Source organism: Bradyrhizobium sp. Leo170 (assembly GCF_004296405.1).
Taxonomy (GTDB): Bacteria; Pseudomonadota; Alphaproteobacteria; order Rhizobiales; family Xanthobacteraceae; genus Bradyrhizobium.
The window spans coordinates 1-49601 of the sequence record NZ_PSRR01000020.1 but is presented as its reverse complement, the minus strand read 5'-3'; the positions used below and the strand labels follow the sequence as shown (position 1 = coordinate 49601).

Genomic DNA, 49601 nt, shown 5'->3' with positions numbered 1-49601 from the left:
CGGCTTCTTCGGACCGAAGCGACACCGGCACGAACGGCGCGCGCAAGAGCGAGGTGCGACCGTGGTGATAGCCTCCGAGCATCACATTCTGCAGAACCGTTAGCGATTTCATCAGCGCCAGATTCTGGAAGGTGCGAGCGATGCCGAGTTTCGCGATGTCCTTGGACCGATAGCGTGTGATGTCAGTCCCGTCGAAGGTGATCCTGCCGTCCGTCGGATCGTAGAGCCGGCTGACGCAGTTGAACAAACTGGTCTTGCCGGCGCCATTGGGGCCGATCAGGCCGCAGATGACGTCCCGCCCGACCTGGAACGATAGCGCATTGATCGCAACGAGGCCGCCGAACCTGAGCGACAGATTGTCCACCGCCAGCTTCGGCGGCGCCGTCGCAGCCGGCGCCTTCCGCGGGGACAGATGAGCCGTTGAGCCGTTCATGTGATCTTCGTCCCCACGGTGAGGGCTAAAGAGAGTTGCCTCGACAATCCCGGGCGTTACAGGCCGAGTGCAGCTTCAGCCTGTTTGGCGACGACTGTCATGTCCGAGCCGGGCGCCGCGCTCGCCAGCGCCTTGGTCCAGATCGCGGCCACCGTGCGCGAGAGCTGGGCATCGGATCCCATCGCGTCGAACAGCGACATTGCCACGCGGACATCCTTCTCCATCAAAGCGAGTGCGAAGCCGAACTGGAAGGTGCGGTCGATGACCGCCTTCTGCCAGACATGGGTGGTCTGAAAGCTCTGGCCGGACGACGCATCGATCGCTTTGAGCATCGTCGTCGGATCAAGGCCGAACTTGGCGCCGACCGCAAAGACTTCGCTGGTGGCGGCGAAGGCCGTGGCGGCGAGCAAGTTGTTCAGCGCTTTGACCGCGTGGCCCGATCCGACCTTGCCGACCAGGAAGACCTTGGCGCCCATCTTCTGCAGCACCGGCAGCGCCCGATCGAAATCAGCCTGCGCACCTCCGACCATGATCGCCAGGCTTGCGGCTTCCGCCCCTTTGACGCCGCCGGAGACCGGCGCGTCGATGAAGTGGACGCCCTTCTTGGCGGCGATCTCCGCGTTCGCGACCGAATTGGTCGGCGCGGACGAGCTCATGTCGATCACCATGGAGCCGGCGGGCAGATAATCGAGCAGGCCCTTGCCGCCATCGGCGCCGTGCAGCACCTGGTCGACGATCGCGCTTGTCGGCAGCATGAGGATCACTGCATCAGCCGAGCTCATGCCGCTCACACCGTCGACGATCCGGCCGCCGCTTGCCTTTGCGGCCTCGGCCGCACGGGCCGCATCGGTATCGTAGACGAGAATGTCCGCAATCCCCTTCAGATGCTTCACCATCTGGCTGCCCATGGCGCCCAGCCCGATGAATCCGATGGTCTTGAATGTGTTGTTGGTCATGGACGTTGTCTCCTCGTTACGACGTGTCATTGCGACTTGGCTGGCGGCTCGTAGAGCGGCGTCTTGCCCTCGTAATTGAGGACAGGACCGACCGGCACGAACTTCACGCCGTCGAACTGGGATATCTGCACGGACTCGATCGGGTAGCCGTCTTCGGCACCATTGGTGTTCAGCGTGATGCCGTCGAGCATCAGCGGCTCCTTCTGGTTCTTCATGCTGCGGGCTGCCTTCATGAAGGCCTCGCGGGTCGGCTGCTCCATCCGCTCGAACAGCCCCTTGGTCGCGTGGCAGGCGTACCAGCCGGCCGCCGCGTTTTGGTCGGCGGGATTGAGCGAGCCGCCATATTGCTTGAGCTTGGCGACGTAGAGCTTCATGTCTTCGTCGTTGGCATAGGCCGGGTTGGTCTGGTCCTTCATCCACTGGCCGCTGTAGACGCCCTTGGCGGTCTCGACGCCGGCCGGCTCGAACACGCCACCGATGCTCGATCCGACACCCCAGATGATGTGCACCGGCCTCCAGTTGATCGCCGCCATCTGCTTGAGAGCCTGCACGACGAATTTTGGCGTGGTGGCGTCGACGAACAGATCGGCGCCCGAAGCGGCAAGTCGGCTGATCTTCGCGTTGATCGTCGGTTCGCTATAGGTGTGTTCTTCGCGAGCGACGATGTTGAGGCCAAGCTCCTTGGCCGACTTCAGGAACGCATCGGCAAAGAACGGACCGCCGCTGTCATCGTTGAGCAGCGCGATCTTGGCGTCCGGGAATTTCTGCTTGATGAACGCCGCGTAGATGGCGGCTTCGGTGTTATAGGCGAGCCACGCGGCCATGGTCCAAGGGTTCTTTTCGACCTCGGACTTTGCGCCGAACATCGGGCCGCCCGTTGCGATGAACATCTGCGGCACATGCTCGGCATTATAGTACGGCCGCGATCCAAGATTGGCGCCGGTGCCGACATTGCCGACGACCGCGAACACCTTGGACTGGCTCACCAGCCGACGCGCGTTCTGCACCGCACGCGCGGGCTCCATCGCATCATCCAAGATCTCAAGCCGAATCTTGCGCGTCTTGCCGTCGCCGAACTTGACGCCGCCTTGCTCAGCATTGAGGTAATTGAAGCACGCTTCCGTGCCGCGGGCGATCGCGCCGTAACCCGCATTCGGGCCGGACAATGCGGCCGAGATGCCGATCACAATTTCAGTGTCAGTAATGCCATTCTCTGCGTGCGCCGGTGTGACGATGGTGGCTGCACCCACCCCCAACGCTAACGACAACAGACAACCCCACGCATCGCGTGGCCGCGCGTGCGACATCGTCTTCCTCCCTGATATTTTTTGGATGCTGCGCACCCTTAGCGCGAATTAAGACACGAAGTATTTTTTGGATCAAGATATATATATTTATAAAGCGCCTAAGGATATTGCGCTGCGACGTGATCCGGACGCGCCGATCCGACGAAGGTCATTTGTTCGGGCGTCAGCATCTTCTTCAGTCGCGACTGAGGAACGTCAGCGATGACACTCCTATCGTGCGGCGGGACCGCAGTCGTCGTAATCAGAGGAACTTTATTCGACTCCGTTGGCGATGGCGATCCGCAGACACATCAATTACGACCTGACCGCATCGACCACGTGCCACTGCAGCAACGAGTATGGCGGATCGGAATCCGGATGATGCTCGAACACGCCTTTAGCATCCGCTCCGATCAAGACTTCCTGCAGGGGATCACCTAGCACGTTGCCCACCATGCGGACGCCGCCGGCCTGCGGAATCTCCACGAGCACGACGAGGTACGGACCATGCTGGTTGAGCGCCGCATGCGAAGGATGCCACACACGCTCCCAACTGAAGATACGGCCGCGCGGCTCGACCTCGACCCACTCGGGATCGAAGGCGTGGCAGCGATGACAAATCCATTCCGGTCCGAATTGCCAGGTTTGGCAATGGCTGCAGCGCTGCACCAGAAGCCGGTTTTGCCGCAAGCCTGCCCAGTAAGGCGCCGACAAGCCATCGGGCTCGGCCACCGGAATCGGCAGGCCTTTCGGAAGATAGGTCGCGCTTGCGCTGCTGCTCATAACGTTGCACTCGAGCCGAGAAGAAGATTGCTGACCGGCGTCACCATCGGGCCACCGATGACCATTGCCACATCATTCCGTGCGACCTGGTTTGACGATGTGCCGCGCACCTGGCGCACGGCCTCGAGCACAAGCCCGAAACCATGCATGTAGCATTCGGCGAGATTGCCGCCGCTGGTGTTGAGCGGCAGCCGGCCGGAGGGCGCGATCAGGTTCTCGAGGGTGAAAAAGTCGTTCGCCTCCTCCGGCCTGAAGAAGCCATGCTCCGCCAATGCCATCACGACCCCGCCGGTGAAGTTCTCGTAGCTCTGGACCACGCCGATATCGGATGGGCCGAGGCCAGCCATCCGGTAAAGGTCGAGCGCCACCGTATCGAAGCTGGCACTGGCATAGAGCGGCGAATTGTGCGGAATCGCACCCGTGCGATGCCCCGATCCGACGGCTGCACCGAGCACGTAGACCGGCTTCTGGCGGAAGTCCTTCGCGCGCTCCTCGGGCACGAGCACGAGCGCCGCCGCACCGTCATTCTCCATGCAGCAATCGTAGAGATGAAAGGGCTCCACGATCCAGCGCGAAGCATCGTATTTCGCCGGATCAAGCGGCTTGCCATGCATGACCGCGCGCGGGTTCGCCTGCGCATGGTGATAGGACGCCAGCGCAATCGCGCGAAGGGCTTCCTGCCGCACGCCATGGTCATGCATAAAGCGGCGCACCCGCATGGCGAAGCGCTGCGGCGGCGCGAGCACGCCATACGGCATCAGGTAGGCTTTCTCGCCCGAGATGTTATCGATGCCCGTGGTCTGCCCGAAGCGGCCGTACTGGCCCTGCGCCAGCGATCGGAACACGACCACGCAATCGGCGAGACCGGCCACGATCGAAGCCGCCGCATTCGCCACCGCCGCGCAGCACCCTCCACCGCCTCCGCCCCACTGCATCGTCGCAGTGCGCAGCCTATGCGTGCCGAGCGCGGCGGCAAGCCGCGACGCATCGCTGCGGTCGTCGCTGTACGAGGCGAAGCCGTCGATGTCGCGCGGATCGAGCCTGGCATCATTGCAGGCGGCGAGGATCGCCTTCAGCGCGAGCTTGAATTCCGCGTCCGGCGAGGCGCCGTGCCGATAATACTCGGTCTCGCCGATCCCGATGACGGCAACGCGGCCCCTGAGCGTACGATCGCTCCGCCCGCTCATGCCCGCTTGTCCGCCGACGCCGGCTGGCGACGAGCGCCAAGCCCGCCCTCTTCCGCAAGGCGTGCCAGCCGCGCGTCGTCGTAGCCGAGCACCTCGCGCAGAACTTCCTCCGTGTGCTGGCCCACGGCCGGCGCAACGACGGGATCCACGACCGGGGTTTCAGAATATCGGATCGGCAGGCTCACATTCGGCACCCATCCGACCGTGGGATGCGGGATGCGTGTCACGATCGCACGCTCCCGCGCTTCCGGAGAACGAATGGCCTCGCCGATGCTGCGCACCTGCCCGCAGGGCACGCCCGCCGCCCGCATCCGCGATTGCCAGTACGACCATGGCTGCTGCGCGAACGCTTCACCAAGGATCGCGAACAATTCGTCGCGCCGGCGGATGCGTTCGGGGCCGGTCGCGTAGATTTCGGCCGTGGCCATGTCGGCGCGGCCGATCACCTGCGCCATCAGCCGCTGAAAGATCTTGTCGTTGCCGCAGTTGATATAGAAGGAGCGGTCTTGCGCCTGGAACACGCCCGACGGGCAGGTATCGGGAGACGTGTTGCCGTGCCGCTGTGTATCAGCGCCGCTGAACAGATGTTGCAGCGTGGCGTAACCCGTCATCAGCACCGCGGTGTCGAACAGGGACACCTCGATAGCTTGCCCGACACCGCTGCGCTGGCGCGCGACCACCGCGCCGAGGATCGCATTGGAGGCCATCATCGCCGTAGAGATATCCATGACCGGCGACAAGGCGCGCACGCCTTCGCGATCGGCATAGCCGTTCATGGACACGAACCCGCTCTCGACCTGCGCGATCGGATCGAAACCGAGCCGATCGGCAAAGGCGCCGTCCCGGCCATAGGCCGACACCGAACAATAGATGATGTCAGGTTTGATTCTGCGGCAATTGTCGTAGTCGAGGCCCAGTCGCTTCATCACGCCGGTCGAGAAATTCTCGACGACGACGTCCGCCGTGGCAATCAGTTCACGCACAACCTTGAGGCCTTCCGCCGACTTCAGGTCGACCGCGACGCTGCGCTTGTTGCGGTTGGTCCAGAGAAACGGAGCGCCGTGCCTGAGATCGGGATGCAAGGGCGGATAACGGCGAAGATCGTCGCCCTTCTCCGGCGCCTCGATCTTGATGACCTCCGCGCCCATGTCGGCGAGAATCATCGTGGCGAGGGGACCGGCGATGAAGTGCGAGAAATCGATCACCCGAATTCCATCCAGCGCTTTTGGCGCATCGGAGCGACGAGGCGCATGTTCCGGAAATTCCGCTTCCAGCTGATCCAGCATCTTTCACCCCTATCGGTTTGTCGTTCAGATATCCGAGATCGGCGCCGCCTTCCGTGAATGCCCGCGGCCGCTGCAGATGGTCCGTCAGTTGTTCCTTGCCTGCTGGAGCAGCGAACATCCGCCTTCATCGAGCGGCCGAAACGCTTCGGGCCCGGTGAGCACGCCGACCTGCTCCAGGAGATCCCATTTGCTCTTCGATGCTGTGGGCGATTTGACGCGGAAGATGTACATGTTGTGGATGGCGCGCCCGTCCGGACGGACGACGACGGGCCCGAACAGATCGTCGTCGATCGGCTCGCGCTTCATCTCCTGGATGATCGCCTGGGCGTCATTCGTTCCTGCAGCCAGAGCTGCATTCAAATAGGCGCGTATGGACGAGTAGACGCCGGCGTGGAATGCGGTGGGCGAATGCCCGTGCTGCCGTTCGCCGAACCGGGCCGACCAGGCCCGACTGGCATCGTTCAGATCCCAATAGAACGGCTGGGTGATGATGAGCCCCTGCGCCACCGAAAGGCCGCTCGACTCGACGTCATTCGTCGTGGTGAGCAGCGCCGCGAAGGTACGCCCGTTCTGCTTCAGCCCGAACTCCGACGACTGCTTGATCAGATTGATCGTGTCGCCACCGGCGGTGGCGAAGGAGATCACCTCGGCGCCGGAGCCATCCGCCTGCAGAATGAAGGACGCATAATCGGCGTTGTCGATGGGAACATTGACGGAGCCGACGACGGTGCCGCCGCCCGACTTGATCACCGACGTTCCATCGCGAACCATGGATTTGCCAAGCGCATTGTCGGTCGCGATGAAATACCATTTCTTGCCGCCGTGATGCACAAGGTAGTCGCCGATGGTGTGCGCGGCGGCCCAACTGTCGAAGGTCCACTGGATCGTGTTGGGCGAACAATATTGTCCGGTAAGATCGGACGAAGCGGCGCTTGACGCGATCAGCGCCGCCCTGGTGCCGCGGACGACCTCGTTCACGGCGAGGCCCACGGCCGAGTTCGGCACGTCGGCAACCGCGTCCACCTTGTCCTGATCGATCCATCGCCGAGCGATACCGGCGCCGACGTCGGCCTTGTTCTGGTGATCCGCCGAAACGATCTCGACCTTGAAGTCGGGATGCTGCTTCATGAAATCCTCGGCAGCCATTTTCGCAGCCGTCACCGATCCTGGGCCGGCGTTGTCGGAGTAAGGACCGGAGGCATCGTTGAGGACGCCGATCTTCATCGACCGCGGCGTCTGCGCCGACGCGCTCCAGGAAACGCAGAGCGCGAGGAGGGACAGTCCCAGGGAATACGGCAGGCTTCTCATGTCATGTACCAATTTCTGATTGTCGTAACGTACGCTCAAAGATCCAGGACGAGCGTCGATGATTTGGAGCCGGAGCAGCAGATCATGATTGTCTTGTTTGCCGCTCGCTCCTCGTTGCTGAGAAACTGATCGCGGTGATCCGGAATCCCCTCGATGACGCGGGTCTCGCAGGTGCCGCAGACACCTTCAGAACAGGCATAGTTCGCCGTTATTCCCGCATCCAGCAGCGCCTGCAGGATCGTCTGTCCCGACTGAACAGTGATCGTTAGTCCGCTCCGCGCGAGCCTGACCTCGAACCCGCCCTCGACGGCCGGCTTTTCCTTCGCCTTGAAGTATTCGACATGAACCTGGCCGGCTGGCCTGTCAGCTGTTGCCGCTTCGAACGCCTCGAGCATCGACACCGGGCCGCAGCAATACAGATGCGCGTCCGCCGGCGCGTTTTTGACGATCTCGGCGAGGTCGAGCATGCACCCCGCCGGCTCCTGGTCGAAATTCACGTGAAGGTTGCGATGAATGTCGGGTCGCAGCGCATGCAGTTCATCGATGAATGCCGCAGCGGAACGCGTCCTTGCTGCATAGAACAACTTCCAGGAGCGACCGAGTGTCTGGAGCCGGCGGATCATCGACAGCAGCGGCGTGATTCCGATGCCGCCTGCGATCAGCACCGAATGCGTCGCATTCTCCTCAAGGACGAAGTTGTTCCTCGGGTGCGAGATCGTGATGATGTCTCCCGCCCGGACGGTGTCATGGATGAAACTGGAGCCGCCCCGACTTGCGGCGTCCTTGTTGACGGCAACGACATAGCGGTGTCGCTCGCGAGAATCGTTGACGAGCGAATAGCTGCGGATCATTCCGTTGGCGAGATGGAGATCGATGTGGGAGCCGGCCGTGAACGCAATGAGATCGTCGCCGCCTGGAGCGACCAATGCGTATGAATTGATGCGCTCGGCCTCGTAGCTGATCCGTTTGACGCGGACTTGCATCATGTTCTCGGCCATCGGCTTCGATTGTCCTCCGGAGGCAATGGAGGCAGCGCCATCGAGCGCCGGCTCCTCCCATGCCCGATCGTCGATCTTCGCGAGAGCGGACGCGCTCACAGCTTGTATCCGAAATCGGCGCCCAACTTCGCCCGCATGAACGGCGCGCCGACATCCGCCCAGGAGTCCTCTGGCGGAAGCTGCAGGGATACCGCGCGCACCATGAACACATCCGGATCGGTCACGCCCTTTGGCTTGATGCCATGATCGCGATAGGCGCCGAGCGCTTCGAGCAGGAAGCGCCGCGTCATCGCAATGCCGGTGTCGCTGGAGCAGAGGTTCTCCTTGGTGCGGTCGTAGATCGGCGAAACACCGCTTTGACAAGCGCCGTCCTGCACCCACAGCCCGGGCAGCCCCGAGAACCAGGTGGTCTGCTGCGCCTCGTAGTCGAACTGGAAGCCGTTTTGCGGATTGTATTTGGTCCAGTATCCGGCGTAGGGAACGGTGACGGGGTGCTGGACCAGCGCATGGCGACTGGCGTGCCCGCTCTCCCGGCCGTTGTGCCCCTCCGCGAAAATCTGACGGGTCTTGGGCAGCAATGGCTCCGAGGGGTGATACGAGAACATGATGCAGAGCGTGTTCTCGTCATCGATCGGGACCCAGGCATGACCGCTCAGATCCGGAAACGGAGACAGCGGTGGAACGAGCGTATAGAACGGCATCACGAACTGATTGACGCGCCAGTACAGCGTGTTGGCGTCGTAGTTCCGGCGGGCGGCGATGCTCATTCCGAAATCCTGCTTGATGCATTCGAACGTCGGACGGAGATCGCGCTTCTGAATCCATGCGCTGGTGGTGCCCTGCGAATCGAGCCGGCCATGGAGCAACGGCGCGTGAGCTGAATCGATCTCGCCTTCGAGCGCCTGCAGCCAATTGCATTCCTGGACCCGCACCGAGATGTGCACCTGGTCCGCCGGCACCAGATTCCACTCCACGTTCGGAAGCTGCGGAGGATTCGCAGCATCTGGACCCATATAGGTCCAAAGCATTCCGTTCCGCTCCCGACAGGGATAGGCCTTGATCCGCACGCGCTCTTTCAGCCGGCTGCGAACCGGCTCGGCCGGCATGTCCGTTGCCGCCCCCGTCACATCGAACTTCCAGCCGTGATAGACGCACCGCAATCCGCAATCTTCATTGCGGCCGAACATCAGCGGCGCGCCGCGATGCGGGCATGCATGATCGACCAATCCGACGCGGCCCTCGGTGTCGCGGAAGGCGACCAGATCTTCGCCCAACAGCCGGATGCGCCTCGGCTGTCCGTCCTTCACGAGGTCGGCGGACGGCAGAAACGGAATCCAATACAGCCGGAACAGCTCTCCAAGGGGCGTGCCCTTTCCGACCCTCACCAGCCTTTCATTGTCTTCGTGCGACAGCATGAGCTTCCTCCGTTCAATTCAACGATTCGTCCCGAGGCGCTATTTGGCCGCGCGTTCGAGGAGAGCAGCGATGCGGGGCGACACGCCCAGATCGCGGGCAGTCCAGAGCGGATCGGATGCGGCAAGCGGCTTTCGGGGAACAGGAGGCTCACTGCCCGCCTCCACCAGGCTCACGATCTGTTCGACCCGTCGTCGTTCGAGCTCCTTGAGCGTGTCCTCGACGACAACCCCTTCCGCGATGCAGCCGGGCAGCTCCGGATAAGCGAGCCGCAGAAGCCACTTGCCTGGCTCGGTTTCGACGGCTTCAGCCTCAAGGAGATACGGGATCGACAAGAACTGGCGCAGATCCAAAACCACCCTCCCTGCACGAACCATGATCCGTTCGCGTCTACATTTGTTACGTATACGTACTATATTGATTCTCATCTTGCAAGGGCCGATGTGGCCTTTGGGACCGGCGTTTCGGATCGGGCCTGCTCTCGGCACCCAGCCCAAGGGTTGAGGACGGAACACCAAGCTGCTAACGGCTATGCCGATTTGGGGTCAGATGGACTACAGCGCAGGTCGACAACGGCATGTCAGCCGACAAGGCAATCAAGACGGATTTGGCCGCGGAGCTCGCGCGCAATTGGCAGCTCGAAGGCGGCATCGGCTTTCTTCTTCGGCTGCTCGAAGCCCGCTATGATGTCCTCTATCAAAAGGTGACGCGCCAGAGCGACATCACCCCCCGGCAGTTCGGCGTGCTCATGGCGCTGTATCAACGAGGCCCGCTCACGCCGTCGATCCTCGCGGAACACATCAGTTGCGACCGGAATACGCTGAGCGAAATGCTCAAGAGAATGACGGCGCGAAAGCTGATCTCGAAGAAGAGCAATGCGGAAGACCGGCGATCCGTGCAGGTCCAGATCACCACCAAGGGAGAGACCGCCCTCTTCAGCGTCGTTCCCGCTGCTGCTGAACTGCAGGACCTGATGCTGGCACCGTTGCGCAAGGAAGATCGCGCGCATTTTCTGAAATGCATGCTGGCGATCGCAAAGGCGACGCCATCGGGCTCTTCCGGATCATCCGAGGATTGAATTCTTCTGCAGTATTGCTGACGCGGGCGAACTATTTTCCGAACGCTCCTACGTCCGCCAGGCTGGCGATTTCCGCGGATGACAATCCCAGCGCCCGTGACAACACCTCGTCGCGGTGCGCGCCGACCGCCGACACCTCGCGCCGCATCGAGCAGTCCGCTCCCGACATCCTCCAAGGCGGATTGACCCCGAAAAATTCGCCTGCGCCATCCGCAATCGTCGCAAAGGCGCCGCGCTGCGAAAGATGCGGGTCGGTCAGCGCAGCGCCGGGATCGCGATATTCGGCGCAGGGAACGCCGGCGCGATCGAACGCCGCGATGCATTCTCGCACCGTGTGGAGCTCGGTCCACCTCTCGATCTGCTGCATCATTGCGCCCCAGTTCGCGCCACGCGCCGGCACAGTGTTGAAGCGGGCATCCTCGGCCAAGGCGCGGTCTCCCGTCACCTCGCAAAGGGCGGCGAAATTGCGCGATGTCACCGGCGCGATCAGGATATCACCATCGCTGGCCCGCACCGGACCATAGGTCGGCCGCGGCGCATGCACCGGGAACTGCGCCTCCTGCAGCTCGTAGACGAGCAGGTTCAGCATGCAATCCATCAGCGCGACGTCGATCCGTTGCCCCACTCCGGTCCGCGATCGCTGCACGAGCGCAGTCTGGATCGCCGAATAGCCGAAGATGCCTCCCAACAGATCGGCCACGAACACGGCACCCGCTGCGGGACGGTCGCGATCGCCCGCATATCGCATCAGCGCACGGTCGAACCCGCTTTCGGCGTGAACGATCATGGCATAGGCCGCACGCTCCGCCGCCGGACCAGACTGGCCATAGCCGGAGATCGAGCAATAGATCAAGCGCGGATTGATCTCGCGCAGCGCCTCATAGCCAAGTCCCAGCCGATCCATGACGCCGGGACGGAAATTTTCCACGACGATATCGGTCTGCTCGACCAGCCTGTGGACGAGGCTGATCGCTTCGCTGTTCTTCAGGTCGAGTGCCAGGCTCCGCTTTCCGGCATTGAGCTGGCCGAAATAGGCGCTGTGGCCGTCGCGCAGGGGTGCGCGCAGCCGCATGTCGTCGCCCTCCGGCGGCTCGATCTTGATCACTTCCGCGCCGACATCCGCGAGCAGCCGCGCACAATAGGGACCAGCCAGCATGATCGAGAAATCGAGCACCCTGACGCCATTGAGGGGCGCCGTCGCGACGTCTGGCTGCGGCATGCGATCACTCCCTATCTATCTCGGCAACCCAAGCGCCCGCTGCGCAATCAGGCTGCGCTGAATTTCGTTGGTTCCAATGCTGATCACCCACATCAGCGAATGACGCAGGTTCTGCTCGAAGCGGCCATTGTCGATTGCATCAGGCATCTGCTCGGAAAGCGCGGCGCGCTGGCCTAGAATGTCGAGCGCGGTTTCGCCGAAGCGCTCCATCAGCTCGCTGGAAAACACCTTGCTGATCGCGCCATATTCCGGCGGGGTGATGCCATCGGCCGCCAATTCCGCGCAATGCATCATCAACTGACGGCCGACCTCGATTTTAGACGCGAGTACGGCCATTCTGTCGCGGACGATCGGGTCATTGGCGAGCAGCGGCCTGTCGGCTTCTGCCGCCATGATATGCCGGCGCAATTGTTCGAAGGCGTGGGCGACCTTCAGGACGATGCCGCCGCCGACCAGACCGCGCTCGAAAGCGAGCGCCCCAGTCAGCACCTTCCAGCCGCCATCGACCTCACCGACGAGGTTGTCCAGCGGAATACGGACGTTGTCGTAGAAGATATTGGCAAAGGAGCCGTCATACATGGTCGTCGCCGGATGAATGGAGATGCCCGGCGTATTCATCGGCACGATGAACATGCTGATGCCCGCATGCGGCGGCTTGGCGTCCCTGTCCGTGCGCGCAGCCAGGAACATGTATTTGCCCCACCACGTCGTGGTCCAGATCTTCTGGCCGTTGATGACCCACTGATCGCCATCACGCTCCGCGCCGGTGCGCAGCGCGGCGAGATCGGAGCCTGCCTGGGGTTCGCAGTAGCCCATGCCGTGCATGGCTTCGCCGCGGAGAATCTCCGGCAGATATTTCTGCTGCTGCTCCGGCGTGCCGAACATCATCAGCGCGTTGGCTTGGATCGCAGCTCCAATCCGCGGCGCTTCGTCCCGCTCCATCGTCTCGATGAGGGCGATCTGCTCCAGCGGCGAGCGCCCCTGCCCGCCGAATTTGCTCGGCCATCCTAACCCGATCCAGCCGGTCTTGCCGACATCAAGCGCGAACTCGACATCGAACTCGCGCTTGGCAAATGGCTGCGCGTCGAAGGCGGCCTTGCGCTCGCTCGACCAATTCTCCTCCAACCATTGCCGGACCTGCTCGCGCAGCGCATTGCCGGCCGGACCAAGATCGTATTGCGGCAGTTCCGCACCACCATCATCTAGCAGGAAAGAGCCTATGCCGAGCCTCGCATGCGCCGCGCCGCCGAGCGCGATCGTATCGAGATGCACGCGCTTGAAGTGCAATGGCGCCTCGTGCTCCTCAGCATAGCCGATGGCGCCGAATGTATGCTGGGTCTCGAGCGAAACACGCCGCAGCGCCTCGGCGGAAAAAGATGCGGCGCAATCGGCGAAATACGGCCAATGACGATCGCCACGATCATGCAGTTCCCCTGCATGGTCGAGGATCAGGCGCACGCCTTCGAGCAGGATGAAGCAATTGGCCAGCTTGTGCTGGATCGCCTGGAACTGTCCGATCGGCCGCCCGAATTGCCGGCGCTCCTTTGCATAGTCGACCGCCAGTTCGAACGCGCGCCGGGCGGCACCGTGCGCCCGCGCCATCAGCGCCAGCTTGGCCTTGCGCAATAGGTCATGGACGGCAAGGAATTCGACTTCGATGATTTCAGCCGGCGCAGCGTTCAGCCGAACCTGGTGAAGGCTCCAGGCGCCCATCGCACGGGTTGGTTCAACGCCGACACCCGGGCCATCCATCGCAACAAGCGCAAGCGCCGATGGACTGATCGGCACAAGCAGATGCGTACAGCTTCCCGCCGCCTCGACAAACCGCAGCAGTCCGCTTGCCTTAACGTTCGTGACCTCGATGCTGCCCGCCGCGCGGTCCGGATCAAATGCCCCAAACGAAAACGCGATGCGCGCGGTGCCCGCATGTAGGCGCCTTAGCAAACCAACCGAAGCCTCGGACATTGCTCCCGCGAGCGCGAAATTGGCGAGAGTCGCCGACCACATCGGCGCCGGGCACGCGGCGCGGCCCAGCTCCGCCATCACCACCAGGATCTCGCGCAGCCCTCCCATGTCGGGATCACTGCCAAGCGACGCAACGCCCTGACCCACGAGCTTGCTCCAGATCGCTGCGATCTCTTGCGGACACGGGCCACGCTTCACGGTGTCGACGCGCCAATGCTGGCCGAGAAACCCGCGCAGGGAATCCGCCAGCATCTTCCTGGTGTCGTCAGTTGGGCGCTCGGTCGCGCTCATGGCCGCGCTACGCCTGGCCGAATTTCGGCTTGCGCTTTTCCTTGAACGACATGGTCGCTTCCTTGTGGTCGGCCGTCTCAAACGTCACCTGCTCCAGGGCCATAGAGGCTTCGAGCAGCAAGTTGACGCGATCCTTGACGATCTGGTTGATCGACAGCTTGGTCCAGCGAATGGCCCAGGTCGGGCCGTTCGCAAGCTCCACGGCGATATCGCGGGCCCTGGCCAGCACCTCCGCGCGCGGCGCCACATGGTTGACCAGCCCGATCCTCTCGGCCTCCTTGCCGCTCAGGAGCGTGCCGCGGATCAGGAATTCCTTGGCCTTGTTGATCCCAACGAGCAGCGGCCAGATCACGGTGCCGCCGTCGCCCGCGACCAGGCCGACACGCGACACGTGCGTGTCGCCGATCCGCGCGTCATCGGCCATGACCGTTATGTCGCACAGGAGCGCGTGAGTCGCTGCAAGGCCGATGGCATCGCCGTTGATGGCGGCGATGATCGGCTTGTCGAGCTCAAGCTGGCGGGTGACCCCGCGCCGGCTGATCATGGGATCATGGACCTCGCCCTCTTCGAGGACGTCGCCGCCTGGCCGCTCGGACATCGCCTTCACGTCGCCACCTACGCTGAAGAAATCGCCGGCGCCGGTCAGCACCACGACATTGACGGCGTGATCATCGGCGAGGTCATCCCAGATCGTCCGCAGTTCGCGGATCAGCTTTTGATTGATCGAATTGCGCGCCTGCGGGCGGTTCAAGGTCACGGTCGCCACCTTGTCCGCAACCTCGATCTTCAGGCACTCGTAATTGGCGTATCTGGACACATTTTCCTCCGTTTATACTCTTGTTCAGGCGAGGCTGGTCGTCACATGCAGCCGCTCAACGGCGGATACCAGGCTGGACCTCCGCCAAGGCGACTTGAAGTGACATCGCGCCGGGATCCTGCTCCAGCATCCGCTGCACGGATTCGAGATGCGTGCGCATCAGGCGCGTGGCGGACGAGACATTGCGCTCGCGCAGCGCGGCCACAAACCGCCGGCGTTTCTCGGCGAGCCGGGCCATCGCGACGCCGCTCGACGCCACCTTGGCATAGACGAAGCGCATGTGAATCTCCGTGACCGAATCCATGATCATGGCGATCACCTTGTTTCCGGTCGCCGCGGCCAGCAGCTTGTAGAACTCCCGCGAGCACTCGAGCCGGTCGAGCAGCCGGCCTTCGCGCGTGGCAAGTTCGGTGCGCTCCACATTCGCCTCAAGCGCGTCGAGATCGACCGCCCGCGCATTCGCACACGCCAGCCGTACGACGAGATCAAGTACATGGACGCGTGCTTCCGACAATTCGCGCACTGAAATCGTGCCAAGGCTCAGCATGTCTCGCATGACGTCGTTCATGCGGCTGGTATCGCCCTCGCGGATGAAGGCTCCTCCTTTGACGCCCTTCTGCAGCCGCAGCACGCCCGCCATCTCGAGGCTTCGCAGCGCCTCGCGCAGGACATTGCGGCTCACGCCGAGTCGCTGCGCCAAGTCGCGTTCGGCGGGAAGCTTGTCCCCGGGCTTGAGCACACCGAGCGCCAATTGCTCGCGAATACGCTCGCAGATTTCCTCGAACGCGCGACGGGTGTGGATCGGCCGGAATTGCAATGCAGCCGGCGACCCGGCTGCACGGTGATCGGGGGCACGTTCCCGCCGGCTGGGCGACGCCAACCGCGGTCGGGCCGAGTTACGAGGGCTTGACTTGGTGTTCATCGGGTGAATTATTAAATGGATCACCCATTCAATGGAAGCCCCCTTCTGGAGCTTCCTCACAAAAAAGCAGGCGGGAAACCCATGAGCTTCACCGAGGAGCAGATCGCGTTCCGCGACAACACCCGAAAAATGGTCGCCAGACACGTGGCGCCGATCGCCGCCGAGATCGACGAGTCTGATCGTTTCCCGCTCGAGATCGTGAAGCTGTTCGGCGAGATGGGGCTGATGCAGCTTTGGGTGCCGGAACAATATGGCGGACCGAACGGCAACCTGACGATGGCCTGCATCGCGCGCGAGGAAATCTCGAAGGTCTCGCCCGCCTGTGCCTCGATCGCAGCCCTCAATACCATGTTCATCATGCCGCTGCTCCATTTCGGCTCCGAGGAGCAACGCAAGAAATACCTGCCGATCATCGCCAAGGGCGGCGTCGTGACCGCGATCGCGATCTCCGAACCGCAGGCCGGCTCGGACGTCTCCGCGCTCAACACCCGCGCCAGGAAGGACGGCGACTGCTATATCCTCAACGGCCGCAAGCAGTGGTGCAGCTACGGCGTCGTCGCCGACTACATCGTGGTGATGGCGAGGACGAGCGACAGCTCAGGCGCGGACGGCATCAGCGCCTTCATCGTTGAACCGAAGCAGATGCTGGGCATCTCGTTCGGGCGACACGAGCGAAAGCTGGGCTTTCACGGCGCTCCGAATACGCCGATCTTCTTCGACAATGTGCGGGTTCCCGCCGAGAATCTCGTCGGCGAGGAAGGCAAGGGTTTTCGCGCGTCAATGCGCGCACTCGATCTCAACCGCCCGACCATCGGCGCCCAATCTGTGGGATTGGCGCAGGGCGCGCTCGACGCCTGCATCGCCTATGCGAAGGAACGCAAGCAGTTCAAGCGATCGATCTCGGAATTCCAGGGCGTGCAGTTCATGCTTGCGGACATGGCCATGCAGATCGAGGCGGCGCGCGCGCTCGTCTACGAATGCGCGCGTGCCGGCGATGAAGGCGACTGGAAGCGATTGAACCTGCTCGCCAGCATGGCGAAGTGCATCGGCAGCGACACCGCCATGAAGGTCACCACCGACGCCGTCCAGATCTTCGGCGGCTACGGCTACACCATGGATTACCCGGTCGAACGCATGATGCGCGACGCCAAGCTGACCCAGATCTTTGAAGGCACCAATCAGATCCAGCGCGTGGTGATCGCCCGCGAGCAGCTGCGATAAACAAAACTGAATAATCAAATACAACATGGAGGAAACGATCTTGACCTGCACCATCCACCGGATTTGGCGCACTGTGGCCATATCCGCACTTCTTGCCGCAACACCAGCTTACGCGCAAAAAGCCTATAGCCCGGGAGCCAGCGATACCGAGATCAAGCTTGGCCAATCAACCCCGCTCAGCGGTCCCGCCTCTGCTTTCGGTGCCGGCGCAGGACGGGCGGTCGTCGGCTATTTTGAGATGCTGAACGCGCAAGGAGGGATCAACGGACGCAAGATCAGCTTCACGCAACTGGATAATGCCTACAGTGCGCCCAAGGCGGTCGAGCAGTCGCGCAAGCTCATAGAAGACGTCGGCGTGCTGGCCGAGGTCGGGACCATCGGAACGGCGCCGAATGTTGCGATCCAGAAATATCTCAACTCCAAACAGGTGCCGCAGCTTTTCATCACCGCCGGTGGACGCCGCTTCAACGATCCCAAGGCTTTCCCGTGGACCGTGCCGCTCTATCCCGATTTCGAGACGGAAGGCCGCGTCGTCGCCAAATATATCGCGAAGACAAGACCCGACGCCAAGATCGGCGTCCTGTATCAGAATGACGATTACGGAAAGGACTATCTCAAGGGCTTGCGGGCCGGGCTTGGCGAAAAGGCGGCGCAGATCGTCACGGCGGTTTCCTACGAACTCGCCGATCCGACGATCGATTCGCAAATCGTTCAGTTGAAAGCCGCCGGCATCGACACGCTGATCGAACAATCGTCCTCGAAGGCAGCCGCGCAATCGATACGGAAAGTCTACGAGCTTAAGTGGAATCCGCTCCACGTGATCGGTGGCTCGACGGCGTCGGTAGAGACCATCCTGAAGCCGGCAGGCCTCGAGGCATCAAAAGGACTGGTCACGACGCAGTTCCTCAAACAGCCCGGCGACCCGGCATGGGCCGATGACGAAGAGGTGAAGGCCTACAAGAGCTTCCTGAAGAAGTATGCGTCGTCGGCCAATCCGGATGACTACTCCGTCCTGGTCGCCTATATGAACGTGCATGCCGTGACGCTCGCCCTGAAGAAATGCGGCGATCAGTTGACGCGGGACAATCTCATTCGCCAGGCGACATCGCTCCATGGCGAACGGCTGCCGATGATGCTTCCGGGCATCTCGATCAGCATGCATCCCGACGACTACACACCGTTCAAGACGCTTCGGATCGCGATTTTCGACGGAGAGAGCTGGACACTGGCAGGCGATCCGCTGTCGGCTCAGTGATCCATCCGGGCGTTTGCAGCATTGCTCGCGAATGCAATTTCTCCATCAGAAAAAGGCGAGAGCGGCATTTGCCGCCCTCGCCCAGCCGTCCCGGAGATTCGTGAGGGCTCAGGACGCAATCGCACCGAGATCGATCATGTCGCCGACGGGAATCCAGTTCTCACCATCGAAGCGGGAAATCTGCAAGTTGTGGATGGCGCGATAGTCGGTTGGAGAATTTTCCACCTTGATGCCATCGAGGAAAAGCGGCGGCAGTTCGCCCCTGAGCGACGTCGCCTGCTTCAAGAGGTTTTCCCGCGTCAGATCGTTGCCGCAACGCTTGAGAACCTGCTCGATCATGTAGGCGTTGTTGTAGCCCGGCGTCGCCGTATTGTCGTCGATGCCGACCGAGGGCATGTATCTCTTCATGAAGTCGACATAGGCATTCACCCTTGGCTTGTCCCGGTGTCTTGGATCGGTCACGACGATCTCCCACCATGCCGAGATCAAGCCCTTGGCGTTGTCGAGGCCGGCCGGGGCAAGCGTGCCTCCGATCGAGCTGCAATTCGAATTGACGACGTGCAGCGGCTTCCAGCCCATTGCCGCCACCTTCCGGATGCCTTGCGCGGCAAATTTCGAGTAGGTTAGCTGGACGAACACATCGGCGCCGGCCGACTTGCAATCGGCGACCTGATTGTCGATGGTGGGCTCGGTGATCTCGTGACTGACCTCCTTGACAATGGCGCTCGCCTTGCCGCCCAGCCCTTTCTTCAGCCCGCGGAGGAAGTCCTTGCCGAGATCGTCGTTGACATATTGGACGGCGATCTTGGGATCCGGTTTCTCGCTCAAGATAGAGGTGGCCAAGGCGGCGCCTTGCGCGACATAGATCGGATAGAACGGAACGATCCAGGGAAACTCCTTCGAATCGTTGAAACGCTCGGCGCCTGATGTCAGGAACAGGCTCGGCACCTTCTTCGTGTTCAGATATTTTTGTACGGCGGCATTGGTTGCCGTTCCAAGGAAACCGGCGATTGCGAAGACCTCCTCCGACTCCACGAGCTTTCGCGTCTGCTCGACTGCCTTCGGCGGCGAAAACGCATTGTCCAGCGAGATCAGGTTGATCTTCCTGCCGTTGATGCCGCCATTGTCATTGACCATCTGGAAATAGGCCGTCTGTGCCTGTCCGTAGACGCCGTAGCCGGACGCCGGTCCGCTATAGGGCGCCGTGGTCCCGAGCTTGATTTCGGTGTCGGTCACACCAGGCCCGTAATTGTTTGCAGCGGCGCGCGACGCTCGACCGCACGTGAGTGCCGCTGCGCCGAGGCCGGCGATGGTTGTTCGCCGCGAGATCAATGTCATTTCGGCTCCTCCCTTTCATTTTTGGCTATAAGTGGATGCTGCAACGGGCCTGCTGCTCTCCGGCAGCATGAGGCCCGGTGAGCTAAACGAACGAAACGCTCACGGGCGAGAATCCTGAGATTTTTGCTTCGTAGAATTCGCCTGCGGAGACCGGCGACACGGGTCCCAGCGCGCCGGTCAGCACGACATCACCGTACCGCAACGGTTGGCCGGCTTTTGCCATGGTGCGGGCAAGCCAGAGCGCGGCGCGCAAGGGGTGGCCGAGACAGGCCGCGCCGCAGCCAACGGAGACGATCGCGCCATTGCGCGTCATCGTCATGCCGCAGGCCTCCAGATCGACATCGGTCAGGCGCCGCGGAGAAGCGCCGAGCACATAGCGGGCGCTCGAGCCGTTATCGGCCACCGTATCCAGGATCGTGATCTTCCAGTCGCGGATCCGGCTGTCGACCACTTCGAGCGCGGGGACGACATAGGCCGTCGACCGCATCAATTCGCCGAGGGTGATGTCATCGTCAGCCAGATCCCGCTCCAGGACGAGCGCCACCTCCGCCTCGACACGCGGCTGGATCAGTTGCGCGACCTCGATCCGTTCGCCGGTCGGGATCTCCATGTCGGCAAACAGCGCGCCGTAGTCGGGCTGATCGACTCCAAGCTGCTGCTGGACGGCTTTGGACGTCAGGCCGATCTTGCGGCCCACGAGCCGGCGGCCGCCGGCGATCCCGCGACGGGTGACTTCGGCCTGAATCGCATAAGCCACCTCCACTCGCCCTTCGCCGATATCGCCCGCGATCGGCGCAATCGGGCGGCATGCCGCCTCCGCTTCCTGCAGGCGTGTCGCGATGTTCTCAACGATATTGCTCATGGCCGATCCAGGAAGTCAGCGACAAGCGCGTTGAATTCGTCGGCCTTCTCCCACTGCGCCCAGTGCCCGCATTTGGGGAAGACGTGAAGCTGCGCGTTCGGCATGGTCTTCAGCAGGATGAAGCTGGAATCGAGCGGCACGACGCGGTCCTCGCGCCCCCAGATCAGAAGCGTGCGGTGCTTGAGCGCCGCGAGATTCTCACGCCAGATATCGAGCGGCGGCCGCTTGAAGATGTCGATGACATCGGGGCGGGTGGCGGCTTTGAGCCGCTCGGCGAGCAATTCTTCGGTGATCGAGGACTGGTCGAACACCAGGAGATCGATCACGCCCTTCAGCTTCTGCAAGGTCGGCCCCTCGCCGGCATGGAACATCGCCATCCGCCGCAGGCCTTCGGTCGGCATCGGCGAGAAGATCGCCTGGCTTCCGCCGGTCCCCATCAGCACCAGCCGGTTGACCCGTTCAGGCGCGCGCAAGGCTACCATCAGCGAAGTTGCGCCTCCGAGCGAATTGCCGACGAAGCTCGCCTTCTTGACGTCGATCGCGTCCATGAACGCGCGCGTGAAATCACCCATCGCCTCGAAGATCGGGCCGTCCTTCAGCTTCCCCTCGGTCTCGCCAAATCCGGGAAGGTCGAACACGATCACGCGACGGCGCGCGGCGAGAGCCTCGACATTCTTGCGATAATTGCTCAGGCCGGAAGCGCCCGGGCCTCCGCCATGGATGAGGATGGTGGGCTCTCCCTGCCCGACGTCATAGTAATGCGTGCGCGTGCCCGCGACATCGACATGCTTACCCTTCAGTTCCACTATTATTCTCCGACTTCGATGATGAATTCTGTCAGGCTTGCGCGTTCGCCTGCAGATAGGCGTCGCGCAGTTTCCGCTTGAAGATTTTTCCGCTCGCCTCGCGCGGCAGCGCATCATGAAACACGAACCGCTTCGGGATCTTGAACCGGGCGATATGGCGTTCCAGGAATGTCGCGATGGCTTCGGTCCCGAGCCGAATCCCGCCCTCGGCTTCGATGGCAGCGACCAGGCTTTCTCCGAACTCCTCGTCGGGTGCGCCGAACACTGCGCAGTCCCGTACGCCCGGACAGTTCACCAGGACATTCTCGATCTCTGCGGGATAGATGTTGACCCCGCCGGAGATGACCATGTCGCGCTTGCGATCACAGATGAACAGATAGCCGTCGGCATCGACGTAGCCGACGTCGCCACAGGTCACGAGCCCGCCACGATCGATCTCGTCGCGTTGCTCCGGCCTGCCGTGATAGGTGAAATCGGCATAGGCTTCCGTGCGCAGGTAGATCTCCCCGATCTGTCCGGTGCCGAGCTCGCGGCCTTCGTCGTCGTAGATGCGTAGCGTCGTGCCCGGCATCGCCCTGCCGACGGTGCCCGGATGGGCAAGCCATTCGTGGGAGTTGCAGCCGACCGCTGGCCCGGTTTCGGTTGCGCCGTAGGTTTCGTGAATCACCGGCCCCCACCATTCGATCATGCGCCGCTTCACGTCAGGCGGGCATGCGGCGCCGGTGTGGGTCGCCCAGCGAATGGAGGAAACGTCGTACCGCGATCGCACCTCGTCGCTGAGCCGGAGCAGGCGCACGAACATCGTCGGCACCATCGTGAGATGGGTGATGCGATGTTCCTCGATCGTCTTCAGCAAGTCTTCGGGATCGAAAGTGTGCTGCAGGACCACAAGGTCGGCATGCTGAAAGGCCTGCCTGGCGAATGCCCCGGGAGAGGCATGATATAGCGGGCCGCACACGAATGCGCGCATGCCTTCCTCGATGCCGTAGATCCGCCGCAGCAAGGCGGCATTCCTCTTGACCTGCTCCGCGTTCATCGGCGCACGGCGCACGCCTTTCGGCCGACCCGTGGTGCCGGAGGTGTAGATCATGGTCCCGCGTGGCGCGCGCGCCGGCCCCGACCATTCGGCAAAGCTGTCCCGATAGGGAGCCCAGGCCTGCGCGAACGAAAGAGCATCCGACGCGGCCGCGACGCCGGACGTCGCAAAAAATGTCGGAAGGTCCGCTGGAATTGCGGTCGCAACATCCTGCAGCAGGCCGGCATGGCCGATCAGCGCATGCGGCGCGCAATCGGCGAGAATGTAGCGGATTTCGTCCGCACTGCTGTGCCAGTTGAGCGGCACGACGTAGGCCCCGAGCAGGGACGCAGCATGCATTACTTCAAAATAGATCGGATCGTTCCGGATCAGCAGCGCGATCGCATCGCCTTCGCTGACACCTGCGGCCGCAAGCGCCGATACCGCGCGCTTGCCTTGCGCGAGCAGCGCGTCGCACGAAACACTGTGCGTGCCGATGATGATCGACCTGTCTCGTTTGCTCACTCCAGGCATATCATCGCCTCGGCGCGAACGGACGGCAGATAGACGTGGTCGAGAGTTTCAAAATCCGATTCCGACAAAGTGATCGGGGTCGTGAATGTCAGCGGATCCATGTGACCGCTCAGCACATCGGGATAGTTCCAATGCACAGTCGCCACCGTGCGGCTGCCGGCCTTGAGCTCCACGGTCAGCGGTGCCGCCGCGCTCGAGCCGTGCCCGCTCTGATAGCCGTCGCCGATACAGTAGATCTCCAGGGCGAATTCGTTGCGGCCCCGACGCTGAACGGCGATCTCCACGTCGAGCAGGCCGAACGCGACGTCATCGGGTTCGTCCTCGCTGTAGAAATACACATAGGAGATGCGCGCGTAGCGGCTGACGCCAAGCGCAGCGTCGGACGGGACCTGCGCATCGCTGCGGCCGGGCGTCCGCGGCGGAACGGGACCGAGCAGGCACATCTGTGGAACCGACCTGCAGGCAATCATGACGCTAGGCCTGCCGTGACGCGACGGAGTGACAATCGCTAGCTGCTGCATGCTGCATTTCCAGATCGAAAGCACGGCCAAGGAAAGCGAAGGCGTTGTCGGCGAGAACGCCCGGGCAATCCGGGAGCGCGGCGCGGGCAAATGCGCCAGGATGCTTTTGGCGAATGGTGAAGGGATAGTCGGAGCCGACCACGATGCGGTCCGATCCCACGACCGACGACATGAATTGAAGCGCGGGGGCGTCGTAGAGAATCGAGTCGTAGAAGAAGCCGCGCGCGATTTCCCTTGGCGATCGCGTCATCCGTTTCTGCATCTCCCCGCCGAGCGACCAGCCGTAATCGAGCCGCGGCAGTATCCAGGGCAGCGCGCCGCCGCCGTGGCTGAGCAGGATGCGGAGCTTGGGAAATTTCTCGAGAACGCCGGCCGCAAGCAGCGACACTGCGGCCAGCGCAGTCTCCAGCGGAAATGCCGCCGTCGCCGCGAATTCGGGCCCCGCCCCGATCCGCTCCAGCCCGGCCGGATGCAATGGATGAACGAAGATGCAGAGGTCGAGCGCCTCTGCGGCCTCATAGAGCGGATGGAGCACTTCGCTGCCGAGGGCGACGCCATCGACATGGCTTCCGATTTCGATGCCGGAAAGACCAAGCGCCTTGATGCGCTCTAGCTGCGCCAGCGCGCGCGGCACGTCCTGAACGCAGGCCATGCCGATTCCGGCGAAGCGGCGCGGAGCCTCGCTGACCATCACGGCGATGTGCTCGTTGATTGTATCCGCGAGGTGCTCGGCGTCATGAGCCGGCAACCAATGCGACAGAAGCTCCGGCATCGGGGAGAGCACCTGCATTGTGGTGCCATCCTCCTCCATGTCCGCCAGCCTGCGCCCGACGTCCCACGAGCGCGAGTCGATCTTTCGGAACACCTTTCCGCCAATCACCACCGCGGCCTTGTCGCCCGAAAGCTCCACGCTCGGCCACCGCCGATCGCGCGCGGCGTCAGCCGGGAGCCGTGCAGGCACGACATGCGTATGGGCATCCACCACTGGCAATGGCACCTTCCTTTCCTTCCCTGATCCCCGCGCTGCCGCGAACCGCTTTCGAGTTGCGCAGGATAATTCACTTTACAAACAGGAATGATTGTTTTTATTCTGGTTGTCAAGCGGCCGCGAGAGGAACGCTGCGAGCGGCAAAGAACCGCCCAAGGGGAGTGAAGGCATTGGATCTATCCCGGACACGCATCGTCATCGTGGGCGCAGGCCAGGCCGGGGCGCGCGCAGCCGAGGCGTTGCGGGCCGCCGGGCATCGCGGGCCGATCACCTTATTGGGCGAAGAACAACATCCGCCCTACGAACGGCCGCAGCTTTCGAAGGCCATGCTGATCAACGCGGACGAAGAACCGCGCTTCATCCGGAATTCGCAGGATTGGGCGGCGATCGACATCGAGCTGAGCACCTCCTCGCCGACCATTGCAATTGATGTGAACCGTCGAGCGATCGGGCTGTCGGACGGCCGCGAGATTTCATTCGATCGTCTGCTGCTAGCGACCGGCACGCGGCCGCGTCGATTGCGCGATCTCGAGAATTGCGGATTGCGCGTCTGCTACCTGCGCTGCATCGACGATGCGCGCGAACTCAGGCGCAATCTCACGCAGGGCACCAAGGTGGTGCTCGTGGGCGGCGGCGTGATCGGCCTCGAGGTCGCCTCTGCAGCCATCGCCCGCGGCTGCGAGGTCACTGTGCTGGAGAAGGCCGATCGGCTGTTACCACAGGTCGGCTCGCCAGCACTGAGCGGATATCTGAGGCGGCTGCACAGCGATCGCGGCGTTGCCATCTGCTGCAACGCGACCATCGTGGGCGCCACGGCCAAAGGAATCCAGTTGTCCGACGGAAGGATTGTTCCGGCCGATCTCATCGTCGTCGGCGTCGGCGTTGAGCCAGCGGCAGACCTCGCCCGCCAAGCGGGACTCGCGGTCGATCAAGGCATTCGTGTCGGTTCCTCCGGCATGACCGAGATCGACGGCGTCTACGCGGCCGGCGATGTCGCCGAGCAATGGAGCGACTGGCACGGGCGCTGGATGCGCGTGGAGAACTGGGCCAATGCGCAAAACCAGGCGATCGCGACGGCCAGGAACATGGCCGGCCAGGATGTCGGCTACGAGGCGCCGCCCTGGTTCTGGTCGGATCAGTTCGAGGCGAACATCCAGGTGATCGGCCATCCCGGCGGCGCCGACGAGATCGTGCGCGGCGACGTCGAGCGCGGACGCTTCACCACCATCAGCCTCCGCGACGGCGAAGTGGTCGGTGGCGTCACGGTGAGTTCGCCAAAAGACATGGCGCTGTTGCGAAGGCTTGCCGCTTCCCGGAAGCGGATCAATCCATCTGATATCGCCAATCCCGCTTTCGACTTGAAACAAGCTCTCGCTTCATGAAGAGCGCAGACGGAGGAAACGACATGCAGACCGACAACCGTCAACCGGCGATTCTGGTTGATCCCGCCCAGCAGATCTTCAAGGTTGCTCGCCGCAACTTCACCGATCCCGAGATCTTCAAGGCGGAGAAGGAGCTCGTGTTCGAGCGCTCGTGGCTCTACCTCGGCCATGCATCCGAGCTTCCCAAGCCCGGCGACTTCGTGAGCCGGACCGTCGCCGGCCGCAGCATCCTGTTCACGCGCGACAGCAAGGGAACGCTTCGCGCGCTCCTCAACACCTGCCCTCACCGCGGCGCGCAGGTCTGCCGCGAGCGGAAAGGCAATGCGAAATCGTTTCAGTGCTTCTACCACGGATGGGTGTTCGGAGCCGACGGCAAGCTGCGCAGCCAGCCCGGCGAGGAAGCCTATGCGGAAGGATTCAAGAATCGCGAATCCTCCAACATGCAGGCGGTTCCGCGCTTCGAGACCTACCGTGACTTCTGCTTCATCTCCTTCGACAGGAACATCGTCCTCCTCGTCGATTACCTCGCCGGCGCGAAGGAATATCTCGATCTCATCTGCGATCAGACCGACGCGGGCCTCTCGATCATTGCCGGCACCCAGGAATACTCGATCCGGGCCAACTGGAAGCTTCTCACCGAGAACAGCATCGATGGCTATCATGCGACCACCACGCATGCGAGTTACTTCGACTATCTGATGAATACGACGGATGGACTCGCCACCGGCATGGGCGGCGGCGGATATGGCTACGACCTCGACAACGGTCACGCCGTTCTCGAATACGGCGCGCCATGGGGCCGGCCGGTCGCGCAGTGGATTCCAGCGTGGGGCGATAGCGGAAAGCAGGAAATCACTCGCCTCTACGACAATCTGGTCCAGCGCTTCGGCAAGGAACGCGCCGACCGCATTGCCTGCAAGAACCGGAATCTCTTCATCTTCCCGAATCTCGTCGTCAACGACATCATGGCGCTGACCGTCCGCACCTACTTCCCGATGGCCGCCGACTACATGGTCATCAGCGCCTGGGCTTTGGGTCCGAACGACGAGACCTCATGGGCTCGCAAATATCGCCTGAACAACTTTCTCGAATTTCTCGGGCCCGGCGGCTTCGCGACGCCCGACGACGCCGAGGCGCTCGAACATTGCCAGCGCGGCTTCAATAACGCCAAAGAAGCGCAATGGAACGACATATCCAAGGGAATGGGCAAGGAGCGTCCCGCCTACAACGATGAGCTTCAGATGCGCGCGTTCTGGACCCGGTGGAACGCCATGATGTTCCCCGCTCCGGTCTCCAGCATCAAGAACGTCGCGGCCTAAAAGGAGATCGTCATGCGCGCAATCGAACGATCCGACGTGGAAGACTTCCTGTTCCACGAAGCAGACCTGCTCGATCAATGGCGACTGCCGGAATGGCTGGAGCTGTTCACGGATGATGCGACCTACGAGGTCCCCTGCACCGATCTTCCGCCCGACGCCTCGGCGGACAACAACCTTTTCTATATCGCGGACGACCGGTTCCGGTTGGGTGAGAGAGTGAAGCGCCTGATGAAACGGACCGCGCACGCCGAATTCCCGCACTCCAAGACCAGCCGCATCGTCGGCAACGTGCGTATCCGCGGGCGCAATGAACACACCGTGGACGTCAGCGCGGTGTTCCAGACTTTCCGCACCAAGGACGGTACGACCGATCTCTACTTCGGCACCAGCAACTACCGCCTGAAGGTCGATGACAACAGGATAAGGATCGGCGAGAAACGTTGCCTGCTTGGGGGTGAAGGTCTGCGCCCCCATGGCCGGATTTCCATTGTGCTCTGAGAGACAGCTCCGATGGAAAAACGATTTGCCGAACAGGTTGTCGTGATCACCGGCGCCGCCAGCGGCATCGGCGCCGTGATCGCACAGCATTTTGCCAGAGAGGGTGCCAGGCTGGTCCTTTCGGACCTGGACGACAAGGGGTTGACCACCACTGCCGACGGTCTCTCCTCGCTTTGTCGCGAGAAGCCGTTGACCCAAGGCGGCGATCTCTCGCAGGAAGATGTCGCCGGCCGATTGATCGGCGATGCCGTGAAGGCGTTCGGCACCATCGACGTCCTCGTGAACAATGCCGGCGGCGGCATCATCAAGCCGTTCCTGGAGCATACTCCGGAGACGCTGCGGACGACCATCGATCGCAATCTTTGGACAATGCTGTGGTGCACGTGGCACGCCGTGCCGGTGATGAAGGCGAAGCGCTACGGCCGGATCGTCAATATCGGCGCCGACTCCGTCCGCAACGGGCTTTACGACCACGCTGCCTACAACGCGGCAAAAGGCGGCGTTCACGCCATCGCCACCGGGCTGGCGCGCGAATTCGCGACCGACGAGATCACCGTCAATGTCGTTGCACCCTGCATCGTGAATACGCCCCAGGTGCAACGCGCGGCCGCCAAGGCGCCGCAGTCAATCCGGAAATTCATCGACGTCGTGCCGATGGGACGCCCCGGCGAGATGGACGAGATCGCGTCCATGGTCTGCTATCTGGCCTCCAGGGAAGCTTCGTTCGTCACAGGCCAGGTCATCAGCGTGAACGGCGGAAGCACGATGCTATGAGTACGACGATGACCAAGGATGTGTTGATCGGAAGGCTCGACGAGTTCCCGCCGGGAGAGGTCCGCCAGGCGACGCTGCCGGATGGCACCAATATCGCCGTGTACAATGTGGATGGAGCAATCTATGCCACGGCCGATCTGTGTACCCATGGCGAGGCGTCGCTGTCGGAAGAGGGCATTCTGACGGGGAAAATCGTCGAGTGCCCGTGGCACTTCGGCACGTTCGACGTCACTAATGGGCAGCCGACCGGCATGCCCTGCACGGTCGCGCTGAAGACCTTCCGGGTCAAACTGAGCGAAGAGGACGTTTATGTCGAATGCTGACAAGACGAAGCCAGAAGCGCGCGGAGGCCAGGCGTCCCTGCCCCGCACGGCGACGCGGCAACGGCTGCAATCGCGCCGAAACAGCTCCAGCGAACCGAAATACGCCCCCAAACGAACCCAGGCGGAGCGCAGCGAAGCGACGCAGACCCAATTGATCGAGGCGGCGGTGAAGCTTGTCCGCGCCAACGGGTTGCGCGGCCTGCGTACGGTTGAGGTGGCCGAACTCGCGGGCGTCTCCCGCGGCGCCCTGCTGCACCATTTCAAGAGCAAGCACGATCTTCTTGTCGCCGTCATCAGGCACGTCAACGAAGTCTCGCTGGTGGAGAGCGCCCGCCGGGCTCACCTCGCCCAGAACAGCGGAAACGATCCGATCGAAGGGATCATCAAGGACGCGCAGGATTTCTATTTCGGCGACTATTTCTTCATCGAGCTCGCGATCGCAATGAGCGCGGACAGCGACTCGCGCATTCTCAAGCGGGAGACGTACAGGAACTCCCGCACCAGCCGGTTTTCGGTCGAGGCCGCCTGGCTCGAAGCGCTGATGTCGTCGGGCGTTCCCAAGCAGCTCGCCAGCGATATCCTGTCGCTCACGCTGAGCGTGGTCCGCGGCTATTCCGTTCGAACTTTGATCGAAAAAGACCCTGAGCAGTTCAGTCGCCTTCTGAAAGTGTGGCGCGACATCGTCCGCCAACATCTCCAGACGGCGATGGCGAACGACCAGAAGAACCGTGGTTGAAAATGGACGCCAAGCAGCTCGCCCCTATCCCGTTGATCCAGCTCTGCTATGTGAGGCTTGCGGTACAGCACGGCGCAGCCGCCGCTGCCTTCGTGACCGACGTCCTGGGGCTTCAGCGCATTACTGATGACAAGGAGCAATTTCTGTTCCGGTCGGACGAGCGCTTCCACACGCTTTGCCTCGTGGAAGACGCTGACAGGTCGAGCATCGGCGTGGAGATTGCCTCGGCCGATGACCTCGATCGAGCGGCCGATGCCCTGCAGCGAGACGGATTTGAAGTCCGCGAGGCATCGGCGGAGGAATGCAGCCGGCGTTTTGTCCGGCGCGCCCTGATCGTGCACGACGCGAGCGGCAATGAGATCGACCTTGTATCGCGCCCGGCGGTAAGCGGCCGGCGTTACTTTCCGAGCCGCGATGCGGGTGTCACCGGCTTGCAATGCGTGGGCCTTCGCACCCGCGCGATCGAGGATGACCTGAAGCTGTGGACCACGATCCTGGGAGCCACGGTCAGCGATTGGGTCGGCGATATTGCCTATCTCAGCATCGACCGGAAGCATCACCGGATTGCGCTCTACCCTTCCGATCGGGCCGGACTGCTCGACGTCTGCTACGGAGTCGAAAGTCTCGATTCGATCATGCAGAATCACTACTTCGCGCAGGAGCGACAGATCAAGATCCTTCACGGCCCTGGCCGTGAGGCCGCGTCCGGTCAGATCTTTCTGCGATTTGCCGGACCGGAAGGACACGTCTTCTCGTACGGGCATGGGCTGGCCGACATCGATGCCCGGCACCGTGCGAGGCAGTTTGCGCCAGCAGCTTTCTCACTATGCGAATGGGGAAGCGAATGCTCCGAGATTCCGGAGCTGCGGCAAGCCATCACCTGATCTCTGCAAAAGGAGCGCAACCATGATCCAGCTCAAGGATGTCACCTATGCGCGGCTGGGGGCCTCGAGCCTCGAGGAAGCCGAATCATTTGCGACCAGATGCCTTGGTCTTCAGGTCAGCGAGCGATCGCAGAACTCACTCTATCTGCGTTCGGACGAACGTGCGCATACGCTGTGCTACTTCGAAGGCGACCCGGCCGATCAGACCATCGGATTCGAGGTCGAGAACGAGAGCGAGTTGAACGAGGCCGCCACCACCCTGGACTCGCTTGGTCATCCGGTGCATGTCGGCGCAGCCGCCGAATGCTCGGCACGCAAGGTTCGCGCCTTCATCGGATTCAAGGATCCGAGCGGCAATCAGATCGAGCTTGTCGTTCGTCCGGAGCAGCATGGCCGCCGCTATTTTGCTGCACGGGACGCCGGCATCACCGGCTTCAGTCATGTCGGCTTGAATTCGACCAATCCAGTCCGCGACGAGAAGTTCTGGACGGAGGTCTGCAACGCGCGCGTCAGCGATCGCATCGGGGATATTGCGCTGATGCGCGTGAACGCGATCCACCACACCATCGCGCTTGCGCCGGCCAGAGGTCCCGGGATCCAGCACATCAATCATCAGGTGCAGAGCAACGACGACGTGCTGCGATCCTTTTATCACTTGTCCGAGCAACGGGTGCCGATCGTCTTCGGCCCTGGCCGTCACCCGACGTCCGGCGCGCGCTTCCTTTACTTCCAGGGCCCCGACGGCATGGTGTTCGAATATTCGGTTGGGGTGGACGAGATCGAGAACGAGGAAACGCATCGGCCGCGCCAGTTCGGATTCGAACCGACAAGTCTCTGCATGTGGGGATCGAAATCAAAGCGCGCGCGGTAGACGCGGCAAACGACACTCGGCAGGCAGCGTAGCGAGTCGGCGGTTCGAGTCAGGGAATCGCTACAAGAGCTGCTCGTTCTCAGTTGGATCAACGGAGCTGCGCAAATGCGCGGTGAAGGAGTGACGCTTTCTAGCTCCGAGAACTAATGTCGCTCGTCAGCACTCACCTGTCACCCTACCCTCGGAATTTTGGTCGTTCACGCGCACCAACCGGGGGCGGCGCGGCCCTACTTCAGAACGCCTGCACACCCTTGCTGTGATGAGATTTTTCTTGATCTCCCGGTGCACACGCCGCGTTCGAACCAATTGAAAAACTTAAACTCTCGTTCCAATCTATCATGGGGCCAATTTGGGCTAGTTGCAGCCAAATAGAGCAATCAAGAAAGTCTGCTTGCCTCAGCTCCGATCCGGCCCATTGCCGCTCAACGAAATCCTTGTCCCTCATCGCTCGCGAAATGCCTTCACCGGCAAGGTCGTGCGCGGTTGCGTTCTGCCAATGAAGAAGAAGGCATGGGCGGCCAAGTTCAAGAAATACGTGATCCTGGCCGGCGTCAACGAGCCGAAGAAGAGCTGCCATGGAGTGCGCAAAGCCCGCGCCGAAGTGGCTGCTTACGCCGACTGCACCGAGAGCCAGATGATGGCCATGTTCGGCTGGACCGATCCGAAAATGCCCGCGCACTACATCGCTCAGGCGAATCGAGAGAAGCTCGGCGTCAGTGGTATGGAAAAGATCATCGCGTTCGATCAGAGCCAGTCATTTGACGACTTTCTATGGGCACCTAAAGCGAACAACGTGCGAACGCCGCACGGGAACGGAGTGGTAACATTCCCGGGTAACACCCGGAAAAAAGCGTAAGGATTTCAAGGGAAAACGTGGGTATGGTGCGCTCGGAGGGACTCGAACCCCCACGATTTTACTCACTGCCACCTCAAGGCAGCGCGTCTACCAATTCCGCCACGAGCGCTTGGGATGCCGGAGGGAACCCTTGGGGCCGCCGCCGGATCGACGGCGCGGGATGTAACAAATCGGAAGGTGGGGGACAAGCCGGTAAGTGGCCTATCAACTATCTAACATCCGGGGATTTCGGCAGCATTTGCTTGACCTCGACCGCGATCCGGTTGCGGTCGACCAGCACCACGCCGCTGGCGATCGGCAGGTTGTTGGCGAGGATCTTGACCTCGTCGGCCTCGGTGGCATCCAGTTCGATGATGGCGCCGCGGGAAAGCCGCATGACCTGGTGGATGGGCATCGTGGTGGTGCCGAGCACCACCATGAGATCGACACTGACTTTATCGAGGGTAGGCACTTTTGAACCGCTAAACCGGGATTAGATTGTGGTTCCACCTGACCACGTGATGGTTAGCCAATGGTTAATGTCCGCCAAGACCTTGATTTGACGATTTTCGCGCACCCGGACGGCGGCGAAGCCGTGGAATGGCGGATTTCGGATGCTCCGGTGCCCTACCCTGACGCCGTCGCCGCGATGGAATCACGCGTCGCCGATATCGCGGCCGGGAAAGCGCCCGAACTGGTCTGGCTTCTGGAGCATCCCCCGCTCTATACGTCTGGCACCAGCGGCAAGGCCGGCGACCTCCTGGAGGCGCGATTCCCGATATTCGAGAGCGGGCGCGGCGGGCAGATCACCTATCACGGCCCCGGCCAGCGGGTGGCCTATGTGATGCTGGACCTGAAGCGGCGCCGGCCGGATGTACGCGCCTATGTCGCCTCGCTGGAGGAATGGATCATCCGCACCCTTGGCGCCTTCAATGTCAGCGGCGAGCGCCGCGAGGATCGCGTCGGCGTCTGGGTCAAGCGGCCCGACAAGGGACCGGGATTCGAGGACAAGATCGCCGCCATCGGCGTGCGGCTGAAGCGCTGGGTGTCCTTCCACGGCATCGCGATCAATGTCGAGCCGGATCTGGCGCATTTCTCCGCGATCGTGCCCTGCGGCGTGGTCGACCCGCGCTATGGCGTCACCTCCCTGGTCGACCTCGGCCTGCCGGTGACGCTCCCTGACGTCGACGTCGCGCTTCGTCAAGCCTTTGCTGAGGTGTTTGGCGCAGCCGAGGCGCGGCTGCCAGAGACGACTTAGGGCCGCGTACGGCCTCACAAAATCGCCTCGAACGCGCTGCGCAGCGTCTCGTGGCGGAAGACAAAACCGTTGCTGAGCGCTTTGTTGGGCAGCACGCGCTGACCGCCCAGCAATAGCTCCTTGGCAAAATCGCCCCCGACCCGGCGCAGCAGGCCGGCGGGGATGCGAAAGATCGCAGGGCGATGCAGTCGGCGGCCGAGTTCTTCGGTGAATTTGGCATTGGTCACCGGGATCGGCGCGGTCGCGTTGATCGGACCTGAGAGATCGGGCCTTGCGATCACATGGGCGATCAGGCGGACGAGATCGTCGCGCTCGATCCAGGACATCCATTGCCTGCCCGAACCGAGCGGCCCGCCGAGGCCGAACTCGAACGGCGTCAGCATGCGCGTGATGAAGCCGCCATCGGTGCCGAGCACCAGGCCGATCCGCAAGCAGACGACGCGGGCGCCGAATTCTTCTGCGGAACGCGCCGCTTTCTCCCAGGCCTCGCAGAGCTCGTGGCTGAAGCAGGCGTGCGACTTGGCCGATTCGGTCAGCACCTGGTCCTGCCACAGCCCGTACCAGCCGATCGCCGAGCCGCTGACAAGGACGGCGGGCTTGCGTTCGAGGCGCGCGATCAGTTTCACGACGTCGCCGGTGATATCGATCCGCGAGGCAAGGATCTCGCGACGTTTGGCCTCGGTCCACAGGCCATTGCCGATCGGCTCGCCCGCGAGATTGACGATGGCGTCGATCCTGGTCTCCGCCGGAATCTGATCGAGGCTCGTGATCAGCGTGATCGGCGGCGGCAATAGCTCCGCCTTCGCCGGATTTCGGATCAGCGCGATGACCTGATGGCCGGCGGCGGTGAGGCTTCCGACCAGCCGGTTGCCGATGAAGCCGGTGGCGCCGGTGACAAGCACGGTCTGCCGGCCGGGCAATCCCGTCACAAGCTCGCGCGCGGGCGCGACGGCCATGCGCGCCAGGCGTCTGGCGGCCGTGAAATCGCGCAAGCCGCAAAGCGCCGCGCCGACAGCGGCGGCCGCGGCCACGATGCTGAGAAGGTCCGTGTAAGCCGACTTGATCCCGGTCGGCTGCATCGCCCAGCCGATCAGGACCGGCAGCAGCAGGACCAAGATGGCGCCGTAATTGATCGCGAGCAGCGTATGATTGATACGCTCGCTCGCCGGCAACTTCCTGCTCAGATCCTCCTCGACGAAATCCATCAGCGTGATGACGACTTCTGCGACCAGCACGGCAATAATCAGCATAGCGAAAACGCCGTGCACCTCCAGCCAGCCGAGAATGAGGAAAAGCAGCGCATAGAACATGTTGCGCACGGCGTGGAGCTGCAGCTCGAAACGCTGCGACGGACGCGACGCCAGGCGCTCGGTGAACTCATGGTGATAGAAGGTGTCGAACACCCCCATCAGGATCTGAATGGCGATCAGGGTCCAAAGCAGCGGCGTCATGGCATGGCCTCCCTAAACACGGCAGACTGACGGATAAGCATGCCGAAGCGGGGATGAATGATCTCGAGCGTGAAGCGGAATTCATCGCCGCCGAGATCGCGATGGGTCACGGTGAGATCGCCCGGCGTGAGCCATTCCGGCAGCGGCAATCGGAAGGGACCAAGCTGCAGCGAATAGCCGGTGCTGCGAAACACCAGCGCGTCCTGCGCGACCGATATCTTCAGCGCCATGCTGATGCCGCAGCCGACATATTCCTCAAGCCCCGTCGGGCCGGCAAAGCGCTTGCAAGAGTGAATGACTTGCGGAAAGCCGTCGCTGCGCGTGGCGATGCGGCTCCATATCTGGCCGCCCGCGGCGGCATCCTCGGTCACCGTGACGATGGCCGGGACGCCGGTCTCGGAGCCAGTCGGCAGCGGCCCGCCGATCAGGCGCGCCGCCTGCGCCAGCCACCAGCCGGCGCGATTGAAGGTGACTTCATCGATCTCGCCAACATAGATGATGGTCCCGCCCTCGGCGAGGCGCTTCGAGAAGCGCCGCCAGACCGCGACCGGCAGCCGACCCCAATCTTCGTCGGCGAGCAGCGCACGAAACCTGTTGTCGTTGTGCAGTCTTGCGTTGGAAGCCGGTGATGTCTTGAGGCTGGATATCCTTGCTGACGCCATCGCATGCTCCCACTTGCTTGCCTATTTGGCTCTTCCTATCGGCAGCAGATTCACGATTTTCTCGCCGAGCTTGATCAGCGCGACCAGGCGCGGCCGCGGCACGTTGAGCATCTGGCTGTACCAGCGGTCGACGAGCTCCGTGAAAGCCAGCATCTCCTTGAGCCGCTTGCTCGCGACCGGGCTGATCGTGGGATCGTCGGCGGCGTCAGACACGGAGGCGCGAAGCGCTGCGATCGCCGGATCGATCTCCCGCTCCTTGCGGCCTGCGGCGATCCGCGCTGCGACTTCCCAGATGTCGGTTTCCGCTTCGAAATGATCGCGCCGGTCGCCGAGGATCGGCACGCGGCGGATCAGGTTCCAGGCAAGCAGCTCCTTGAGCGAATTGGAGACGTTCGAGCGCGCCATGCCGAGCGTGTCGGCGATGTCCTCCGCCGTCATCGGCGCTTCGGCGAGATAGAGCAGGCCGTGGATCTGGCTGACCGAGCGGTTGACACCCCACTCATCCCCCATGTCGCCCCAATGCAGGATGAAGCGCTCGACCGCGGGAGGAAGTTTTCTCTTGCCGGTCATTTCTGTCATGACAGAAATATCTGATAAAACGGAGCGAGTGTCAACCGGTGCCCCGGCGGGATTTTGCCGCTTCGGTCCGATGGGCAGGCTCAGGAGGAATCCCTGCCGGGAATCAAATGTCAGATGCGACCCACTAGATGCTAGGCAGCATCCCGCCGTCGAGCCTGAGGTTGACACCGGTTATGTATCCCGCTCTGGGACTGACGAGGAATGAGATGGCATCAGCTATCTTCTAGTGTTCCGACGCGGCCGACGGGTACCTGGGCGAACATGGGCAGGACGGTCTGTTCAATCAGTTTCCATGGAGAGCCGTCCGCAAGCCCGCGCTCTGCTGCGACCTCGCGGAACCGGGTATCCAGCCTGGCGCTACGTATCGTGCCAGGCGACACCGTGTTGACCGTCACGCCATCGGCCGCAACGGCTTTGGCCATCGACGCCGTCATGGCGTTCATCGCCGCCTTGCAGGCGGAGTAGTCGGGCCTGGAGGCCGGAGGCATCAAACCAACTAGGCTGGAAATGTTTACGACACGTCCCCACCTGGCTGCCTGCATCCTCGGTAGCAGCCGGGTAGTCACCCTCACGGCGGCGAGGACGTTGCGGTCGTAGGCGGACGCCCAAGAAGCTGGGCGACTGTTCGTCCAGTCTTCGGCATCGCCTGAACCGCCGGCATTGTTGACCAGGATGACTATCGGGCCGGCCAGGGCCTGTGCCTCATCGACCAGGCGCCACACTTCATCGTCAACAGTGAGGTCTCCGACCACGGCATGAGCATGTCCTCCCTGCGCGGAGATGTCGTGAGCGACCCTCTCCGTCTGGTTTCGATCGCGTCCGTGGACGACGACGATCGTCTCCTCGCGAGCGAGCCCTCTGGCTATCGCTTCTCCTATGCCTTTGCTGCTCCCGGTAATGAGCGCGACCTTTCCGTCCAGTTTCAAATCCATTGCCGAGCACCTACCTTGAAGTCGACGGCTCATAGAATGGACGGAACGATGACCGAGACAATTACGCACTTAAAAGTGCCCATAGGACACGAGGAGCGGTCAGCTTGCCTTGGCCCCGACGGTTCTGTCGCACATGTCACCAGAATGCTTCGAATGATCACCGGACGCTGGAAGCTGCCGATCTTGTTCCGCCTCTACGCGGCGCCATCATTGCGGACCTTGCAGTTGAAAAGGGACATGCCGGGCGTTTCGCAGAAGATGCTCACACAGCACCTGCGGGAGCTGGAGAATGATCGCCTGATCGAGAGAAGAGACTTCGGCGAGCAGCCGCCGCGCGTCGAATATCAACTCACCGATAGGGGGCGAGGGCTTATGCCTGTGCTCATGGAGGCAAGGGCGTTTTCGGTACGCTACCCTGTCTAGAATTCGCCTACGCCCTGAAGTCGTCACGAGACGCCGTCAGCGAGGTCGCGCCCGCCAAACCTCCGACGACCGCGGCCGCCCAATGGCGTCCCCAGTTTATGGTGGTTATACCGTGGGCAGGACCGAAAAACCCTCGCCTGCGTCGCGCAGGTTCAGGAGATCGGGGCTGCCGGCATCGTGCTGCGCGGCATCGACACGCGCCGCGCTCGGTCCGCGCTGGCACGCGGCGATCATATCGGACACAACGGTCTCGGGCCCGGCAAACACCGCTTCGACGCTGCCGTCCCGTCGGTTGCGCACCCAGCCCTCGAGTCGGCGCACGCGCGCCTCGTATTCGACCCAGGCGCGGTAGCCGACGCCCTGGACGCGACCGCGGATCATGACATGACGGATCGTGTCGCTCACTTCTTCAGTCCGAGGAATTCGCTGCTGCGCGCTTTCATCTCAGCCTCGCGCATCGCACGGCCGGTCAGTTGCGGGGATGGCAGCCCTTTCAGGCTTTTCGGCGACGCGCCCTCGCGCAGCGCCTTCAGCGTCTCGTAGACCGCCTGCGTCGCCGCTGCGAACGGCGCATGGCCTTGCAGCGCAATCCGCACGCGCAGGCCCGCGAGATAATCCGGCGCGGCCATCTCCTCCGGCGCACCGCCAAGCACGATCGGCAGTGTCGTTGCCGCGGAGATCGCTTCCAGCTCCGCCTTGACCTTGATGCCGGTGAAGAACAGCGCATCGACACCGGTGGCCTCATAGGCCTTTGCTCGCGCGATCGCATCGTCAAGGCCGGTGATCGACACCGCGCCGGTGCGGCCAATGATGACAAGCGATGGATCGCTGCGGCCGTCGAGCGCGGCCTTCATCTTGCTGACACCTTCATCGAGCGGGATCAGTTGCGTCTTGGCCTGACCAAACGCCTGCGGCAGCAAGGTGTCCTCGATGGTGAGGCCGGCGGCGCCGGCGACCTCGAGCTCCTGCACGGTGCGGCGGACGTTGAGCGCGTTGCCATAGCCGTGGTCGGCATCAACCAGCACAGGAAGAGCCGAAGCCCGTGACATCCGCCGCATCTGCTCGGCAAGCTCAGTCAGCGTGATCAGGGCGATATCGGGATCGCCGAGCACCGCGAGCGAGGCAACGGAGCCGCCGAACATGCCGACCTCGAAACCGAGATCCTCGGCGATCCGGATCGACGTCGCATCATAGACCGAGCCCGGTCGGACGCAGCCGGTGCCCGCAAGGATCGAACGCAGTGCTTCGCGTCGCGCGCGGAAGGTCATGGAAATTCTCTCTATCTCAGCTTCGGCGCGATCCTTTCGGAGAACTGATGTCTACGTTCCGGATCATGCCTCACGCGAATTCGAGGATCAGGGCGTCGACCGCCAGCGTTGCGCCGGGCGCGGCGTGGATCTTCTTCACCGTGCCGTCGCGCTCGGCGCGCAGCACGTTCTGCATCTTCATGGCCTCGACGACCGCAAGCGTCTCGCCGGCCTTGACCTCCTGCCCTTCGCTGACCGCGATCGACACCACCAGCCCCGGCATCGGGCACAAAAGCTTCTTGCCGGTATCGGCGGCCGACACTACCGGCATCAGACGCGCCGACGTCGCTTCGGCTTCGGTGAAGACGTAGATCGAAACCTCAAATCCCTGGTGCGCGAGGCGGAAGCCGTTGTTGATCGGGCGCACCTGCATCGCCACGAACTGGCCGTCGATCGTGCCCTGCCACACCGGCTCGCCCGGCACCCAGCTCGAGACCAGGTTGTGCGGATTGCCCGGCAGCCCATCGCTGCCGATGAAGCGCACCGCGATGCCGTCGGCCTCGCGCGCGACATCGAGCGCGACCTCGTCGCGGTCGAGCCACACCGCGCGACGCCGCTCCCGCTGCACCAGTCGGCCATTCATCTGGCCCGAGATCTGCCGCTTGCGCTCGCCGAGCACGTGGTCGATGGCGGCGGCCACCGCCGCCAACCGTCGCGCGATCTCGCCTTCCGGCGGCCGCGCCGAAAATCCCTTTGGATATTCCTCCGCGATGAAGCCGGTGGAGAGCTTTCCCTCGCGCCAGCGCGGATGGTTCATCAACGCCGACAGGAACGGAATGTTGTGCCTGATGCCGTCGACATAGAAGGCATCGAGCGCGCTCGACTGCGCTTCGATGGCCGCCGCCCGCGACGGCGCGTGCGTGATCAGCTTGGCGATCATCGGATCGTAATGGATCGAGATCTCGCCGCCCTCCTGCACGCCGGTATCGTTGCGGACAGTGATGCCGTCCTGGCTCTTCTCGGCCGGCGGACGATATTTCACCAGGCGCCCGATCGACGGCAGGAAGTTGCGGAACGGGTCTTCGGCATAGACGCGCGATTCGACCGCCCATCCCGTCAGCGTCACGTCCTTCTGCGCGAGGCTGAGCTGTTCGCCGGCGGCAACGCGGATCATCTGCTCGACGAGATCGATACCGGTGACGAGCTCGGTGACGGGATGCTCGACCTGCAGGCGCGTGTTCATCTCCAGGAAGTAGAAGCTCTTGTCCTGGCCGGCGACGAACTCGACCGTGCCGGCAGAGTCGTAGTTCACCGCTTTCGCCAGCGCGACCGCCTGCTCGCCCATCTTGCGGCGCGTGGTCTCATCAAGCAGCGGCGACGGCGCCTCCTCGATGACCTTCTGGTTACGGCGCTGGATCGAGCATTCGCGTTCGCCCAGATAGATCACATTGCCGTGCTTGTCGCCGAGCACCTGGATCTCGATGTGGCGGGGATCAACGATGAACTTCTCGACGAAGACGCGGTCGTCGCCGAACGACGATTTCGCTTCGGCCTTCGCGAGGTTGAAGCCCTCCTCGACCTCGGCCTTGGAATGCGCGATCCGCATGCCCTTGCCGCCGCCGCCCGCGGAGGCCTTGATCATCACCGGATAGCCGATCTCGTCGGCAATCCGCACCGCATGCTTGCCGTCCTCGATGACACCGAGATGGCCGGGCACGGTGGAGACCTTGGCCTTCGCCGCCGCCTTCTTGGATTCGATCTTGTCGCCCATCGCGGCGATGGCACCGGGGTTGGGGCCGATGAAGACGATGCCGGCCTCATTCAGCGCGCGCGGAAACGCCTCGCGTTCGGACAAGAAGCCGTAGCCGGGATGGACGGCTTCCGCGCCGGTCTTGCGGCAGGCGTCGACGATCCTGTCGATCAACAGATAGCTCTCCGCCGCCGGCGGCGGGCCGATCAGCACGGCCTCATCGGCCATCTCGACATGCAACGCATCGCGGTCGGCCTCAGAGTAGACCGCTACCGTCTCAATCCCCATACGGCGCGCAGTCTTGATGATCCGGCAGGCGATCTCGCCGCGATTTGCGATCAGGATTCGTTTGAACATGTTCTTCTTGCTTGAGCGTTTGGGCAGGATCCTCGCCCGCAATGTGGTACGGGCGGTGGGCGTCTCAATTGACGTGGTACAGGAAAACTCAGGAGAGGCAACGGTCTATATGGAGGCAGCCGGCTTGCGCCCGGCTCCCGAAGCCATCAACCCGAATAGGTATTAAATCTACCACGCACATGGGCGCGAGAGACGGCCTTCATCAGCTCGCTGACCTCGTTCTCCAGATAGTCGTTGGCCACGATCAGCGCGCGGACGGTGGCCCGCATATCCCCGCCGCAGGCCGCGATCGCCTCATCAACGGCAGCCTCCAACGTGTCGATATCCTCGGTGCTGGCACTGGGAAGAGAGGACATCTGGCGATTTCCGGGATGCGGGACGGATATCAATGTTCTCTTTTTGTTCTATGATGTCAACCACGGATCGGTCACTGTCGACCGGTTCCGGCGGCTTTTTCCCAACCCGGAATAGCTTCGCGGGGGGTTCGTGCTAGAAGGCTTTCCCCGCACGCCATCCCATCGATGCAGACCATGCCATTACGCACATTGATCGCAGGGCTGATCCTGATAGCCCTTCCAGCGAGCCAAGGCTTCGCCGCCAACGCTACCGTCAGGGACGGCAGCACGCTTCAGCTCGGCAACGTGACCTACCGGCTCGATGGCATCGACGTGCCGCCGATCGACCAATTGTGCATCGACGAGCATGCCGAGAGCTGGACCTGCGGCATCGAGGCCCGTGACCAGTTGAGGAAGCTGATCGGCGACCGTCAGGTCCGCTGCGACGATCTCGGCCCCGACCCGACCTACGAGAAACGACATCTCGGCGTGTGCAAGATCGAAGGCGACCCGACCAGCCTCAGCGAGGTGATGGTCCAGCGGGGCTTTGCCCTGAATGTCGAGGCATCCGCCACCGGCCGCTTCAAGCCTGAGGAGGCGCGAGCCAGGGAAGACCGCCAGGGCATGTGGAAAGGCTGCTTCGTTGCCCCGCAGGAGTTCCGGCGCGGCAAGCAGGAGGGCGTGCTGCTGGGCGCATCATGCCCCGCCGATCGCGATCGCGCGATCCGCGACGTGCTCTTCCCTGAAGATCTCCCGATGCCTGCAAGCTGCAACATCAAGGGCAAGTTCGCCGTGCGCGCCCGCGTCACCGGCGATATCGGCATCTATCATTTGCAGGCGTGCCGCAGTTACCCTGGATTAACCAAGCCGGACCGCTGGTTCTGCTCGGAAGATGACGCGCAGGCCGCGGGGTTCCGCAGGGCCTACAACTGCCGGCCCGGCACCAAGGCCAAATGACGCTGGCAAGCCCTCTTCCGTTGTGTGAGACTACGGAAAGAGGTCGCCCGCCCCGATGTCGCCAGACCCTATGAACGTCCTTCCCGAGACGGTCGCCGCTGAACGGCTGCGCCAGCATCTGGAAGAAATTGCGCGCGAACGCGACCGCGCCCATCGCGCGTTACAGGAGCGCGAGGCGGAGCTTGCCCGGATCCAGCGTATCGGCCGCGTCGGCGGCGTCGAGGTCGATTTCCGCGAGGGCGTCCGCAACCGCCGCTCGCCGGAATACCTGATCGTCCATGGGCTGGGGTGGGATGCGGTGAACGAGACCCACGAGGATTGGGTCGACCGCATCCACCCCGAGGATCGTGAGCGCGCGATCAGGCATTTCTTCGATGCCCTGGCCGGGACGAGCGAAGATTACGTGGCGGAATACCGGATCCTCCGTCCGAGCGACGGCGAGACCCGGTGGATCGCCGTCATCGGGGAAATCGAGCGCGACCGCGACGGCCGCGCACTCCGTCTGGTCGGTGCCCATATCGACATCACCGAACGCATGCTCGCGCAGGAAAAGCTGCGCGAAAGCGAGGAGCGCTTCCGCCTGATCGCCGACAGCGCGCCGGTTCCGATCTGGGTGACCAAACTCGACCGCACCCGCTCCTTCGCCAACCGGGCCTATATCGATTTCCTCGGCCTTCCCTTCGAAGAAGCCATCAAGTTCGACTGGCGCAAGCGACTGCACCCCGACGACGTGTCGCGCATCGTGCAGGAATCGATCGCGGGCGAAGCCTCGCTCAAGCCTTTCGTGCTGGAGGCGCGCTATCTGCGCGCCGACGGCGAATGGCGCTGGCTCAGGTCGGAGTCGCAACCGCGCTGGGATCCGACCGGCAACCATATCGGCTTCATCGGGGTCGCCCACGACATCACCGCGGCCAAGCAGGCCGAGATCGAGCTGCGCCGGCTGAACGAGACGCTCGAATTGCGTATTTCTGAGCGCACCGCGCAGCTCGAGGCCAGCGAAGCGCAAATGCGCGCGATCTTCGAGACCAGTCACCAGTATCAGGTGCTGCTCAATCAGCACGGCGACGTGCTCGATGCCAACCGGACGGCACTGACCGGCATCCGCGCCGAGGCCCGCGATGCCATCGGCAAGCCGTTCTGGGAAACGCCCTGGTTCGCCGCGACCGACGACTTGCCCAAGCTGGTTCGCAACGCCTTCGTGGCGGTCATGAAGGGCGACGACGTCAAGACCGAGATGATGCTGCGGCTTCCGGTCGGCGAACGCTATTTCGATTTCGCGATGCGGCCGCTCCGCGACCAGCACGGCACCGTGATCGGCGCCGTGGCCGAAGCCGTCGACATCACCGAACGCCGCCAGGGCGAAGAGGTGCTGCGGCAATCGCAGAAGATGGAAGCCGTCGGCCAGCTCACCGGCGGCGTGGCCCACGACTTCAACAATCTGCTGACCATCATCCGCTCCGCGACCGACTTCATGCGCCGCCGCGACCTGCCCGAAGAGCGCCGGCATCGCTACATCGACGCGATCTCCGAGACGGTGGAGCGCGCCTCCAAGCTGACCGCGCAGCTATTGGCGTTCGCCCGCCGCCAGCCGCTGAAGCCGCAGGTCTTCAATGTCGGCGCGCAGGTCGAGGGCGTGACCCAGCTTATCCGGCCGCTGGTCGGCGCGCGCATCCAGATCGACGTCGAGATCGACGCCCCCGATTGCTTTGCGATCGCCGACATCGCCCAATTCGAGACCGCGCTGATCAATCTCGCGGTGAACGGCCGCGACGCCATGGACGGCGAAGGCCGCCTCGCGATTACGGTGCGGAAGGTGCGGGGCATCCCTGCCCTGCGCGCCCAGCCGGCGCGCCGCGGCGAGTTTGTCGCGATCACCATGGCCGACACCGGCACCGGCATCGCGCCCGATCATCTGCAATCGATCTTCGAGCCGTTCTTCACCACCAAGGAAGTCGGCAAGGGAACCGGGCTTGGCCTGAGCCAGGCATTTGGCTTTGCCAAGCAGTCCGACGGCGACATCGATGTCGTCAGCACGCTCGGACGAGGCGCGGCCTTCACGATCTATCTGCCGCAGGCAGCACGACCGGCCGATGCGGCATCCGCTGCAGCCATCGCCAGCGAGCCGGCAACCACGGGCCGCGGCTATCGCGTCCTCGTCGTGGAGGACAATGACGAGGTCGGGCAATTCTCCACCGAGCTGCTCGAAGATCTCGGATACTCGGTCAAACGCGTGGCGAATGCCAATGCGGCGCTTGCCCTGTTGTCCGAAGACGAGTTTTCCGCCGACCTCGTATTCTCCGACGTCATCATGCCCGGCATGAACGGCGTGGAGCTCGCCAGCGTGATCCGCGACCGCTATCCCGGGCTGCCCGTGGTCCTGACCAGCGGATACAGCAACGTGCTCGCCGAAAACGCGCATCGCGGATTCGAGCTGATCCAGAAACCCTACTCGGTCGAGTCGCTGTCGCGCATCTTACGGAAAGCGATCGCAGATCGCGGGGCAATCTGAGCGCGTCTCCTTCTATTTGGCCGCGATATCGATGAGGGCGATGCCGAGATCAGCCCTCTTCTTCCTGCGCAGCTTTGCCGGCGTTTCCGTCAGCACGACCTCGAGCGTCGGCCGCACCGCGCCCGCGAGCAGATGGCCGCCGCGCGTGGAGCCATCCGACAGCCCGAGCACGATGTGGACGTGCAGGCTGGCCTTGCCGTCATCGCCGATCGCGACGTCGCCGATCGCGCTCAGCACCTCGCATTGCTCGTTGACCTCGATCTTCCGGTAGGATTTCGAGCCGAAATCGAACCAGCCGACGGTCGCCCGCTCGAGCGCACCGATCGCGGTCAACGCCGCCGCGGAAATCCTCGCCTCGTTGGCGAACTTCGTCAGCGCCGCGAACGCTTCCTCGCCGGTGTCGAGGATGACGACATGGACCTGCGCACCCGGCTCGTCTGAGACCAATTGGCTTCGCATCGGCTGGCTCGCTTCGTCAGGCTGCGCTGCGCTGGGCGTGGCGGCCTTCCTTCACCTCCTCGATGATCTTGGCACTGAAGGCCTCGAGATCGCCGGGATTGCGGGACGTGATCACGCCCTGGTCGGTCACCACCTGGGAATCTTCCCACTTGGCGCCGGCATTCATCACGTCGGTCTTGATCGACTTGTACGAGGTCATCCGCCGCCCCTTGGCGATGCCGGTTTCGATCAGAAGCCAGGGCGCGTGGCAGACCGCCGCGACGACCTTCTTGGCGTCGAATATATCCTTGATGAACTTCAGCGCCTTCGGCTCGATCCGCAGCAGGTCAGGATTGATCTGTCCGCCCGGCAGTACGATCGCGTCGTAGTCGGACGCGGAGACCTGGTCGAGCGTCTTGTCGACCTTCGCCGGCCGGCCCCAATCCTTCATGTCCCAGCCCTTGATCTCGCCCGCGGCCAGCGAAACCACGTCGACGGCGGCGCCAGCCTTCTTGAGCCGATCGCGCGGTACTTCCAGTTCCGACTGCTCGAACCCGTGAGTTGCGAGAATTGCGATCTTCTTGCCTTTCAAGTCCATGGGAAACTCCGTCGCAGTGCATGGGAGATGCCGACCAATCGACAATGCCGAACATCGTTCCTGCGCAACGGCGAATTGATCCGGCCTCCCCGGGAACCGACGCGGACGCTATTTCGGATTCGGCTCGACGAGCCCCGCCGCCGGATCCTGCAACTTGCCCTCACGCGCAAGCTTCACGGCGTTGCCGAGCGCGCGCGCAACATTCAAGGTCTCTTCCTGAAACGCGCTATCCTTATCGAGCGCTTGATGTGAGGTCGCGTAAGGCCCCATGTAGCCGATATAGCCGTCGAGCTCGCCGGTTCGGCCGATCGAGATCAGCCTCATATCCGTCAGCCAATCCGATAGCGACCGTCGCATCGTTTCCGCGCCAGCGGAATCGCCGTGCACGACGAGTCCGAAGTAGCGGCCGGCGAGATGGCGCGGATAAGGCCAGCCCTTCAACTCGAGTGCCTTGGCTTCATCGGCGTGTTTGCCATGGGTCGAGGTCGGATCGGGATTGCAGCCATCGGCGCAGACCATCCGGTCCATCATCGCTTTCAGCCCAGTCGGCGCATGATACCAATTCACCGGCGACACGATCAGGATGCCATGCGCCGCCACCCATAGTGGATAGATCTCATTCATCCAGTCGTCGGTCTGGCCAAGCGCGTAGTTCGGGTAGCAACTGCAGGGCCAGTGACAGAGCGCAGGCGAAGTCGAGACGCAGGACTTGCAGGGATGGATTTGCTTGCCGTACTCGGACGCCAGCCGCGAGAGATCGAGAATGTCGACGGCAAGTCCCATCTCGACGAACACAGGCTCGGCGAGCTTGACCAATCGCCAGCTCTTGGACATTTCACCGGGACAGGTATGCTCGCTGCGCGAGGAGCCGTTGATGATCAGGATGCGCGGTCTCTCCGCCGCATCGTCGTGGCGCTGCTGCGCCGCCAGAATCGCCTCGCGCGCAGCAAGCCAATCCACCGCAAGTTCGTATTCCGGATCGACGAAGCCCGGCCCCGCTTTGCGCGTCAGCGGCGACTTGCGCGAATGACTGTAGGCATCCCACGCCGCGTCGATGATGGCGTCGATCTCCCGCTGCAGCGGCCCGAAGGCGGGATCGACGAAACGGCTGCGACAGCGTCGCGCGAACTCCTCGCGCAGCAATTTGACCGGCGGCATCCCCTTGCGGACGTCCGGCGCCGTCATGTCGCACCCCACCCTGCATGAACGTTAGATGACATGTCGCGTTAACAATATGACATCGGCGACGGTTCCGGCGCGGCGAGAAAGGAGTGCGGCCACTGTGTCCGAGAAGCTGGATCGCAAGGTCAAGACGGCGCTCGACGAAACCCGTCTGCTCGTCCTGGGCATCCAGGTCCTGCTCGGCTTTCAATTCCAGGCCTTCTTCCAGACCGGGTTTCCGGCGCTCTCCTCCGCGTCGAAAATGCTCTGCGCCGTCGGACTTGCGCTGCAGACGCTTTCGCTGGGGCTCCTGATCGTCCCCTCAATGGAACACCGGTTGGTCGAGCAAGGTTCTTCGTCGAAGCGCCTGGTCCGCGCGACCTCGCTCTATGCGACCGCCGGCTTGGTTCCCTTCTCCTTGAGCCTCGGAGTTGCCACCTATGTGGTGATCGAGGGACATTTCGGCTGGCTTGCGGGATTCACAAGCGGACTAGCGCTGGTACTCGCATCAAGCTTTGCATGGTTCGGATTGGAGCTGTTTCACCGGGAGAGACCCCTAATGCCCGATTCAGGAGGAACAACCCCGCTCGCGACAAAGGTCGACCAGTTGCTGACCGAAGCGCGCGTCATCATCCCCGGCGCGCAGGCCCTGTTCGGCTTTCAATTCATCGCCATGCTCACCAGCGGATTTGAAGAAATGCCGCAAACGGCAAAAATCGTGCATGCCGTCGCGCTCGGCCTTGTCGCCATGAATGTCATCCTCCTGATGACGCCGGCTTCCTTGCACCGGCTTTCCTATCGGGGCGCGGATTCTGCGAGCTTTCTGCGCATTGCCTCCGCGCTGGTGACAGTGGCGCCGCTTTTTCTGGCTGCCGGCATCGCCGCAGAGAGCTATGTCGTGCTCGGCAGGATCACCAACCGCGAACTCGCCGCCACTTACGCGGTGGCGAGTTTTCTCGTGCTAATCGGATTCTGGTACGCTCTGCCGCTGATCGTGCGATGGACACGCAATCACCGCAAGCCTTGACGCCGCGGGGTCACTTGCGATTTTTGTCCAGCGCCTGCGCCATCTCGAGATGGTGACGCAGCGTCGGGAGCGTGTTGCCGGCCCAATCCTTCAGCTTCGGATTGTCGCCGCTCTTGGCGTAGCGTTCGAACAGCGACACCGCATCCTTGTGGGCGCTCACCTGCATCGGGTTATATTGACTTGCAAAGTTCTCCGGTTTGGTGTCGCGCAGCTTGTCGAGCTTGCTTTGCGAAGACGAATCCAGGCCCGATGGAATCTGCACGCCCTCGCTGCTCGTGACCAGGCCCTTCAGTTCGCTGCTGGTCTTGGTGTGATCGGCGATCATCTGGGACGCGAATTTCTTCTCCTCCGCATTGCCCTTCTGCTCGGCGAGCTTGCCTGCCTCGATCTCCAGCATGTCGCTGGTCGCCGCTTCCTTGACGAAATCGGCCGTCGAGGGAGCGACGCCCAATACCGAATTGACGCCGGTCTTCTCGCCGACCGATTGCGCGGCTGCCGAGGTGGAAATAAAGGCGACGGCAACTGCCGCCACCACGATCGATCTCTTCATGGTCCTTGCCTCTCGTAAGGCTTGCCTCTCGTAAGGGTTGTGAGCGGCAAACCCGTGGCCGGAATTTTGGTTCCTACGAGGGGGTGCGCTCGCGAAACCATCACGGCTGTCAGAGGTTTATAGTCTCGAAGGGAGACTCTGATGGCGCTTTTTCGGGTGCAGCCAACCCGCGCTGACAAGGCAATCGCCGACACCGTGTCGGAATACACGACGCCGACAACCGAGCGCGCTGCCGAGGTGCTGACGTGGGGCGCGGACGAGCACGTCATCTGCGCGCTTGCGCTGGGCTGGTGGCTTTATTCGCGCAACAAGGACGCAAAGCAGCGTCGCAGCAGCAGCCACGTCCTCCTGACCACGATCGTGACGGCCGTCCTGCCCCACGTGCTGAAAACGGTATTCGACCAGGAGCGGCCCGATCGACGGACAGCCCGAGGTCACCTGCATGGCGTCCCGTTCTCCGGCAAGCCTGAGGACGCCTTTCCGTCAGGCCACGCGATTCACGTCGGCGCAATCGCCTCAGCCGCGACCGTGCTTCCGCCGGCAAAGCGCAACGTGGTCTGGGCAATCGGTGGAGGCCTTGTGCTGACACGCGTCGTCCTGCTCGCGCACTGGCTGAGCGATGTCGTTGCCGGCCTTGCGATCGGCGCTGCTATCGAACGGCTGCTGCGGCTTATCACAGGCTACGGCGAGGATCGGCACGAATGCTGAAACGTCGCCGATCAGGCGGCGTCCTCCACTTCAGCCGTTTCGGATGCCAGCATCGCGCGGATCTCCCGCGCCGTGCGCGCCGCGCTGAACAGATAACCCTGCATCTGGGTGCAGCCCAGCATGTGCACTGTGTCGCGCTGCTGCTCGGTTTCGACCCCTTCCGCCGTCGTGATCATATCGCGGTCGGCCGCGATGCTCACCACCGCGCGGATGATCGACGCCGACGAGCTATTGCGGGTGACTTCCTTGACGAAGCTGCGGTCGATCTTGATCTTGTCGAACGGGAAGCGCTGCAGATATTGCAGCGAAGAATAGCCGGTTCCGAAATCATCCAGCGCGATGTGAACGCCGAGCGCGCGGAGCTGGTTGAGCGCGACCAGCGCGGCATCATCGTCCGCGATCAGGACCGCCTCCGTGATTTCGAGCTCTAGGCGGCGCGGATCGAGCCCGCTCTCGGCCAACGCCGCCGCGACCTTCAGCGACAACGCTTCCGACTTGAACTGAATCGGCGACACGTTGACCGCCACCCGCACATGGGCGGGCCAGGTGGCAGTC

At 62.8% G+C, this 49601-nt stretch carries 51 protein-coding genes, 1 tRNA gene and 1 pseudogene; 18 read left to right on the top strand and 35 right to left on the bottom strand.

The features are described 5' to 3' along the window. The 10 genes from CWO89_RS06285 to CWO89_RS06240 all read right to left on the bottom strand — a co-directional run. The coding region (locus CWO89_RS06285) for an ATP-binding cassette domain-containing protein (RefSeq protein WP_130577768.1) at positions 1–433 on the bottom strand (433 nt) is incomplete at its 3' end. Positions 434–489: 56 nt separating this feature from the next. Further along, a complete protein-coding gene (locus CWO89_RS06280; protein ID WP_165421024.1) occupies positions 490–1389 on the bottom strand; it encodes an NAD(P)-dependent oxidoreductase in 900 nt (299 codons plus the stop codon). Between the two features lie 26 nt (positions 1390–1415). Next, on the bottom strand, positions 1416–2657 hold the full coding sequence (locus CWO89_RS06275) for an ABC transporter substrate-binding protein (RefSeq protein ID WP_165421023.1): 1242 nt from the start codon (positions 2655–2657) through the stop codon (positions 1416–1418). Between the two features lie 333 nt (positions 2658–2990). Then, positions 2991–3458, bottom strand: coding sequence for a Zn-ribbon domain-containing OB-fold protein (locus tag CWO89_RS06270; protein WP_130577765.1), 468 nt, complete (start codon positions 3456–3458; stop codon positions 2991–2993). Further along, a complete protein-coding gene (locus CWO89_RS06265) occupies positions 3455–4645 on the bottom strand; it encodes a thiolase C-terminal domain-containing protein (RefSeq protein WP_130577764.1) in 1191 nt (396 codons plus the stop codon). Before CWO89_RS06265 ends, CWO89_RS06270 begins: the two co-directional genes overlap by 4 nt. Further along, on the bottom strand, positions 4642–5931 hold the full coding sequence (locus CWO89_RS06260) for a CaiB/BaiF CoA transferase family protein (protein ID WP_130577763.1): 1290 nt from the start codon (positions 5929–5931) through the stop codon (positions 4642–4644). Before CWO89_RS06260 ends, CWO89_RS06265 begins: the two co-directional genes overlap by 4 nt. Before the next feature lie 84 nt (positions 5932–6015). Then, a complete protein-coding gene (locus tag CWO89_RS06255; protein ID WP_130577762.1) occupies positions 6016–7239 on the bottom strand; it encodes an ABC transporter substrate-binding protein in 1224 nt (407 codons plus the stop codon). Between the two features lie 35 nt (positions 7240–7274). Next, on the bottom strand, positions 7275–8336 hold the full coding sequence (locus tag CWO89_RS06250; RefSeq protein WP_245475772.1) for a PDR/VanB family oxidoreductase: 1062 nt from the start codon (positions 8334–8336) through the stop codon (positions 7275–7277). After that, positions 8333–9652, bottom strand: coding sequence for a Rieske 2Fe-2S domain-containing protein (locus CWO89_RS06245; protein WP_130577761.1), 1320 nt, complete (start codon positions 9650–9652; stop codon positions 8333–8335). Before CWO89_RS06245 ends, CWO89_RS06250 begins: the two co-directional genes overlap by 4 nt. Positions 9653–9691: 39 nt before the next feature. Next, a complete protein-coding gene (locus tag CWO89_RS06240) occupies positions 9692–10003 on the bottom strand; it encodes a hypothetical protein (protein ID WP_130577760.1) in 312 nt (103 codons plus the stop codon). 224 nt (positions 10004–10227) lie between these two features. Between CWO89_RS06240 and CWO89_RS06235 the strand changes: the two genes are divergently transcribed. Then, a complete protein-coding gene (locus CWO89_RS06235; protein WP_130577759.1) occupies positions 10228–10728 on the top strand; it encodes a MarR family winged helix-turn-helix transcriptional regulator in 501 nt (166 codons plus the stop codon). A gap of 31 nt (positions 10729–10759) precedes the next feature. Here the strand turns inward: CWO89_RS06235 and CWO89_RS06230 are convergent, their stop codons facing one another. The 4 genes from CWO89_RS06230 to CWO89_RS06215 are packed head-to-tail and all read right to left on the bottom strand — an operon-like array spanning position 10760 to position 16002. Further along, positions 10760–11947, bottom strand: coding sequence for a CaiB/BaiF CoA transferase family protein (locus tag CWO89_RS06230; RefSeq protein WP_130577758.1), 1188 nt, complete (start codon positions 11945–11947; stop codon positions 10760–10762). A 15-nt stretch (positions 11948–11962) separates the two neighbouring features. Beyond that, positions 11963–14203 (bottom strand): acyl-CoA dehydrogenase family protein, encoded by a 2241-nt coding sequence (locus tag CWO89_RS06225; RefSeq protein ID WP_130577757.1) that lies wholly within the window; start codon positions 14201–14203, stop codon positions 11963–11965. 7 nt (positions 14204–14210) lie between these two features. Beyond that, complete coding sequence (locus CWO89_RS06220; RefSeq protein WP_130577756.1) at positions 14211–15020, bottom strand: enoyl-CoA hydratase/isomerase family protein; 810 nt, start codon at positions 15018–15020, stop codon at positions 14211–14213. Positions 15021–15075: 55 nt separating this feature from the next. Beyond that, complete coding sequence (locus tag CWO89_RS06215) at positions 15076–16002, bottom strand: FadR/GntR family transcriptional regulator (RefSeq protein WP_165421022.1); 927 nt, start codon at positions 16000–16002, stop codon at positions 15076–15078. A gap of 21 nt (positions 16003–16023) precedes the next feature. On the opposite strand from CWO89_RS06215, the gene CWO89_RS06210 reads away from it, so the two are divergent. Both CWO89_RS06210 and CWO89_RS06205 read left to right on the top strand, forming a co-directional pair. Continuing rightward, positions 16024–17163 (top strand): acyl-CoA dehydrogenase family protein, encoded by a 1140-nt coding sequence (locus CWO89_RS06210; protein WP_130577754.1) that lies wholly within the window; start codon positions 16024–16026, stop codon positions 17161–17163. Between the two features lie 25 nt (positions 17164–17188). Further along, positions 17189–18418 carry an ABC transporter substrate-binding protein gene (locus CWO89_RS06205; protein WP_130577753.1) on the top strand — a complete coding sequence of 410 codons (1230 nt, stop codon included), beginning with the start codon at positions 17189–17191 and terminating at the stop codon, positions 18416–18418. A gap of 108 nt (positions 18419–18526) precedes the next feature. On the opposite strand, the gene CWO89_RS06200 is transcribed toward CWO89_RS06205, so the two are convergent. The 6 genes from CWO89_RS06200 to CWO89_RS06175 all read right to left on the bottom strand — a co-directional run bounded on the left by CWO89_RS06200 (position 18527) and on the right by CWO89_RS06175 (position 24491). Further along, the gene (locus CWO89_RS06200; RefSeq protein ID WP_245475770.1) at positions 18527–19756 is read right to left on the bottom strand and encodes an ABC transporter substrate-binding protein; all 1230 of its coding nucleotides are present in this window, start codon (positions 19754–19756) and stop codon (positions 18527–18529) included. 82 nt (positions 19757–19838) lie between these two features. After that, positions 19839–20618: a 2-keto-4-pentenoate hydratase gene (locus CWO89_RS06195; protein WP_130577752.1), complete on the bottom strand. Its 780-nt coding sequence runs from the start codon at positions 20616–20618 to the stop codon at positions 19839–19841. After that, positions 20615–21424, bottom strand: a complete 810-nt coding sequence (locus CWO89_RS06190; RefSeq protein ID WP_207230891.1) for an alpha/beta fold hydrolase — start codon at positions 21422–21424, stop codon at positions 20615–20617. The genes CWO89_RS06195 and CWO89_RS06190 overlap by 4 nt, the downstream gene beginning before the upstream one ends. A 31-nt stretch (positions 21425–21455) precedes the next feature. Further along, complete coding sequence (locus CWO89_RS06185; protein ID WP_130577751.1) at positions 21456–22973, bottom strand: AMP-binding protein; 1518 nt, start codon at positions 22971–22973, stop codon at positions 21456–21458. Then, the gene (locus CWO89_RS06180; RefSeq protein ID WP_130577750.1) at positions 22961–23443 is read right to left on the bottom strand and encodes a hypothetical protein; all 483 of its coding nucleotides are present in this window, start codon (positions 23441–23443) and stop codon (positions 22961–22963) included. Before CWO89_RS06180 ends, CWO89_RS06185 begins: the two co-directional genes overlap by 13 nt. 4 nt (positions 23444–23447) lie before the next feature. After that, positions 23448–24491, bottom strand: a complete 1044-nt coding sequence (locus CWO89_RS06175) for an amidohydrolase family protein (protein ID WP_130577749.1) — start codon at positions 24489–24491, stop codon at positions 23448–23450. A gap of 161 nt (positions 24492–24652) precedes the next feature. Between CWO89_RS06175 and CWO89_RS06170 the strand changes: the two genes are divergently transcribed. The 9 genes from CWO89_RS06170 to CWO89_RS06130 all read left to right on the top strand — a co-directional run bounded on the left by CWO89_RS06170 (position 24653) and on the right by CWO89_RS06130 (position 32125). Next, a complete protein-coding gene (locus tag CWO89_RS06170) occupies positions 24653–25864 on the top strand; it encodes an NAD(P)/FAD-dependent oxidoreductase (protein ID WP_165421021.1) in 1212 nt (403 codons plus the stop codon). A 23-nt stretch (positions 25865–25887) separates the two neighbouring features. After that, positions 25888–27183 (top strand): aromatic ring-hydroxylating oxygenase subunit alpha, encoded by a 1296-nt coding sequence (locus CWO89_RS06165; protein ID WP_130577747.1) that lies wholly within the window; start codon positions 25888–25890, stop codon positions 27181–27183. A gap of 12 nt (positions 27184–27195) precedes the next feature. Then, positions 27196–27681 (top strand): aromatic-ring-hydroxylating dioxygenase subunit beta, encoded by a 486-nt coding sequence (locus tag CWO89_RS06160; protein WP_130577746.1) that lies wholly within the window; start codon positions 27196–27198, stop codon positions 27679–27681. A 12-nt stretch (positions 27682–27693) separates the two neighbouring features. Continuing rightward, entirely contained in the window at positions 27694–28455 is a 762-nt protein-coding gene (locus tag CWO89_RS06155) for an SDR family NAD(P)-dependent oxidoreductase (RefSeq protein WP_130577745.1), read from the top strand. 8 nt (positions 28456–28463) lie between these two features. Beyond that, entirely contained in the window at positions 28464–28778 is a 315-nt protein-coding gene (locus CWO89_RS06150) for a non-heme iron oxygenase ferredoxin subunit (RefSeq protein WP_028163107.1), read from the top strand. Beyond that, complete coding sequence (locus tag CWO89_RS06145) at positions 28765–29514, top strand: TetR/AcrR family transcriptional regulator (RefSeq protein ID WP_130577744.1); 750 nt, start codon at positions 28765–28767, stop codon at positions 29512–29514. Before CWO89_RS06150 ends, CWO89_RS06145 begins: the two co-directional genes overlap by 14 nt. Positions 29515–29516: 2 nt before the next feature. Then, on the top strand, positions 29517–30398 hold the full coding sequence (locus CWO89_RS06140; RefSeq protein ID WP_245475774.1) for a VOC family protein: 882 nt from the start codon (positions 29517–29519) through the stop codon (positions 30396–30398). Between the two features lie 22 nt (positions 30399–30420). Then, the gene (locus CWO89_RS06135) at positions 30421–31269 is read left to right on the top strand and encodes a VOC family protein (protein ID WP_130577742.1); all 849 of its coding nucleotides are present in this window, start codon (positions 30421–30423) and stop codon (positions 31267–31269) included. Between the two features lie 415 nt (positions 31270–31684). Continuing rightward, complete coding sequence (locus tag CWO89_RS06130; RefSeq protein WP_130577741.1) at positions 31685–32125, top strand: site-specific integrase; 441 nt, start codon at positions 31685–31687, stop codon at positions 32123–32125. A 24-nt stretch (positions 32126–32149) separates the two neighbouring features. On the opposite strand, the gene CWO89_RS06125 is transcribed toward CWO89_RS06130, so the two are convergent. Together CWO89_RS06125 and CWO89_RS06120 are read right to left on the bottom strand one after the other, a co-directional pair. Further along, positions 32150–32234 (bottom strand) — tRNA-Leu (locus CWO89_RS06125). Between the two features lie 99 nt (positions 32235–32333). Further along, the gene (locus CWO89_RS06120) at positions 32334–32576 is read right to left on the bottom strand and encodes a FliM/FliN family flagellar motor switch protein (protein ID WP_028164002.1); all 243 of its coding nucleotides are present in this window, start codon (positions 32574–32576) and stop codon (positions 32334–32336) included. 60 nt (positions 32577–32636) lie between these two features. Here CWO89_RS06120 and lipB point away from each other — a divergent pair, with 60 nt between their 5' ends. Next, positions 32637–33362 carry a lipoyl(octanoyl) transferase LipB gene (gene lipB / locus CWO89_RS06115; protein ID WP_130577740.1) on the top strand — a complete coding sequence of 242 codons (726 nt, stop codon included), beginning with the start codon at positions 32637–32639 and terminating at the stop codon, positions 33360–33362. A gap of 14 nt (positions 33363–33376) precedes the next feature. Here lipB and CWO89_RS06110 read toward each other — a convergent pair whose 3' ends face one another. The 4 genes and pseudogenes from CWO89_RS06110 to CWO89_RS06095 all read right to left on the bottom strand — a co-directional run bounded on the left by CWO89_RS06110 (position 33377) and on the right by CWO89_RS06095 (position 36986). Continuing rightward, on the bottom strand, positions 33377–34813 hold the full coding sequence (locus CWO89_RS06110; RefSeq protein WP_130577739.1) for a TIGR01777 family oxidoreductase: 1437 nt from the start codon (positions 34811–34813) through the stop codon (positions 33377–33379). Next, positions 34810–35475: a DUF4166 domain-containing protein gene (locus tag CWO89_RS06105; protein ID WP_130577738.1), complete on the bottom strand. Its 666-nt coding sequence runs from the start codon at positions 35473–35475 to the stop codon at positions 34810–34812. The genes CWO89_RS06110 and CWO89_RS06105 overlap by 4 nt, the downstream gene beginning before the upstream one ends. Positions 35476–35496: 21 nt before the next feature. Continuing rightward, a complete protein-coding gene (locus CWO89_RS06100; protein WP_130577737.1) occupies positions 35497–36054 on the bottom strand; it encodes a GbsR/MarR family transcriptional regulator in 558 nt (185 codons plus the stop codon). Between the two features lie 124 nt (positions 36055–36178). After that, positions 36179–36986: pseudogene (locus CWO89_RS06095) on the bottom strand (SDR family NAD(P)-dependent oxidoreductase). A gap of 48 nt (positions 36987–37034) precedes the next feature. Here CWO89_RS06095 and CWO89_RS06090 point away from each other — a divergent pair. Further along, positions 37035–37409 (top strand): winged helix-turn-helix transcriptional regulator, encoded by a 375-nt coding sequence (locus CWO89_RS06090; protein WP_130577736.1) that lies wholly within the window; start codon positions 37035–37037, stop codon positions 37407–37409. Positions 37410–37514: 105 nt separating this feature from the next. Here CWO89_RS06090 and CWO89_RS06085 read toward each other — a convergent pair whose 3' ends face one another. From CWO89_RS06085 to CWO89_RS06070, 4 genes are all read right to left on the bottom strand, one after another. Continuing rightward, positions 37515–37814 (bottom strand): acylphosphatase, encoded by a 300-nt coding sequence (locus CWO89_RS06085; RefSeq protein WP_130577735.1) that lies wholly within the window; start codon positions 37812–37814, stop codon positions 37515–37517. Then, a complete protein-coding gene (locus tag CWO89_RS06080) occupies positions 37811–38677 on the bottom strand; it encodes an isocitrate lyase/PEP mutase family protein (protein WP_130577734.1) in 867 nt (288 codons plus the stop codon). The genes CWO89_RS06085 and CWO89_RS06080 overlap by 4 nt, the downstream gene beginning before the upstream one ends. 70 nt (positions 38678–38747) lie before the next feature. After that, positions 38748–40763, bottom strand: a complete 2016-nt coding sequence (locus CWO89_RS06075; protein WP_130577733.1) for an acetyl-CoA carboxylase biotin carboxylase subunit — start codon at positions 40761–40763, stop codon at positions 38748–38750. A 146-nt stretch (positions 40764–40909) separates the two neighbouring features. After that, a complete protein-coding gene (locus CWO89_RS06070) occupies positions 40910–41119 on the bottom strand; it encodes a hypothetical protein (protein ID WP_130577732.1) in 210 nt (69 codons plus the stop codon). 174 nt (positions 41120–41293) lie between these two features. On the opposite strand from CWO89_RS06070, the gene CWO89_RS06065 reads away from it, so the two are divergent. Both CWO89_RS06065 and CWO89_RS06060 read left to right on the top strand, forming a co-directional pair. Continuing rightward, positions 41294–42055, top strand: coding sequence for a thermonuclease family protein (locus CWO89_RS06065; RefSeq protein WP_130577731.1), 762 nt, complete (start codon positions 41294–41296; stop codon positions 42053–42055). 70 nt (positions 42056–42125) lie between these two features. After that, positions 42126–44564 (top strand): PAS domain-containing hybrid sensor histidine kinase/response regulator, encoded by a 2439-nt coding sequence (locus tag CWO89_RS06060; protein ID WP_245475768.1) that lies wholly within the window; start codon positions 42126–42128, stop codon positions 44562–44564. 12 nt (positions 44565–44576) lie between these two features. On the opposite strand, the gene CWO89_RS06055 is transcribed toward CWO89_RS06060, so the two are convergent. The 3 genes from CWO89_RS06055 to CWO89_RS06045 form a co-directional block, all read right to left on the bottom strand. Beyond that, positions 44577–45023, bottom strand: a complete 447-nt coding sequence (locus CWO89_RS06055; protein WP_130577729.1) for a PPC domain-containing DNA-binding protein — start codon at positions 45021–45023, stop codon at positions 44577–44579. A 16-nt stretch (positions 45024–45039) separates the two neighbouring features. Next, positions 45040–45600, bottom strand: a complete 561-nt coding sequence (locus tag CWO89_RS06050; protein ID WP_130577728.1) for a type 1 glutamine amidotransferase domain-containing protein — start codon at positions 45598–45600, stop codon at positions 45040–45042. Positions 45601–45708: 108 nt separating this feature from the next. Beyond that, positions 45709–46785 (bottom strand): flavodoxin family protein, encoded by a 1077-nt coding sequence (locus tag CWO89_RS06045; RefSeq protein ID WP_130577727.1) that lies wholly within the window; start codon positions 46783–46785, stop codon positions 45709–45711. 97 nt (positions 46786–46882) lie between these two features. Between CWO89_RS06045 and CWO89_RS06040 the strand changes: the two genes are divergently transcribed. Beyond that, positions 46883–47788: a DUF6328 family protein gene (locus tag CWO89_RS06040; RefSeq protein WP_130577726.1), complete on the top strand. Its 906-nt coding sequence runs from the start codon at positions 46883–46885 to the stop codon at positions 47786–47788. Between the two features lie 10 nt (positions 47789–47798). On the opposite strand, the gene CWO89_RS06035 is transcribed toward CWO89_RS06040, so the two are convergent. Beyond that, on the bottom strand, positions 47799–48338 hold the full coding sequence (locus CWO89_RS06035; protein WP_130577725.1) for a DUF4142 domain-containing protein: 540 nt from the start codon (positions 48336–48338) through the stop codon (positions 47799–47801). A 141-nt stretch (positions 48339–48479) separates the two neighbouring features. On the opposite strand from CWO89_RS06035, the gene CWO89_RS06030 reads away from it, so the two are divergent. Further along, positions 48480–49046 carry a phosphatase PAP2 family protein gene (locus CWO89_RS06030; protein WP_130577724.1) on the top strand — a complete coding sequence of 189 codons (567 nt, stop codon included), beginning with the start codon at positions 48480–48482 and terminating at the stop codon, positions 49044–49046. Positions 49047–49057: 11 nt separating this feature from the next. On the opposite strand, the gene CWO89_RS06025 is transcribed toward CWO89_RS06030, so the two are convergent. Next, a partial coding sequence (locus tag CWO89_RS06025) for an EAL domain-containing protein (RefSeq protein ID WP_130577723.1) occupies positions 49058–49601 on the bottom strand: 544 nt, incomplete at its 5' end.

Coding starts and splice junctions, on each gene's coding strand:
- CWO89_RS06080 (WP_130577734.1), bottom strand. CDS start 38,677: ATGACCTTCCGCGCGCGACGCGAAGCACTGCGTTCGATCCTTGCGGGC.
- CWO89_RS06260 (WP_130577763.1), bottom strand. CDS start 5,931: ATGCTGGATCAGCTGGAAGCGGAATTTCCGGAACATGCGCCTCGTCGC.
- CWO89_RS06155 (WP_130577745.1), top strand. CDS start 27,694: ATGGAAAAACGATTTGCCGAACAGGTTGTCGTGATCACCGGCGCCGCC.
- CWO89_RS06055 (WP_130577729.1), bottom strand. CDS start 45,023: ATGCGAAGCCAATTGGTCTCAGACGAGCCGGGTGCGCAGGTCCATGTC.
- CWO89_RS06245 (WP_130577761.1), bottom strand. CDS start 9,652: ATGCTGTCGCACGAAGACAATGAAAGGCTGGTGAGGGTCGGAAAGGGC.
- lipB (WP_130577740.1), top strand. CDS start 32,637: ATGGTTAATGTCCGCCAAGACCTTGATTTGACGATTTTCGCGCACCCG.
- CWO89_RS06230 (WP_130577758.1), bottom strand. CDS start 11,947: ATGCCGCAGCCAGACGTCGCGACGGCGCCCCTCAATGGCGTCAGGGTG.
- CWO89_RS06210 (WP_130577754.1), top strand. CDS start 16,024: ATGAGCTTCACCGAGGAGCAGATCGCGTTCCGCGACAACACCCGAAAA.
- CWO89_RS06205 (WP_130577753.1), top strand. CDS start 17,189: ATGGAGGAAACGATCTTGACCTGCACCATCCACCGGATTTGGCGCACT.
- CWO89_RS06160 (WP_130577746.1), top strand. CDS start 27,196: ATGCGCGCAATCGAACGATCCGACGTGGAAGACTTCCTGTTCCACGAA.
- CWO89_RS06070 (WP_130577732.1), bottom strand. CDS start 41,119: ATGTCCTCTCTTCCCAGTGCCAGCACCGAGGATATCGACACGTTGGAG.
- CWO89_RS06235 (WP_130577759.1), top strand. CDS start 10,228: ATGTCAGCCGACAAGGCAATCAAGACGGATTTGGCCGCGGAGCTCGCG.
- CWO89_RS06030 (WP_130577724.1), top strand. CDS start 48,480: ATGGCGCTTTTTCGGGTGCAGCCAACCCGCGCTGACAAGGCAATCGCC.
- CWO89_RS06035 (WP_130577725.1), bottom strand. CDS start 48,338: ATGAAGAGATCGATCGTGGTGGCGGCAGTTGCCGTCGCCTTTATTTCC.
- CWO89_RS06105 (WP_130577738.1), bottom strand. CDS start 35,475: ATGGCGTCAGCAAGGATATCCAGCCTCAAGACATCACCGGCTTCCAAC.
- CWO89_RS06165 (WP_130577747.1), top strand. CDS start 25,888: ATGCAGACCGACAACCGTCAACCGGCGATTCTGGTTGATCCCGCCCAG.
- CWO89_RS06140 (WP_245475774.1), top strand. CDS start 29,517: ATGGACGCCAAGCAGCTCGCCCCTATCCCGTTGATCCAGCTCTGCTAT.
- CWO89_RS06060 (WP_245475768.1), top strand. CDS start 42,126: ATGAACGTCCTTCCCGAGACGGTCGCCGCTGAACGGCTGCGCCAGCAT.
- CWO89_RS06195 (WP_130577752.1), bottom strand. CDS start 20,618: ATGAGCAATATCGTTGAGAACATCGCGACACGCCTGCAGGAAGCGGAG.
- CWO89_RS06270 (WP_130577765.1), bottom strand. CDS start 3,458: ATGAGCAGCAGCGCAAGCGCGACCTATCTTCCGAAAGGCCTGCCGATT.
- CWO89_RS06045 (WP_130577727.1), bottom strand. CDS start 46,785: ATGACGGCGCCGGACGTCCGCAAGGGGATGCCGCCGGTCAAATTGCTG.
- CWO89_RS06135 (WP_130577742.1), top strand. CDS start 30,421: ATGATCCAGCTCAAGGATGTCACCTATGCGCGGCTGGGGGCCTCGAGC.
- CWO89_RS06090 (WP_130577736.1), top strand. CDS start 37,035: ATGACCGAGACAATTACGCACTTAAAAGTGCCCATAGGACACGAGGAG.
- CWO89_RS06225 (WP_130577757.1), bottom strand. CDS start 14,203: ATGAGCGCGACCGAGCGCCCAACTGACGACACCAGGAAGATGCTGGCG.
- CWO89_RS06280 (WP_165421024.1), bottom strand. CDS start 1,389: ATGACCAACAACACATTCAAGACCATCGGATTCATCGGGCTGGGCGCC.
- CWO89_RS06255 (WP_130577762.1), bottom strand. CDS start 7,239: ATGAGAAGCCTGCCGTATTCCCTGGGACTGTCCCTCCTCGCGCTCTGC.
- CWO89_RS06265 (WP_130577764.1), bottom strand. CDS start 4,645: ATGAGCGGGCGGAGCGATCGTACGCTCAGGGGCCGCGTTGCCGTCATC.
- CWO89_RS06145 (WP_130577744.1), top strand. CDS start 28,765: ATGTCGAATGCTGACAAGACGAAGCCAGAAGCGCGCGGAGGCCAGGCG.
- CWO89_RS06100 (WP_130577737.1), bottom strand. CDS start 36,054: ATGACAGAAATGACCGGCAAGAGAAAACTTCCTCCCGCGGTCGAGCGC.
- CWO89_RS06065 (WP_130577731.1), top strand. CDS start 41,294: ATGCCATTACGCACATTGATCGCAGGGCTGATCCTGATAGCCCTTCCA.
- CWO89_RS06075 (WP_130577733.1), bottom strand. CDS start 40,763: ATGTTCAAACGAATCCTGATCGCAAATCGCGGCGAGATCGCCTGCCGG.
- CWO89_RS06200 (WP_245475770.1), bottom strand. CDS start 19,756: ATGACATTGATCTCGCGGCGAACAACCATCGCCGGCCTCGGCGCAGCG.
- CWO89_RS06050 (WP_130577728.1), bottom strand. CDS start 45,600: ATGGACTTGAAAGGCAAGAAGATCGCAATTCTCGCAACTCACGGGTTC.
- CWO89_RS06185 (WP_130577751.1), bottom strand. CDS start 22,973: ATGCCTGGAGTGAGCAAACGAGACAGGTCGATCATCATCGGCACGCAC.
- CWO89_RS06150 (WP_028163107.1), top strand. CDS start 28,464: ATGACCAAGGATGTGTTGATCGGAAGGCTCGACGAGTTCCCGCCGGGA.
- CWO89_RS06180 (WP_130577750.1), bottom strand. CDS start 23,443: ATGATTGCCTGCAGGTCGGTTCCACAGATGTGCCTGCTCGGTCCCGTT.
- CWO89_RS06110 (WP_130577739.1), bottom strand. CDS start 34,813: ATGACGCCGCTGCTTTGGACCCTGATCGCCATTCAGATCCTGATGGGG.